The sequence below is a fragment of the Nocardia sp. AB354 genome (assembly GCF_049538315.1).
GTDB lineage: Bacteria > Actinomycetota > Actinomycetes > Mycobacteriales > Mycobacteriaceae > Nocardia > Nocardia nova.
Genome location: NZ_JBMVFU010000011.1, coordinates 1 through 55,123 on the forward strand (window position 1 = coordinate 1; position 55,123 = coordinate 55,123).

Annotated in this window: 61 protein-coding genes and 2 pseudogenes (1 of these 63 cut by a window edge); 22 read left to right on the forward strand and 41 right to left on the reverse strand. The window is 68.9% G+C overall.

Annotated features, from left to right (window positions below; all coding sequences use genetic code 11):
* Nucleotides 1–45 precede the first annotated feature (45 nt).
* Entirely contained in the window at nt 46–450 is a 405-nt protein-coding gene (locus tag ACPCUW_RS17390) for a hypothetical protein (RefSeq protein ID WP_063016663.1), read from the reverse strand.
* Between the two features lie 343 nt (nt 451–793).
* Here ACPCUW_RS17390 and ACPCUW_RS17395 point away from each other — a divergent pair, with 343 nt between their 5' ends.
* From ACPCUW_RS17395 to ACPCUW_RS17405, 3 genes are all read left to right on the forward strand, one after another.
* Entirely contained in the window at nt 794–1,777 is a 984-nt protein-coding gene (locus ACPCUW_RS17395; protein WP_423425940.1) for a helix-turn-helix domain-containing protein, read from the forward strand.
* Nucleotides 1,778–1,821: 44 nt separating this feature from the next.
* Nucleotides 1,822–2,646: an SAM-dependent methyltransferase gene (locus ACPCUW_RS17400; protein WP_064901944.1), complete on the forward strand. Its 825-nt coding sequence runs from the start codon at nt 1,822–1,824 to the stop codon at nt 2,644–2,646.
* A gap of 141 nt (nt 2,647–2,787) precedes the next feature.
* Nucleotides 2,788–3,180: a hypothetical protein gene (locus ACPCUW_RS17405; protein WP_423425941.1), complete on the forward strand. Its 393-nt coding sequence runs from the start codon at nt 2,788–2,790 to the stop codon at nt 3,178–3,180.
* Nucleotides 3,181–3,258: 78 nt separating this feature from the next.
* On the opposite strand, the gene ACPCUW_RS17410 is transcribed toward ACPCUW_RS17405, so the two are convergent.
* Both ACPCUW_RS17410 and ACPCUW_RS17415 read right to left on the reverse strand, forming a co-directional pair.
* Entirely contained in the window at nt 3,259–3,618 is a 360-nt protein-coding gene (locus ACPCUW_RS17410) for a hypothetical protein (protein WP_063016669.1), read from the reverse strand.
* A 38-nt stretch (nt 3,619–3,656) separates the two neighbouring features.
* Nucleotides 3,657–4,772, reverse strand: coding sequence for a phosphatase PAP2 family protein (locus ACPCUW_RS17415; protein WP_423425943.1), 1,116 nt, complete (start codon nt 4,770–4,772; stop codon nt 3,657–3,659).
* Nucleotides 4,773–4,876: 104 nt separating this feature from the next.
* On the opposite strand from ACPCUW_RS17415, the gene ACPCUW_RS17420 reads away from it, so the two are divergent.
* The gene (locus ACPCUW_RS17420) at nt 4,877–5,578 is read left to right on the forward strand and encodes a TetR/AcrR family transcriptional regulator (RefSeq protein ID WP_423425944.1); all 702 of its coding nucleotides are present in this window, start codon (nt 4,877–4,879) and stop codon (nt 5,576–5,578) included.
* 12 nt (nt 5,579–5,590) lie between these two features.
* Here ACPCUW_RS17420 and ACPCUW_RS17425 read toward each other — a convergent pair whose 3' ends face one another.
* Nucleotides 5,591–6,022, reverse strand: a complete 432-nt coding sequence (locus ACPCUW_RS17425; RefSeq protein ID WP_423425945.1) for a hypothetical protein — start codon at nt 6,020–6,022, stop codon at nt 5,591–5,593.
* A 181-nt stretch (nt 6,023–6,203) separates the two neighbouring features.
* On the opposite strand from ACPCUW_RS17425, the gene ACPCUW_RS17430 reads away from it, so the two are divergent.
* The gene (locus tag ACPCUW_RS17430) at nt 6,204–7,727 is read left to right on the forward strand and encodes an MFS transporter (RefSeq protein WP_423425947.1); all 1,524 of its coding nucleotides are present in this window, start codon (nt 6,204–6,206) and stop codon (nt 7,725–7,727) included.
* Between the two features lie 20 nt (nt 7,728–7,747).
* Here ACPCUW_RS17430 and ACPCUW_RS17435 read toward each other — a convergent pair whose 3' ends face one another.
* Genes ACPCUW_RS17435 through ACPCUW_RS17445 form a run of 3 tightly spaced genes read right to left on the reverse strand, consistent with a single transcriptional unit; the run spans nt 7,748 to nt 9,650 of the window.
* Nucleotides 7,748–7,972 carry a CDGSH iron-sulfur domain-containing protein gene (locus tag ACPCUW_RS17435; RefSeq protein WP_197039777.1) on the reverse strand — a complete coding sequence of 75 codons (225 nt, stop codon included), beginning with the start codon at nt 7,970–7,972 and terminating at the stop codon, nt 7,748–7,750.
* Nucleotides 7,962–8,612 (reverse strand): HemK2/MTQ2 family protein methyltransferase, encoded by a 651-nt coding sequence (locus ACPCUW_RS17440; RefSeq protein WP_064901950.1) that lies wholly within the window; start codon nt 8,610–8,612, stop codon nt 7,962–7,964. The genes ACPCUW_RS17435 and ACPCUW_RS17440 overlap by 11 nt, the downstream gene beginning before the upstream one ends.
* A 27-nt stretch (nt 8,613–8,639) precedes the next feature.
* Nucleotides 8,640–9,650, reverse strand: coding sequence for an iron-containing redox enzyme family protein (locus tag ACPCUW_RS17445; RefSeq protein WP_423425949.1), 1,011 nt, complete (start codon nt 9,648–9,650; stop codon nt 8,640–8,642).
* A gap of 205 nt (nt 9,651–9,855) precedes the next feature.
* On the opposite strand from ACPCUW_RS17445, the gene ACPCUW_RS17450 reads away from it, so the two are divergent.
* From ACPCUW_RS17450 to ACPCUW_RS17465, 4 genes are all read left to right on the forward strand, one after another.
* Nucleotides 9,856–10,500 (forward strand): flavodoxin family protein, encoded by a 645-nt coding sequence (locus tag ACPCUW_RS17450; protein ID WP_051755157.1) that lies wholly within the window; start codon nt 9,856–9,858, stop codon nt 10,498–10,500.
* A gap of 499 nt (nt 10,501–10,999) precedes the next feature.
* Complete coding sequence (locus ACPCUW_RS17455; RefSeq protein WP_104363049.1) at nt 11,000–11,263, forward strand: hypothetical protein; 264 nt, start codon at nt 11,000–11,002, stop codon at nt 11,261–11,263.
* A 31-nt stretch (nt 11,264–11,294) separates the two neighbouring features.
* Complete coding sequence (locus ACPCUW_RS17460; RefSeq protein WP_063017451.1) at nt 11,295–11,852, forward strand: type 1 glutamine amidotransferase domain-containing protein; 558 nt, start codon at nt 11,295–11,297, stop codon at nt 11,850–11,852.
* A gap of 16 nt (nt 11,853–11,868) precedes the next feature.
* Nucleotides 11,869–12,495 carry a UdgX family uracil-DNA binding protein gene (locus tag ACPCUW_RS17465; protein WP_423425951.1) on the forward strand — a complete coding sequence of 209 codons (627 nt, stop codon included), beginning with the start codon at nt 11,869–11,871 and terminating at the stop codon, nt 12,493–12,495.
* A gap of 99 nt (nt 12,496–12,594) precedes the next feature.
* Here the strand turns inward: ACPCUW_RS17465 and ACPCUW_RS17470 are convergent, their stop codons facing one another.
* Both ACPCUW_RS17470 and ACPCUW_RS17475 read right to left on the reverse strand, forming a co-directional pair.
* Nucleotides 12,595–13,740: an acyl-CoA dehydrogenase family protein gene (locus tag ACPCUW_RS17470; RefSeq protein ID WP_063017447.1), complete on the reverse strand. Its 1,146-nt coding sequence runs from the start codon at nt 13,738–13,740 to the stop codon at nt 12,595–12,597.
* A gap of 152 nt (nt 13,741–13,892) precedes the next feature.
* Nucleotides 13,893–14,699, reverse strand: a complete 807-nt coding sequence (locus ACPCUW_RS17475) for a lysophospholipid acyltransferase family protein (RefSeq protein ID WP_051755243.1) — start codon at nt 14,697–14,699, stop codon at nt 13,893–13,895.
* Here ACPCUW_RS17475 and ACPCUW_RS17480 point away from each other — a divergent pair.
* On the forward strand, nt 14,683–14,910 hold the full coding sequence (locus tag ACPCUW_RS17480; protein ID WP_423425953.1) for a hypothetical protein: 228 nt from the start codon (nt 14,683–14,685) through the stop codon (nt 14,908–14,910). The genes ACPCUW_RS17475 and ACPCUW_RS17480 overlap by 17 nt on opposite strands.
* Nucleotides 14,911–14,955: 45 nt before the next feature.
* Here the strand turns inward: ACPCUW_RS17480 and hflX are convergent, their stop codons facing one another.
* The 5 genes from hflX to ACPCUW_RS17505 form a co-directional block, all read right to left on the reverse strand.
* Nucleotides 14,956–16,557: a GTPase HflX gene (hflX, locus tag ACPCUW_RS17485; protein ID WP_082857335.1), complete on the reverse strand. Its 1,602-nt coding sequence runs from the start codon at nt 16,555–16,557 to the stop codon at nt 14,956–14,958.
* An 88-nt stretch (nt 16,558–16,645) separates the two neighbouring features.
* A complete protein-coding gene (gene dapF / locus ACPCUW_RS17490) occupies nt 16,646–17,527 on the reverse strand; it encodes a diaminopimelate epimerase (protein WP_423426127.1) in 882 nt (293 codons plus the stop codon).
* Nucleotides 17,528–17,593: 66 nt separating this feature from the next.
* A complete protein-coding gene (locus ACPCUW_RS17495; RefSeq protein WP_423425954.1) occupies nt 17,594–18,391 on the reverse strand; it encodes a TrmH family RNA methyltransferase in 798 nt (265 codons plus the stop codon).
* 44 nt (nt 18,392–18,435) lie between these two features.
* Nucleotides 18,436–19,359 carry a tRNA (adenosine(37)-N6)-dimethylallyltransferase MiaA gene (miaA, locus tag ACPCUW_RS17500; RefSeq protein WP_063017443.1) on the reverse strand — a complete coding sequence of 308 codons (924 nt, stop codon included), beginning with the start codon at nt 19,357–19,359 and terminating at the stop codon, nt 18,436–18,438.
* Nucleotides 19,356–20,117 carry a hypothetical protein gene (locus ACPCUW_RS17505; protein ID WP_423425955.1) on the reverse strand — a complete coding sequence of 254 codons (762 nt, stop codon included), beginning with the start codon at nt 20,115–20,117 and terminating at the stop codon, nt 19,356–19,358. Before ACPCUW_RS17505 ends, miaA begins: the two co-directional genes overlap by 4 nt.
* Before the next feature lie 198 nt (nt 20,118–20,315).
* Here ACPCUW_RS17505 and ACPCUW_RS17510 point away from each other — a divergent pair, with 198 nt between their 5' ends.
* Complete coding sequence (locus ACPCUW_RS17510) at nt 20,316–21,824, forward strand: DUF349 domain-containing protein (RefSeq protein ID WP_064907674.1); 1,509 nt, start codon at nt 20,316–20,318, stop codon at nt 21,822–21,824.
* A 91-nt stretch (nt 21,825–21,915) separates the two neighbouring features.
* Complete coding sequence (locus tag ACPCUW_RS17515) at nt 21,916–22,317, forward strand: nitroreductase family deazaflavin-dependent oxidoreductase (protein ID WP_064901960.1); 402 nt, start codon at nt 21,916–21,918, stop codon at nt 22,315–22,317.
* Between the two features lie 12 nt (nt 22,318–22,329).
* Here ACPCUW_RS17515 and ACPCUW_RS17520 read toward each other — a convergent pair whose 3' ends face one another.
* On the reverse strand, nt 22,330–22,911 hold the full coding sequence (locus ACPCUW_RS17520) for a hypothetical protein (RefSeq protein ID WP_030513225.1): 582 nt from the start codon (nt 22,909–22,911) through the stop codon (nt 22,330–22,332).
* Between the two features lie 138 nt (nt 22,912–23,049).
* A complete protein-coding gene (gene miaB, locus ACPCUW_RS17525; RefSeq protein WP_423426129.1) occupies nt 23,050–24,642 on the reverse strand; it encodes a tRNA (N6-isopentenyl adenosine(37)-C2)-methylthiotransferase MiaB in 1,593 nt (530 codons plus the stop codon).
* Nucleotides 24,643–24,939: 297 nt separating this feature from the next.
* Here miaB and ACPCUW_RS17530 point away from each other — a divergent pair, with 297 nt between their 5' ends.
* The 4 genes from ACPCUW_RS17530 (at nt 24,940) to ACPCUW_RS17545 (ending at nt 28,238) form a co-directional block, all read left to right on the forward strand.
* Nucleotides 24,940–25,668, forward strand: a complete 729-nt coding sequence (locus ACPCUW_RS17530) for an amino acid ABC transporter ATP-binding protein (RefSeq protein ID WP_063017471.1) — start codon at nt 24,940–24,942, stop codon at nt 25,666–25,668.
* Nucleotides 25,669–25,753: 85 nt separating this feature from the next.
* The gene (locus ACPCUW_RS17535) at nt 25,754–26,584 is read left to right on the forward strand and encodes a glutamate ABC transporter substrate-binding protein (protein ID WP_063017437.1); all 831 of its coding nucleotides are present in this window, start codon (nt 25,754–25,756) and stop codon (nt 26,582–26,584) included.
* Nucleotides 26,585–26,649: 65 nt separating this feature from the next.
* Nucleotides 26,650–27,336 carry an amino acid ABC transporter permease gene (locus ACPCUW_RS17540; protein ID WP_423425958.1) on the forward strand — a complete coding sequence of 229 codons (687 nt, stop codon included), beginning with the start codon at nt 26,650–26,652 and terminating at the stop codon, nt 27,334–27,336.
* Nucleotides 27,333–28,238, forward strand: coding sequence for an amino acid ABC transporter permease (locus ACPCUW_RS17545; RefSeq protein ID WP_423425959.1), 906 nt, complete (start codon nt 27,333–27,335; stop codon nt 28,236–28,238). Before ACPCUW_RS17540 ends, ACPCUW_RS17545 begins: the two co-directional genes overlap by 4 nt.
* A 218-nt stretch (nt 28,239–28,456) precedes the next feature.
* Here the strand turns inward: ACPCUW_RS17545 and ACPCUW_RS17550 are convergent, their stop codons facing one another.
* From ACPCUW_RS17550 to ACPCUW_RS17575, 6 genes and pseudogenes are all read right to left on the reverse strand, one after another.
* Nucleotides 28,457–28,657 carry a DUF6186 family protein gene (locus ACPCUW_RS17550; RefSeq protein ID WP_423425961.1) on the reverse strand — a complete coding sequence of 67 codons (201 nt, stop codon included), beginning with the start codon at nt 28,655–28,657 and terminating at the stop codon, nt 28,457–28,459.
* Complete coding sequence (locus ACPCUW_RS17555; RefSeq protein ID WP_423425962.1) at nt 28,654–29,064, reverse strand: hypothetical protein; 411 nt, start codon at nt 29,062–29,064, stop codon at nt 28,654–28,656. Before ACPCUW_RS17555 ends, ACPCUW_RS17550 begins: the two co-directional genes overlap by 4 nt.
* Before the next feature lie 37 nt (nt 29,065–29,101).
* Nucleotides 29,102–29,533: pseudogene (locus tag ACPCUW_RS17560) on the reverse strand (hypothetical protein); the annotation flags it as partial.
* A gap of 174 nt (nt 29,534–29,707) precedes the next feature.
* Nucleotides 29,708–30,340: pseudogene (gene recX, locus ACPCUW_RS17565) on the reverse strand (recombination regulator RecX); the annotation flags it as partial.
* A gap of 651 nt (nt 30,341–30,991) precedes the next feature.
* A complete protein-coding gene (recA, locus tag ACPCUW_RS17570) occupies nt 30,992–32,035 on the reverse strand; it encodes a recombinase RecA (RefSeq protein ID WP_025351561.1) in 1,044 nt (347 codons plus the stop codon).
* A gap of 217 nt (nt 32,036–32,252) precedes the next feature.
* The gene (locus ACPCUW_RS17575) at nt 32,253–33,287 is read right to left on the reverse strand and encodes an Lrp/AsnC family transcriptional regulator (RefSeq protein ID WP_423425964.1); all 1,035 of its coding nucleotides are present in this window, start codon (nt 33,285–33,287) and stop codon (nt 32,253–32,255) included.
* Between the two features lie 96 nt (nt 33,288–33,383).
* Here ACPCUW_RS17575 and ACPCUW_RS17580 point away from each other — a divergent pair, with 96 nt between their 5' ends.
* Complete coding sequence (locus ACPCUW_RS17580; RefSeq protein WP_423425965.1) at nt 33,384–34,793, forward strand: MFS transporter; 1,410 nt, start codon at nt 33,384–33,386, stop codon at nt 34,791–34,793.
* Between the two features lie 30 nt (nt 34,794–34,823).
* Here ACPCUW_RS17580 and ACPCUW_RS17585 read toward each other — a convergent pair whose 3' ends face one another.
* The 10 genes from ACPCUW_RS17585 to pgsA form a co-directional block, all read right to left on the reverse strand.
* On the reverse strand, nt 34,824–35,297 hold the full coding sequence (locus ACPCUW_RS17585) for a nuclear transport factor 2 family protein (RefSeq protein ID WP_063017425.1): 474 nt from the start codon (nt 35,295–35,297) through the stop codon (nt 34,824–34,826).
* Nucleotides 35,298–35,364: 67 nt separating this feature from the next.
* Nucleotides 35,365–35,559, reverse strand: coding sequence for a DUF3046 domain-containing protein (locus tag ACPCUW_RS17590; protein WP_030513212.1), 195 nt, complete (start codon nt 35,557–35,559; stop codon nt 35,365–35,367).
* 46 nt (nt 35,560–35,605) lie between these two features.
* Complete coding sequence (locus ACPCUW_RS17595) at nt 35,606–36,769, reverse strand: glycosyltransferase (protein WP_063017423.1); 1,164 nt, start codon at nt 36,767–36,769, stop codon at nt 35,606–35,608.
* A 108-nt stretch (nt 36,770–36,877) separates the two neighbouring features.
* On the reverse strand, nt 36,878–37,588 hold the full coding sequence (locus tag ACPCUW_RS17600) for a PIG-L deacetylase family protein (RefSeq protein WP_423425966.1): 711 nt from the start codon (nt 37,586–37,588) through the stop codon (nt 36,878–36,880).
* A 158-nt stretch (nt 37,589–37,746) separates the two neighbouring features.
* A complete protein-coding gene (locus tag ACPCUW_RS17605; protein WP_030513209.1) occupies nt 37,747–37,920 on the reverse strand; it encodes a hypothetical protein in 174 nt (57 codons plus the stop codon).
* Between the two features lie 203 nt (nt 37,921–38,123).
* Complete coding sequence (pspM, locus tag ACPCUW_RS17610) at nt 38,124–39,614, reverse strand: phage shock envelope stress response protein PspM (RefSeq protein ID WP_423425968.1); 1,491 nt, start codon at nt 39,612–39,614, stop codon at nt 38,124–38,126.
* Between the two features lie 33 nt (nt 39,615–39,647).
* Entirely contained in the window at nt 39,648–40,460 is an 813-nt protein-coding gene (gene pspA / locus ACPCUW_RS17615; RefSeq protein ID WP_030513206.1) for a phage shock protein PspA, read from the reverse strand.
* 219 nt (nt 40,461–40,679) lie between these two features.
* The gene (locus tag ACPCUW_RS17620) at nt 40,680–41,051 is read right to left on the reverse strand and encodes a helix-turn-helix domain-containing protein (RefSeq protein ID WP_030513205.1); all 372 of its coding nucleotides are present in this window, start codon (nt 41,049–41,051) and stop codon (nt 40,680–40,682) included.
* 147 nt (nt 41,052–41,198) lie between these two features.
* Nucleotides 41,199–41,735, reverse strand: coding sequence for a CinA family protein (locus tag ACPCUW_RS17625; RefSeq protein ID WP_369817534.1), 537 nt, complete (start codon nt 41,733–41,735; stop codon nt 41,199–41,201).
* Entirely contained in the window at nt 41,732–42,394 is a 663-nt protein-coding gene (gene pgsA, locus ACPCUW_RS17630; protein ID WP_227463066.1) for a CDP-diacylglycerol--glycerol-3-phosphate 3-phosphatidyltransferase, read from the reverse strand. Before pgsA ends, ACPCUW_RS17625 begins: the two co-directional genes overlap by 4 nt.
* Nucleotides 42,395–42,513: 119 nt before the next feature.
* Between pgsA and ACPCUW_RS17635 the strand changes: the two genes are divergently transcribed.
* The 4 genes from ACPCUW_RS17635 to ACPCUW_RS17650 all read left to right on the forward strand — a co-directional run bounded on the left by ACPCUW_RS17635 (nt 42,514) and on the right by ACPCUW_RS17650 (nt 44,313).
* A complete protein-coding gene (locus tag ACPCUW_RS17635) occupies nt 42,514–43,056 on the forward strand; it encodes an amino-acid N-acetyltransferase (protein WP_030513202.1) in 543 nt (180 codons plus the stop codon).
* Nucleotides 43,057–43,073: 17 nt separating this feature from the next.
* Nucleotides 43,074–43,376: a YciI family protein gene (locus ACPCUW_RS17640; protein ID WP_423425970.1), complete on the forward strand. Its 303-nt coding sequence runs from the start codon at nt 43,074–43,076 to the stop codon at nt 43,374–43,376.
* A gap of 64 nt (nt 43,377–43,440) precedes the next feature.
* On the forward strand, nt 43,441–43,851 hold the full coding sequence (locus tag ACPCUW_RS17645; protein ID WP_423425971.1) for a nuclear transport factor 2 family protein: 411 nt from the start codon (nt 43,441–43,443) through the stop codon (nt 43,849–43,851).
* Between the two features lie 36 nt (nt 43,852–43,887).
* Entirely contained in the window at nt 43,888–44,313 is a 426-nt protein-coding gene (locus ACPCUW_RS17650) for a TIGR03668 family PPOX class F420-dependent oxidoreductase (protein ID WP_423425972.1), read from the forward strand.
* Between the two features lie 16 nt (nt 44,314–44,329).
* On the opposite strand, the gene ACPCUW_RS17655 is transcribed toward ACPCUW_RS17650, so the two are convergent.
* The 4 genes from ACPCUW_RS17655 to dapA all read right to left on the reverse strand — a co-directional run bounded on the left by ACPCUW_RS17655 (nt 44,330) and on the right by dapA (nt 50,752).
* Nucleotides 44,330–46,918: a DNA translocase FtsK 4TM domain-containing protein gene (locus ACPCUW_RS17655; RefSeq protein ID WP_423425974.1), complete on the reverse strand. Its 2,589-nt coding sequence runs from the start codon at nt 46,916–46,918 to the stop codon at nt 44,330–44,332.
* 114 nt (nt 46,919–47,032) lie between these two features.
* Entirely contained in the window at nt 47,033–47,656 is a 624-nt protein-coding gene (locus ACPCUW_RS17660; RefSeq protein WP_423425976.1) for a TIGR03085 family metal-binding protein, read from the reverse strand.
* A gap of 130 nt (nt 47,657–47,786) precedes the next feature.
* Entirely contained in the window at nt 47,787–49,847 is a 2,061-nt protein-coding gene (locus ACPCUW_RS17665; protein ID WP_423425978.1) for an RNase J family beta-CASP ribonuclease, read from the reverse strand.
* Nucleotides 49,844–50,752 carry a 4-hydroxy-tetrahydrodipicolinate synthase gene (dapA, locus tag ACPCUW_RS17670; RefSeq protein ID WP_063019211.1) on the reverse strand — a complete coding sequence of 303 codons (909 nt, stop codon included), beginning with the start codon at nt 50,750–50,752 and terminating at the stop codon, nt 49,844–49,846. Before dapA ends, ACPCUW_RS17665 begins: the two co-directional genes overlap by 4 nt.
* Before the next feature lie 147 nt (nt 50,753–50,899).
* On the opposite strand from dapA, the gene ACPCUW_RS17675 reads away from it, so the two are divergent.
* Nucleotides 50,900–51,346 carry a hypothetical protein gene (locus ACPCUW_RS17675; protein WP_423425979.1) on the forward strand — a complete coding sequence of 149 codons (447 nt, stop codon included), beginning with the start codon at nt 50,900–50,902 and terminating at the stop codon, nt 51,344–51,346.
* 1 nt (nt 51,347) lies between these two features.
* On the opposite strand, the gene ACPCUW_RS17680 is transcribed toward ACPCUW_RS17675, so the two are convergent.
* The 5 genes from ACPCUW_RS17680 to ACPCUW_RS17700 form a co-directional block, all read right to left on the reverse strand.
* The gene (locus ACPCUW_RS17680) at nt 51,348–52,385 is read right to left on the reverse strand and encodes a hypothetical protein (protein ID WP_423425980.1); all 1,038 of its coding nucleotides are present in this window, start codon (nt 52,383–52,385) and stop codon (nt 51,348–51,350) included.
* Nucleotides 52,369–53,670 (reverse strand): sensor histidine kinase, encoded by a 1,302-nt coding sequence (locus ACPCUW_RS17685; protein WP_146102133.1) that lies wholly within the window; start codon nt 53,668–53,670, stop codon nt 52,369–52,371. The genes ACPCUW_RS17680 and ACPCUW_RS17685 overlap by 17 nt, the downstream gene beginning before the upstream one ends.
* Nucleotides 53,634–54,290: a response regulator transcription factor gene (locus tag ACPCUW_RS17690; protein WP_030513191.1), complete on the reverse strand. Its 657-nt coding sequence runs from the start codon at nt 54,288–54,290 to the stop codon at nt 53,634–53,636. Before ACPCUW_RS17690 ends, ACPCUW_RS17685 begins: the two co-directional genes overlap by 37 nt.
* Nucleotides 54,291–54,415: 125 nt before the next feature.
* Nucleotides 54,416–54,868 carry a flavodoxin family protein gene (locus ACPCUW_RS17695; RefSeq protein ID WP_030513190.1) on the reverse strand — a complete coding sequence of 151 codons (453 nt, stop codon included), beginning with the start codon at nt 54,866–54,868 and terminating at the stop codon, nt 54,416–54,418.
* Between the two features lie 30 nt (nt 54,869–54,898).
* Nucleotides 54,899–55,123, reverse strand: the end of a protein-coding gene (locus ACPCUW_RS17700; RefSeq protein ID WP_423425982.1) for a hypothetical protein. Its footprint extends 264 nt past the window's final position; the window shows 225 of its 489 coding nt (coding positions 265–489); its start codon lies off the right edge, out of view — the gene reads right to left on this strand; it ends in the stop codon at nt 54,899–54,901.

Here is a 55,123-nt window from a genome sequence, read left to right on the forward strand (position 1 = left end):
TCCCTGCCACCGGATGAGGCGTCCGTCGCCGCACCGCAGCGGCGGTCAGTGGGCAGGGTGTCTGCGTATTTCGGCGACGTAGGCGCGGGAGACGGTGCAGGTCAGCAGATCCAGCATGTCGACCAGGAAGCTGCGATCGGCCACCGGATCGGTGGTTCCTTTACCACCGGCCGGATCGATGCGATCAAGGGTCAGTTTCACTCCGTCGTGAATCGCGTGCTGCACCATATCGATCGGTACGCCGTCGCGCGCCCACACCGCCGCCGCGTGTTCGAGTCGCCGCAGCGCCCGCGCCGCCCCGGTGGGCGCATCGCCGAGCAGGATGAGCGCCAGTTCGAATCCCATCCGCATGACTATCGCGGGATCGGAATGCGTTGCACTCCTGGCATTTCCGGAATCGAATCCATCGCCCTCCGCGGATTCCGCATCCCAGGAGTCGTAGGCCGGCATCGCGCTCCTTCCGTGCGCCCGATCCCCATCGCACTGACGAAGGTAACGGTGACGCGCGGTGATTACGAGCAGTCGGCGCGGGTTGGCCCAAACATCCGAACCACAGGGGTCCGCGGTTGTGAGATCTCCCAATCATCGGCCGAATTCGGGTCATCCGTCCGCAATTCGGACGGCTCAGTCCGGCATACGAGAACCGTCGGCTGATTCCGGGAGATCCGCGGATATTCGCGACTCCGGCCGCACTCGGCTGTCGCCGAAACCGTGATAGCCTGAACGTGATACATGCTAGCGTGATTATCACGCGAAGGAAAGCGATTGGGGCGGAAGAGATTTCGTCGGGCGTATGATCATCACGCAGCAGTGCCTCGTTTCGTCGACCTCCCGGGCCGCGCGCCGCGCCGATACGCTGGCACCCATGGGAGCCCGATTACGTACCGCGCGAAAATTGCTGCTGGGCCGCGAGATCGAACATATGATCAGCACCGCGGGGGTGAATCAGGCGGAGGCCGCACGGATCATCGATACCAGCCAGAGCCGGATCGCGATGTTGATCAACGGCGCCAGCTCGATCACCGTCGGCGATCTCGAACGCCTCGCGGTCGCATTGGGTTTCACCGACCCCGGGTATCTCGACAGCCTCGAGGCGTTACGCCGGGACAACCACAAACGCGGTTTCTGGAATACCGGTCACCGCCGCGCCTACCTCGAGGAATTGCGTCTGCTGGTGGACCTCGAGGCCCACGCCAGTCTGCTGCGGGTCACCGAGGCCGAGATCGTGCCCGGACTGATCCAATGCGAGCCCTATATCCGGGCCCTGCACGAACCCCCGCACGACGCGCAGACCGCGTCCGCCGATCCCTGTGCGGTCACCGTGGAGGATTCCGTACGCGCGCGACTGGCCCGCCAGGACGTCCTCACCGGTCCCGCCGCGCCGCGTTTCCACGCCGTGCTCTCGGAATCGTGCCTGCGCCGCGAATACGGCGGCCGCGCGGTGATGGCCGAACAACTGGAATACCTGCTCGAACTGTCGCATCGGCCCAACATCGTCCTGCAGGTGCTGCCGTTCACCGTCCCCACCCGCGGCGCGGGGATGGAGGACCGCTTCACGCTGGTGCGGGTCCCCTCCCCCGGCGCGGCGGGCGACCTGGACATGGCGATCGTGGAGAGCCAGGGCGACATTCGCTATATCGACGACAAGCCCGCGGTACGCGCCCGGGAGACCGTCTGGGACCGATTATCCGCGGCCGCAGCGGATCCCGATCGGTCGCGAGCGTTCATCGACCGGATCGCGCGTTCGTTCCGACGCGAGAGCGTCACCGGGACGTGACCCACCGTCCGTAATCTGCAAAGCCTAAGGAGTGCCGGGCAGCTATGAGCGACAACGACTTTCCCTCACGCGACATCGACACGAGCCGGCCCTCGGCGGCGCGCATGTACCACTACTATCTGTCGGGACAGGCGCTGTTCGACGTCGACAAGGTCTTCGGTGAGCGGGTGTTCGCGCTGTTCCCCCACGCCGATGCCTGGGCGCGGCACAATCGCGAATTTCTATGCCGCGCAGTCGATTTCATGGCCACACTCGGCATCCGGCAGTTCCTCGACATCGGCGCCGGCCTGCCGACGGCGGGCAACACCCACGAGATCGCGCGGGCCCACGAGTCGCGGACCCGGGTCGTGTACGTGGACAACAACACCGAGGCGGTGGCGCGCTGGCACGATCTGCTGCACCGTACCGACACTCTCGCCACCACCGCGGTCATCGATGCCGATCTGCGGTGTCCCGACGATATTTTCGACCATCCCGAGACCCGGCGCCTCATCGATCCGGATCAGCCGCTCGGATTGCTCATCGTCGGCGTCTGGCCGTTCGTGCCGGACAGCGACCGCCCGTACCGGCTGATGGCCCAGCTGCGAGATCGGCTCCCGCGCGGCAGCTGTGTGGCGATGAGCCATGCCGGTCTCGACGACGCGTCCGAGGATGTCCAACGCGGAATGGCCGCGGCGGCAGAGCTCTACAAGCAGACCTCGGATCCGTTGACCCTGCGCCGCCGTGACGATTTCGCCGCCTTCTACGACGGCCTCGAACTCCTGAATCCCGGGATCGTGCACGCCCCCGATTGGCGGCCCTCTGCACCGGTGGACATAGCGGATCCGGCACGGCCGTGTAATTTCGCGGCCGTCGGCTACAAGCCTTAGCCGGCACGGTCGGCGCGGCGGTCCGCGCATCGGTGCGCCGGCAGCTTTACTCCGTAGAAAGGGCATCCGATGACGCGGCCACCGACCTTCACCGTAGGTGAATTCCGAAAAGCCTCAGCCAGTTCCCCGCACCAGAACTGCGTGCGCGTCGCACGCAAACACGGATGGACCGCCGTCTGGGACGACAAGTGCGCTACTGCCGCCACCACCGCCGCCACGGCCGTGGGCAGCACCGAGATGCTGCTGGTCACCGACGAACAGTTCGACAAATACCAGGCGGGTATCCGCGCCGGGCGCACCGAGCGATTACCGATCACGCAGTTGCGGCGCCCCGACGGACGCTATGTGCTGCGCACCGAAACCGGCCGTCGCGCAAGGGATGTGGAGCTCATCTTCGATCGAGCCGAGCTCGACGCCTTCCACCACGGTGTGCGGACCCACGAATTCGATCTGCACAGATTCACCGCGCCGGCGCTCGATGGTGCCGAATACGACACTCGCGCAAGCGGTCTCACGGCTCGAATACCGGCCTAGCGGCTCCCGCACGTCTCCGGTGCCCGCCCGCGCGGGCACCGCTCCCCTCGAAAACCTCTGCGCCGCAGAGTGTCCGGATCAGTCCGAGCCCGCGGCGGTGTCGTCGTCCAGCTGCACCTGTACCCGCACCCGGCCCTTCTCGTCACGCGTCGCCACGGCGTGACCGCGGCGGTCGCCACCGTCCAGATGCAGCGTGATGGGGCCGCCCTCGCCGGTGAAGTTGCGCCACCAGCTCTTGCGATCGGGCATAGCGACGCCGATGAGGATGGAATCGCCGGAACGCCGATAGTTCACCGGTGTGCTGAACGTCTTACCCGACTTTCGCCCGACATAGCTGATCTCGACGAACCCCTTCCGCATCAGCGGGCCGAGAACCGGCGCCTCCGTCAGCGTGAGTACCACCGAATTGAAGCCGCGCACGGCCGATTTGACGTCCACCTGTTGCCTCCTGACTGGCCCGACCGAAAGATGTCACTCTACCGGCGTCCGATGACATCGCCAGGCGAGCGACGACGTTCACCCAGGTCCGGCCCGGACCGGATCTCGGCCCCGAGCGGGTGTCCGGCACGCCGCGGCGATCGGCCGGCCTCCCGGCATCCCGCCGCACCTCGTCCGCCCGCGGAGGCGTCCGCGACCCGGTCGATGGTCCGATCCGGTCCGCGCACGGGCGGCTCCCGCGTCGGCTCCTGCAGGACACCGGCCAGCCCGGCGCCGATTCCGAGTGCCGGCCCGGCGACCGCGCCCGGTGCGAAGGCGGCGACCACCGCACGACGCCGAGCGGGCCACGGCGACGTCGCGCGCACCATCGCCCACCAGACCCGGATGCCGTCCGCGGTCGCGTCGCAGAGGCGCAGATACGGCACGGCGGCGTAACCGGCGGCGAGGATCAGGACCGCACCGGCGGCGCAGTCGAGCAGATAGTGGTTCGCGGTCCCGATCACCACCAGCGTGATGAGAATCGGATAGCCGACACCGGCCCAGCGTGCGAGCGGAGTCCGGCCGAAGCGGTACAGCATCAGCCCGCACCACAGCGCCCAGCCGACGTGCAGACTCGGCATCGCGGCGAAATCGTTGGTGAGCGAATCCAATCCGCGCGGCGTGCCGGAATCACCCTGCCACCAGCCCACCGAGGCGTGCAGTGCCATCACGTCGATGAAACCGTGGGACTCTTCCAGCAGTCGCGGCGGCGCGGTGGGCAATGCCACGAATCCGATCAGGCCCGCGACGGTCGCGATGCCCAGCTGGGTGCGAGCCGCCCGGTACTGCTCGCGGTGCGCCCACCACATCCAGATCAGGATCGCCGGAGTCACGACGTAGTGCAGCGTGGCGTAGGCGAAGTCGGCCGGAATCGCGATCCAGGCGTGGCCGACGAAGATCCGGTTCAGCCACAGTTCGGGGTCCAGCCGCAGCCAGTCCTCGATCCGCAGCAGCGCGTGCGCGTCGTGACGGGCGTGGTCGATACCGCTGCCGACCAGCAGCCGGGCGCCGTCGTAGGCGAAATACACCACGACGACCAGCACCACTTCCCGAAACCAGCCCCCGGCTCGCGCCGGAACCTGCGCGAGCGGACCCGAGATGGTTGTTGCAGCCACGACCCGACCTCCACGACGAGGGCTGACGTACAACGTACGGTACGTCGTACGTGCATACTACAATGGCGGCGAGACCGGATTTCATCCCGACCGGAGACAGTGCCGTGACATCTGAGCCCGCCCGACGAACCCGAACCGGGGGCGGCCGCCGCCGAGTACCGCGCCATACGCTCAGCGCCGAGGCGATCGTGGACGCCGCGCTGCGCATGCTCGACGACACCGACTGCGAGGGCATCTCCATGCGCGCCCTCGCCGCCGAACTGGGCGTCGGCACGATGACGCTCTACACCTACTTCCGCAGCAAGGACGAACTGCTGCAGGCCGCGCGCGATCAGGTGCTCGACAGCTTCCATCCGCCGGACGTCTCCGGCGACTGGGCCGATCGGGTACGGGCGTGCTGCCAGGCGCTGTACCGGCTGCTCGTGGAACGCCCGGCGGTGCTTCGGGTACTCGCCGTGAAGCCCGACGGCGACGGCGATTTCGCCGATACCGCAACCGCCGCACTGGAATTGGTGCTCTCCCAGTTACGGGCCGCCGGTCTCGGCCGACAGGAGACCGCGCGCGGATACGTGGTGCTGTTGCAATACACCTTCGGCATGGCGCTGCGTCATGTGTTCGCTCCGGCGCGCCGCAACGGTGAGAACATCCCCAGCCGCCTGCAGATGCTGGATCCGGTGGCCCATCCGACGATCACCGATCTGATGCCCGAACTGGTGATCACGCACGGCAGCGGCGAGGAGCAGTATCTGTTCGGCCTGGATCTGATCCTCGACGGGTTGCGCAAGGCGGCCGCGGCACAGCACTAGTCGGGCGCAGTACTAGTCGATCGACAGGCGCAGGGCCAGGTCGATGATTACCGCCTCACGCGGTGCCACGACGTCGCGGCGAGGTTCGTTCACCCACAGCACCGTCCGGCCGGCGCCGTCGAAGCGGGGCAACGCCACGCAGCGCCGCGGGCCGACCACCACGACACGGTGCAGACGCAGCAGATGCAGCAGCGCCAGCGGTGGATCGGGGGCGGGTGCGGTGACAACGAAAGCCAGGCGCCGCGACCGCGGATGCCCGAGCACCGGACCGCAGATCGGCAGTGCGGCGATCATCCTGTGTCCCAGTCGGTTCGGCAGAGCGATCAGGCCGAACCGGCCACCGGTCACCAGATGCGGCCGGGGGCCGATCATCGTGACCGGCAGTCCGCGGTCGGCATACGCCGCGCGGATGCTGTCCGGGGCGTGGACGCCAGCGAACATCATGGGCCCTGCCCGTTGCCTCGCGCCACCTCACCCGTCTCCCTTGCCGGCTCCTCACCTCAACAGCCGCGACGTGGCCGGATCAGGGCCGAAAGTCCCCGCCATCGGGGACCTTGGTCATCGATCCGGGATTTGTAGGATTGCCGGAAAGTAGCAGGAGCTGCTTCGGCAATCGGGAGGCCCGATGATCGACCGGAACCGGACGGCGACACCCGTACGCGGCCGCTGGGGCATGCTGGCGGTGCTGTGCGCGAGCCTGCTGCTCGTCGCCATGGACGCCACCGTGCTCAACGTCGCGTTGCCCTCGCTGATCGAGGACCTGCAACCGGGGGCGCTCGCGCAGCTGTGGATCGTCGACATCTACGGATTGGTTCTGGGCGGCCTGCTGATCACCTTCGGCGCGGTCGGCGACCGGATCGGCCGCAAGCGGCTGTTCCTGACCGGATTCGCGCTGTTCGGCGTCGCGTCGGTGGTCGCGGCGACCGCACAGGTCACCGGTCAGCTCATCGGCGGCCGCGTGCTCCTTGCGGTGGGCGGCGCGATGGTGATGCCCTCGACGCTCTCGCTGATCCGCAACATCTTCGACGATCCGCACGAACGCACCCGGGCGATCGCGATCTGGGCGGCGATCGCCGGGGTCGGCGCGGCGGTGGGTCCGATCGTGGGTGGCGTCCTGGTCGAACACTTCGGCTGGGCCGCGGCGTTCTGGATCAACGTGCCGGTGGTCGTGCTCACGCTGGCGGCAGGGATCGGTTTGCTGCCCGAATACCGGGCCCCGTCGACCACCCCGTTCGACTGGCCGAGCGTGCCGTTGTCGGTGCTCGGTATCGTCGGATTCGTCTGGGGCGTCAAACATCTCGCGCGCGGGGAGGACGTCGTGCTGAACGTGTGCGTCCTGCTGGCCGGGCTCGCCATGCTGTTCTGGTTCGCGCGCCGGCAGTTGCGGCTGACCGATCCGCTGCTCGATATCCGGCTGTTCCGGCGACCGGTCTTCCTCGCCGCGGCCCTGGCGACACTGATGGCGATGATCGCGATCGGCGCCGCCCTGTTCCTGATTTCGTTGTGGCTGCAATACATTCACGGCAACTCTCCCGCCGAGGCCGGGATCCGGACGGCGCCGGCCGCGGTCGCGACTCTGGTCGGCTCGCTGACGACACCGGCGCTGCTTCGCTGGACCGGTGTGCGCGGAGTGATGGTTACCAGCCTGCTCATCCTCGCCGCCGGCTTCGCGGTCCTGGCGACCTCGCCCGAACCCACCAGCTATGCCGTGGTCGCGCTGGTCCTGGTCTGCCTGGGTATCGGTGACGGCATCGCGGTCACCGCCGCCGCGGCGGTTCTGGTTTCCTCGGTGCCGGCCGAACGCGCCGGCCAGGGCGGCGCGGTCGAGGAGACCAGCTACGAACTGGGCAACGGCCTGGGGGTGGCGCTGCTGGGCAGTGTGCACGGCGCGCTGTTCACCCATTACATGAGCGAGGTCCCGTTGACCGGAGCCCAGGGCGAGACGGCCCGCGAATCGGCCGGCGGCGCGATCGCGGTGGCCGGCGATATCGGCGGTGAACTCGGGAGCCGCGTGCACGAGATGGCTTCGGCGGCATTCGATTCCGCACTCACGGTCACCTCGTACGCGGCCGCCGGTGTGGTGGCTGCCGTCGCGGTTCTCACCGCGATACTGATCCCGCGGCACACCAGCGTGACACCGCAGCACTGACGCGCCCGCCGACTGCGCGTTCAGCCGCCGCGTTTGCGGCGATGGCGGCGATGGGTGGTATCGCAGAGCGGATAGATCCCGGACCGGCGGCAGGTGCACACCGCGACCACGAACCGATCGCAGCGCACGACGCGTCCGTCGTCGGTCACCAACTCCACCGGCCCCTCGACGAGCGCCGGACCGTCCTTGGTGAGCGTGACCCGCGTGCGGCGGGCCGGGCCGGGGGTGGGCTCGTCATTCTCGATCGGCACGGATCACCACCAACTCCTCTTGCCGTGTTCCCGGTTCGATCAGGCGCTGTCGCTCCAGCCAGTGCGCGCGCCGGTTCAGTACCGGACCGAATTCGCAGGTTTCCCGCACGACGATCGCGGCCTTGAGCCCGCCGTCGCGCAGTTGCCGTACGGTCAGATCCGGATCGCACAGCGAGGAATGCACGATCAGCGCGATTCCCTTGGTGCGCAACAGCTCCGGCATCATCCGGCACAACGGATCAAGAAGCGCCCGGCCGCGTGGTCCGCCCTCCCAGGCGCGCGCCCGGCCATGTGCCGGAATCTCGGTAGGACCCGGCACGTAGGGCGGGTTCGCCAGCACCGCGTCGAAGGTACGCCGGTGCAGCACCCGGCCGAAATCGCCGTGCAGCAATTCCAGCGGCACCCCGTGCAACCTGCTGTTGAGCCACGCCGAGGCCAGCGCGCGGCGCGAGATGTCCACCGCGGTGACCGCGGACGCACCGGCCCGCCCCGCCTGGATCGCCACGGCGCCGGTACCGGTGCACACGTCCACCACCTGGGACCCCTCCGGGATGGCGGCGGCCCCCAGCGCTCTGATCAGCAGTCCGGTATCGGCTGTCGGGGCGTAGACACCCGGTGCGCGGAACAGTCTCATGATCGCCGAATACCCGCCTTCCGATGATCAACCCGCGCGATCGCGTGGGATCGCCTCCGGGTCGCGCAGCGAGCTGTGCCCGGCCGACCAGCTGTCGAGCATGTGGCGGTCGATGGCGTTCTCCAGCAATGTCGTCGCCTGGATGCCGAAGACCATCGGTGCGATCAACTCGGGCTCGCGGACCGACAGATCCCCGATGACGTCGCGGCGCATCACCTGTTCGTGCACCGCGTCGGCCTCCACGTGTTCGGCGTAGAAGCGCACACACGCCGGATGCGCGTCCAGCCGCCGCAGCGTGTCGACCATGCGACGCGCCGCGGGTGGCGACCCGATCTCGACGCTCGCGAAGTGGCCGACCAGCTCGCCCCGGAACTGCCGGTGCAGGCCGAACAGCGACATCATGTTCACCAGCGCCAGCATCGGCGCGGGGACGGCATCGAGATAGTGCAGGTAGGTGTCGTCGAGGCCGGCGCCGGCCAGCAGATCGGCGAACAGCTGAGCGTGGATGTCCTCGCCCCGGCCGGCGCCGAACTCGTCGTATTCGACCGCGACCAGCGCGGCCTTCGCCTGACCGCGCAGACGGGGAATCACCCACGCGTAGGGATCGGCCTCTTTGTGGTGGTAGATCGAGCGGTGCGCGAAGTATTCGCACACCTGCCACCACTGGCCCTGTTCGTTGAGGAAGTGCCCGACGCCCGTGCCCTCGACCGGCTCGACGAGCAGATCGTCGAGTTCGCCGTCGAGGTCGTCGCCGCCGGGCACATCGCGTCGCATCGCGGCCAGGAACCGGTCCTCGAGGTGGGCGCGCATGCGCAGCAACGCCGGGTCCCACTCCCACCGCGGGTCGACGGAATCGAAACCGCGGTAATGCAACTCGTAGCACAGGTGCAACGCCAGCTGCAGATCCTCGCCGTACGGGTCGGTGTTCGCGGTGTCGAAATCGACGTGGCAGGCGGTGCCGCTGAGCAGTGCGCACAGACCGGCGGAGAGTTCGCCGCGCGGCTGCGGTAGCGGCGGCGCGCCGGTATTCGCGGTCACCGGCGCCGGGGTGGGCCGATGCCGGGACGCCGAGAGGTGCCGATGGCCGGATGTTCGGCGCACTTCGGGGTGCGGAATCTCCATAGGCGCCGCATACCCGGTGCTCGTCGCCTTCAATCGGCGCACCGGGGCAGACAGGTTCGAGCGCGGATCGGCGGGTATGCGCGAAACAGAGCATCCCGTCGCCCGTCGAAAGGAGCACCTTGTGAACGACCCGACCGGTTCCCGAGCTCCCGGGGACGACCTCACCGCCATCGCGATCAGTTGCACCCTGAAGAAGTCGCCCGATCGATCGAGCAGCGAGCTGATCGCCGAGCAAGTACTGCGCGAACTGTCGAACCACGGCGTCACCGGCAAGACCGTGCGCGCGGTCGACCTGGACATCCGACCCGGCATCACCGCGGACGAGGGTGACGGCGATCAGTGGCCCCACCTGCGCGAACAGATCAGCGCGGCGGACATCGTGCTGATCGCGACGCCCACCTGGCTGGGCCACATGTCCTCGGTCGCGCAGCGGGTGCTCGAACGCCTCGACGCCGAACTGTCGGTCACCGACGACCAGAACCGGCCCGCCATGGTGGGCAAGGTGGGGATTGCCGCCGTCGTCGGCAACGAGGACGGCGCGCACAAGATCTGCGCCGATACGTTCCAGGCACTCAACGACATCGGCTTCACCGTGCCGGCCCAGGGGTGCACCTACTGGAACGGCGAGGCCATGAGCGGCGTCGACTATCTGGACCTGGACAGCACTCCCGAGGCCGTCGCGACGACGACCGCGGGCATGGCGCGCAATGCCGCGCATCTGGCGCGGACCTTGAAGGCCGCGCCCTACCCGGCCTATCCGTCGTAGGGCCCGGGCGGATCGCACCGCGAATCTTCATGCGTTCGAGGAGCCGATATGTACACCGAAAGCGCCGGACCGCGAATACGGGCGAGCGAGACCCCGGTCCCGGAACCGGTTCCGCCACAGCCGGTTCCGGATCCCACGCCCGAACGTCCGATCCCGGCCCCGGAACCCGATCCGCGGCCGCCGTTCCCGGAGCCCGGTCCCGTTCCGGGCCGGCCACCCGAACCCGGCCGCCCGATACCGGGACCCGCCCCGGATCCGATCCCCGGCCCTCCGCCGCCGAGCCCCGGCCGACCGGTCCCTCCGGAGCCCGTTCCGGAGCCGCCGCCCGACCCCGGCCGACCGATACCTCCGGAGCCCATTCCCGAGCCGCCGCCTGATCCAGGCCGCCCGATCCCCGGCCCAACGCCCGACCCGAACCCGTCCGTACCCGGCCGTGATCCGTGGCCACCGGTTCAGCAGGCCGGTGTTTCACCGGCCCCGCGCCGGGCACCCGCCGGACATGACATCCGATGAGCAGACCCCTGGAACGCATCCGCAGGTCACCGCCGAGGATCTGCGGATGCTGCTGGACGCGGGCAGCCCCGGCACCCGCCTGGTGCTGACCGAAGGCCGGGTCCGGCTCGCCACCGACAGTGGCGAGGACGGAATGGAGTTGATCCGGCGCCCCGAACTGGCCGACCGCATCGGCGACCACCCCGATCAGCACGAACTGGCCGAGCAGGCCGAACTACTCAACACGCTGATTCGCATGCAGGGCGCCTGAGCGCCCGCGCGAGCCCCGAGAAGGAGACGAGATGAGCCGACCCGACCGAGAGCCCACCGTCCTGGTGGTCACCTCACAGACCGGTGTGGAACGCGACGAGCTGCTGGAACCCCTGAAGCAGTTGCGCGCCAACGGAATTCGCGTCACCCACGCCGCCCCGTCCACCGATGCGGTGCAGACCTTCGTGCACGACACCGAAGCCGACACCACCGTCGACCCGGACACCGATCTGGCCTCGGTATCGGTGAGCGATTTCGACGCGCTGGTGGTGCCCGGTGGCACCGTCAACGCCGACAAGTTGCGCGCCACCAAGGAGGCCGTCGACCTGGCGCGCGGATTCGCCGACGCCGGAAAGACGATCGCCGCGATCTGCCACGGCCCGTGGCTGCTGGTGGAGGCGGATCTGATCCGCGGCAAGACCATGACCTCGTATCCGTCGCTGCAGACCGATGTGCGCAACGCGGGCGGTCAGTGGGTCGACGAGCAGGTGGTCCGGACGCAGGACGGCTGGACGCTGATCACCTCCCGCAATCCGCGCGATCTGGACGCGTTCTGTTCGGCGATCGAGACCGAAGTGGGCGCGAAGTGACGGTGACGGCACGATCATGGTGAAAGCCCCGGGTGCGGCGGAATTCGTGCCGGACACCACGGATCTCGCGCGATTGCGCGAGGCCGCGGGCAGATGTCACGGCTGCGATCTGTACCGGCATGCGAGCCGGACCGTCTTCGGCGAGGGCCCGGCGCACGCCCCGATGGTGATGATCGGCGAGCAACCCGGCGACCGTGAGGATCTGGCCGGACACCCGTTCGTCGGCCCCGCCGGGACGCTGCTGAATCGCGCCCTCGCCGATGCCGGAATCGACCGTGACGCGGTGTATCTCACGAACGCGGTGAAGCATTTCAAGTTCACCGAGCGTGGTAAGCGCCGCATCCATCAGAAGCCCGGGCGCACGGAGATCGTCGCGTGCACGCCCTGGCTGACCGCCGAGCTCGACGCGATCCGCCCGCGGTTGGTGGTCTGCCTGGGTGCGGTGGCCGCCCAGGCCGTCTTCGGTCCCGATTTCCGGATCACCCGCGACCGCGGGCGGCTGATCGCGCACGACGATCACCGTGCGCTGGCCACCATCCATCCGGCCGCCGCGTTGCGCGCTCCCGATCGCGACGAGGCCTACGACGGGCTGGTCGCCGACCTCACCGAGGCGGCCACCGCACTGTCCGGAACGAGCTCCTAGGAGCGAAAACGCTTGCGGCACACCACGGCCGCCGCCGGTGGTCCGGCGGCGGCCGTTGCTGCCGGAGACGGGCAGCCGAAGTACGTCAGCTCGGTGTCGTCAGCTCAGCTTCAAGGAGCGGCCGATGATCTCCTTCATGATCTCGGTGGTGCCGCCGTAGATGGTCTGCACGCGCGCATCCATATACGCCTTGGCGATGGGGTACTCGCGCATGTAACCGTAACCGCCGTGCAGCTGCAGGCATTTGGTGATCAGGTCGAGCTGTTCCTCGGTGCTCCACCACTTGGCCATCGCGGCATCCTCGGCCGAGAGCGTGCCGGCGTTGAGAGCCTCGATGAAGCGGTCGACCAGCACGCGCACCGCGGTGGTCTTGGTGGCCAGCTCGGCCAGAACGAAACGCGTGTTCTGCTGGGCGCCGATCGGTTTGCCGAAGGCCTTGCGGTCGCGCACGTACTGGATGGTGGTCTCCAGGCAGCCTTCCATCGCGGCGGCGGCCATCACGGCGATCGACATCCGCTCCTGCGGCAGGTTCTGCATCAGGTGGATGAAGCCCATGCCCTCGGTGCCGAGCAGGTTTTTGGCCGGAACCCGCACGTCGGTGAAGCTGAGCTCGGCGGTGTCCTGCGCCTTGAGACCGATCTTGTCGAGGTTGCGGCCGCGCTCGAAGCCGGGCATGCCGCGCTCGACGACGAGCAGCGAGAAGCCCATCGCCCCCTTCTCGGGATCGGTCTGCGCGACCACGATCACGATGTCGGAGTTGATGCCGTTGGTGATGAAGGTCTTGGCGCCGTTGATGACCCAGTCGTCGCCGTCCTTCACCGCGCGGGTTTTGATGCCCTGCAGATCCGAACCGGTGCCCGGCTCGGTCATGGCGATGGCGGTGATGATCTCACCGGAGCAGAATCCGGGCAGCCAGCGCTGCTTCTGCTCATCGTTGGCCAGCTCCAGCAGATACGGCGCGATCACGTCGTTGTGCAGCGAGAAGCCCAGACCCGAGTACTGACCCTTGGTGGTCTCCTCGGTGATCACCGCGTTGTAGCGGAAATCCTTGACCCCGCCGCCACCGAACTCCTCGGGCACGGCCATGCCGAGGAAACCCTGCTTACCGGCCTCCAGCCACAGCTGCCGATCCACGACGCCCGCCTGCTCCCACTCGGCATGGTGCGGCGCGACGTGCTGATCCAGAAATTTACGGTATGACTCCCGGAACAGATCGTGTTCGGGCTCGAAAAGGGTGCGCTCCACGCCAACCTCCTAGTGACCACATCGGCAACTCGCCTGCCACATACGGTACCCGGAAGGGGAATCGCGGTTCACTTCAGATCCGAAAAAAGTCCCCCACCTGTGCGAAAAGCTTCAGCAGGTGATCCCTGCGCACCCTGAACGCGGGTAAACCTCTACAGTCCGACAGCGCCGCGGACGCGGCCCCACAGGGTGCGCCCGCGATCACGATCGCGCTCGGCCAGCAGAGCGGTGATCTCCTCCTCCAGCGCCTTGCGCACCACCTGCTGCAATTCCTCCGCGGCGGCGTCCAGATCGGTGGCGTCCTGCCACGGCGTGGTCTCGATGGGCGTGCCGATCGAGTAGTAGAACCGTTCGGGCCGGGGCACGACGGTGGGACCGATTCCGCGCATGAGCGGCGGAGTGAGATTGCCGCGGATACCGAGCGCCTCGACGGTCCAGCGCAGCGGGCTCATCACCGGATGATCGCCGTCGAAGACCACGTCGAACACGTCGTCGGCGCCGATCATCGCGGTGGGCAGGATCGGCGCGCCGGCCTCGATCGCCATGCGGGCGAAGCCGGTACGCCCCTCCCATTTGAGGTGGTATTTCTCACCTTTGCGGCGCATCGCCTCGCGGCCGCCGCCGGGGAACACGATGACGGCCTCGCCGTTGTCGAGCAGGGTGCGGCAATTGTCGCGCGAACCCCGCACGCTGCCGATCCGGTGCACGAGCTCACGCACCGGCGGCACCCGCATCAGCACGTTCTCCGCCAGGCCGCGCACCACCCGGCCGGTGCGGTGGTAGATCTCGTGCACCAGCAGCGGCGCGTCCACGCCGCCGAGCAGCGTGTGGTTGCCGACGAGCATGACCGGGCCGGTTTCGGGAATGTTGTCCAGGCCGTGGAAAACCGGACTGTTCCACAGCCGCACCGGCGTCGACAGCGCGTCGAAAACGCGAAGATCGATGGCGGGCACCGTCATTCGCAACGGTGCTCCGTCACTGAGCGTGGCGGGAACGCTCGGCTTCGCGGCAGCGCTCGGCCTGGCGGAAGCGTCCGGCGACGCGGACTGCCCCGGTGTTGCCGGCGAGCGCTCGGCGGTGAATTCGACAGGCATGGATTCGATGGGCATGGATTCGACAGGCATGACATCGTTCCCGGACATTTGCACCCTCCCTGCAGCCGTTCGGTGACGCGATTCTACCGAAAACGACTGTGGCACACAGACTACGAAAGCTTCAGTGCGAAGGCCCCGCTGCTTCCGCACTGCCGACGGTGCCCGCGTGCGCGTACTGCGACAGGGTCGGTGCGAGCGCCCGGGGAACCCGGGCCCGCACCCGCGTACCACCCTCCTCGTGCGAGGAGCTGATGATGCGGCCGTCGGAGTGGATGCGCGCGAGCAGATCACCACGAGTGTACGGGAGCAGCACACTCACCTCGACATCGAGCCCGCCGAGGATCTCCGCCAGCCGTTCGCGCAACTGGTCGATGCCGCGGCCGGTGCGGGCCGAGACGAACACCGCGCCCGGCAGCTGCGCCCGCAGATGCGCCAGCTGCGTCGCGTCCAACGCGTCGATCTTGTTCACCACCAGCAACTCCGGCGGCCCGGATCCCTCGCCCTGCTCGCGCAGCACATCGGTGATCACCTCGCGCACGGCCTTGATCTGCTGATCGGGCAGCGCGTCGGAACCGTCGACCACATGCAGCAGCAGATCGGCGCCGGTGACCTCCTCGAGGGTGGACCGGAACGCCTCCACCAGCTGAGTCGGCAGATGCCGGACGAATCCGACGGTGTCGGTGAAGACGACCTCGCGGCCGTCGTCGAGCGCGGCCCGGCGAGTCGTCGGATCCAGGGTGGCGAACAGCGCGTCCTGCACCAGGATGCCCGCGCCGGTCAGGGCGTTCATCAGGCTGGATTTCCCGGCGTTGGTGTAGCCGACGATCGCCACCGCCGGAATGCCGCTGGAGGTGCGCCGCGACCGCTTGGTGTCGCGGGCGGTCTTCATCTCCTTGATCTCGCGGCGCAACTTGGCCATCCGCTCGCGGATCCGGCGGCGATCGGTTTCGATCTTGGTCTCACCGGGGCCACGGGTACCCACACCGCCGCCCGCACCACCGGCCCGGCCACCGGCCTGCCGCGACATCGATTCACCCCAGCCGCGCAGTCGCGGCAGCATGTACTCCATCTGTGCCAGCGACACCTGCGCCTTACCCTCGCGGGAGGTGGCGTGCTGGGCGAAGATGTCCAGAATCAGCGCGGTGCGGTCGATGACCTTCACCTTGACGACCTTCTCCAGCGCGTTCAGCTGCGCCGGGGTCAGCTCACCGTCGCAGATCACCGTGTCGGCGCCGGTCCCGAGCACCACCGAGCGCAATTCGTCGGCCTTACCCGAGCCGATGTAGGTGGCCGGATCGGGCTTGTCGCGGCGCTGGATCAGCGCGTCGAGCACCTGAGAGCCGGCGGTTTCGGCGAGCGCGGCCAATTCGGCCATGCTGGCGTCGGCCTGCGCGGCGTTGCCCTCGGTCCACACGCCGACCAGCACGACCCGCTCCAGTCGCAACTGCCGGTACTCGACCTCGGTGACGTCGGTGAGCTCGGTGGACAACCCCGCGACACGGCGCAGCGCGCTGCGTTCGTCGAGTTGCAGTTCACCGACGGTGGGCGCGGCCGCCCAGCCGTTGCCGGAGTAGCCGCTGCCGTCGTCCTCGTCGGCGTCGTAATCGCTCACGCCGGTATCGGCGTCGTCATCGCCGATGCTGTAGTCCTGGTCCGCGTAGCCGTCCGTCTCCGAGTCGAGCTGCTCGATCGGGGTGAACTCGTACGTTTGTGATTTCCTCATACACCTCCATGGTCCCACGCCACAACCATCGGGCGCACTCGGATATTTCCGGCCGACGCCGGGAGCGGCCCCGGTAAGCTCACACGGATCAGGCGCCGGCCCACCACTCACCGGCGAGGTGTCCGGAACCGACCAGCACCGAGGGGCCGCGCAACCACGCCTGCCCGTGCTCGATGCCCACGGTGACGGCACCGCCGGGCACCCGGACCCGCACCTGCGCCGAATCCGCCGCCGGATCGATGCCCGCACTCGTCAGCGCCGCGGCGGCCGCGGCGACCGTGCCGGTGCCGCAGGAGCGGGTTTCGCCGACGCCGCGTTCGTAGACCCGCATATCGACCGCGCCGTCCTCGCCGAGCGCGGTCAGGATTTCCACGTTCACGCCGTGCGGGAACAACTCCGGATCGAAACCGGGTGGCACGGAGAGGTCGAGCGCGGCCAGCCCGTCGGCGGTGAGCCCGGGATCGACACAGGCCAGATGCGGATTGCCCACGTCGACCCCGACTCCGGCCAACGCGCTGCCGGCGACCGTGGCGGTGGAATCACCGAGCATCCGCACCGGGCCCATGCCGACGGTGACCTCGCCGTGCACCTCGTCGAAGGAATGCACGACCACCGAGCGCGCGCCCGCCCGGGTGCCGACCACGAATTCGGTATCCCGCTGCATTCCGGTGGCGAGCAGATAGTGGGCGAACACGCGCACGCCGTTGCCGCACATCTCCGCGATCGACCCGTCGGCGTTGCGATAGTCCATGAACCAGTCCGCCGCGGCCACACCGTCGGGCAGTTCGGCCAGCTCGCCGCGCTCCACCAGCGCCCCCGCCCGGGCGACGCGCAGCACACCGTCGGCGCCGATGCCCTGGCGCCGGTCACACAGCACGGCGACGGTGTCGGGGGCCAGGCGCAGGCGGGCGTCGGCGTCGGGCAGCACCACGAAATCGTTCTGGGTCCCGTGGCCCTTGCCGAATTCGATATCGGCCGCGCCGGACACCGTCTGCACCTGCTCGCTCATCGACGTCGTTCCTCCAGCCGTCCCGCACTATTCACCGGCCGCGCCGGCGTTCACCTTCGATACCGACACCCGGCGCTGCCGGGATATTTCGTACAGCACGACCGAGACGGCGCAGGGGGTGACCGGCATCGCACCCGCCGGAATCCGCACCATCTCGTCGCATGCGTCGCGCCACCGCGCGTCGAGCTCGCCGTCGTCGGCGAACACCATGATCGTCGCATCCGCGAAGGTGTGCGCATCGACCGGCTCGTCGGCGGGGTCCGCACCGACACCGACCAGCCGGGCCGGGACTCCCGCGCCCGCCCGCAATTCGGCGACGGCAGCCGGGCCGGGCACTCGCACCACCGGCACCGCGAACAACGCGCCTGCCGAGGCGCGCACACACCGCGGGTCGTATTCGTCCGCGCCGGAACCGCTGATCACGACCGCGGCGGCGCCGAAAGCGTGCGCGGTGCGCAGCACACTGCCCAGCCGCAGCGCGGAGGCCGGGCGATCTATCACGACCACCGGACGTGCCGGATCGAGGCGGACCTCCGAGCCGTCCCGGCTGCGGGTGTGCGCCAGCGCCACCAGTTCCGGTGTGCCGGTATCGGGTTCGGCGAGTTCGTCGAGGGTGTCGCCGACCAGTCCGATCGCCGGCACCGCGTCGTTGTCGAGCACCTCGCGCGCCCACGCCGGCAGCGGGGCGCCGAGGCGGTACAGCACCGCCTCCAGCGGCCAGCCGTTCGCCACCGCCGCGGTGATCGGTTCGCGGCCGTGGACGAGAAAGCGGCCGTCGCGCCGGCGGCGGGCGCGGTTGCCGAGATAGGCTCGCCACTCCCCCACGGAGGCATTACGGGTCGTCGATGGGCGGGTGGTCGATGGGCGGGTCACTGCCGAATCGATTCCTGTTCGTCGAGCACATGGGCCAGTACCGCATCCGCCAGGCGCGGATCGGCGCCGTCGACCCAGTGCACGCGTGGGTCGCGGCGGAACCACGAGCGTTGCCGGCGCACGTAGCGGCGGGTGCCGATCAGCGTGCGCTCACGCGCATGGCTCAGGTCGTATTCGTTGTCGAGATGAGCCAGGACTTGTGCGTAACCGATCGCCCGGCGTGCCGTCTGGCCCCGGCGCAGGCCGCGGCCGATCAATTCGCGCACCTCGTCGACGAGACCCTGCGCGAACATCGTCTCGGTGCGGGTCTCGATGCGCGCGTCGAGTTCGGCGGTCTCGCGGTCGACACCGATGATCGTGGTATTCCATCGGGGCGTGCCGCGTTGCGGCTGCGAGGCGGCGAACGGCCGGCCGGTGAGTTCGACGACCTCGAGCGCCCGGACGATCCGCCGCCCGTCGGTGGGCAGAATGGTCTGCGCCGCAACGGGATCGGCGGCGCGCAGGGCGGCATGGACGGCGGCGATCCCGTCGCGTTCGAGAACCGCCTCCCACTTCTCGCGGACGCGGGTGTCGGTGGCCGGGAATTCCCACTCGTCCAGCAGCGCCTGGACGTACATCATCGAACCGCCCACGATGACCGGCACCCGGCCGCGCGCGAGAATGTCCTCGACGTCGGCGGAGGCCGCGGCCTGATACGCGGCGACGGTGGCCGTTTCGGTCACCTCCAGCACGTCGAGTTGGTGGTGCGGAATGCCGCGGCGCTGCTGCGGCGGCAGTTTGGCGGTGCCGATATCCATGCCGCGATACAGCTGCATGGCGTCGATATTGACGATCTCCCCGTCCAGGCGAACCGCCAATTCCAATGCCAGATCCGACTTTCCGGTCGCGGTCGGGCCGATGACGGCGATGGGCGCACTCATCGCGCACCCGCCGGATACCAGACCGACGCGTGGTAGCCCACACCGAAAGGTGCTGCGCGATAGAGGGTTTCGACCTTCGGATCGGCGGTGTCGATACCGAACAGACCGGCCAGCACCTGAAAGCCGGGACGGCCCGCCACCTCGAGTTCGGCACACAGCCGCGGGTCCAGTGCGCCGAGTGCCGCGCGGTCACCGGCGTCGAGAGCGGCGTCGATCCGCTGTTGTTCGCCTTCGGCACGGGGATCGAGATATCCGGGCGAGGTGGTGGACAGGGTCGCGGCGCCGTCGGCCACGATCAGCACACCGTGCGCGCGCGGGTCGGCGTCCATCTCGCCGCGCAATCGGGCCCCCAGATCCACGCAGCGGGCGGGCTCGGCGCCGGGATCGACCGGCAGCGCCCGCGCCTCGATGTCCTCGCCGTCCTCGGCCGCGATCCGTCCGCGCAACCATGCGCCCACCAGCAGCGCGGTCGGCCAGTCGAATCGCGGCTCACCGCCGGGGTCCGTCGCCGACAACGCGACCCGGACGTCCGCGCCGAAGCCGCGGAAACTGCCCACGCCGGTCGTCGGCTCGGTGCCCGCGCCGACGATGGTCCAGTGCCGGGCCTGCCGGGCCAGCAGCCGCCCCGCCTCCAGGACGGCCTCGCGCAGTTGCGGTACCTGCGCGGCCGGGTGGGTGGCGTCGGTCAGCGGAGTCGCGCCGCCCAGTTCGGGAATCAGCACGAGCGGCGAGGGAATCAGCGCGGCGGCACGAAACACCCGTCAACGGTAGCGCCCGCCGGGAGACGGCAGCCGAGGCCGCCGCTCACCCGGGGTGATCGTGTTCCCACCACCCTCAACCGTCACTCGGTCCACGCCACCGTTCGCAAGAGAGGGCAATTCTGTCTATTGGCTGGTTGAATGGGATCTGCTAGGGCGTAACCAGGCAGCCGTGACGCGCGGCAGGGATGAGGAGCGATGACCGACAACAGCGGAACCGAGAAGGCAGTGCATCCGGAAACCGGCGCGGCGCAGCAGTCCAGCAATCCCGCCGCGAAGCGTCCGACTCCGGCCGATGCCGCCCCGAAGCCCGGCGCGGCGCCACGCCCGGGAGTACCCAAGCCGGGCGCGCCCAAACCCTCTGCGGCGCAGCGAGCCGAACCGGCGGCGAAACCGGCGGCGACGCACCACGTCAAACCGGCTCCCGTCCCCGGCCCCGCCCATGAGCATCCGCATCCGGTGGTCGTGCCGACCGTCAGCGATCCCAGCGAATGGGGCCGGGTCGACGACGACGGCACCGCCTGGGTCAAAACCGGCGGCGGCGAACGCGTCGTCGGCTCGTGGCAGGCCGGTGACGCCGCCGAGGGCCTGGCGCATTTCGGGCGTCGCTTCGACGATCTGGCCACCGAGGTCGCGCTGCTCGAGGCTCGCCTCGCGGCCGGCACGGACGCCCGCAAGACCAAGGCCGCGGCCGTCGCGCTCGCCGAATCCCTGCCCACCGCGGCGGTGATCGGCGATGTGGACGGTCTGGCGCAGCGTCTGCAGGCGATCATCGAACATTCCGACGAGGCGGCCGCCCACGCCAAGGAGGAGAAGGAACGCACCCGGCACGAGCACACCGAGCGCAAGGAGGCGCTGTGCGCGGAGGCCGAGCAGATCGCCGCCGAATCCACCCAGTGGAAGGCGGCCGGTGACCGGCTGCGTGAAATCCTCGAGGAGTGGAAGTCCATCCGCGGGGTGGACCGCAAGGTCGACGACGCACTGTGGCGGCGCTTCTCCAAGGCGCGCGAGGCGTTCAACCGCCGACGGGGCGCGCACTTCGCCGAACTCGATCGCGAACGCGCCGCCGCGAAGGCACGCAAAGAGGAACTGTGCGCGCGGGCCGAGGAGCTGTCCGATTCCACCGACTGGGTGGGCACCGCCGCGGTCTTCCGGGATCTGCTGACCGAGTGGAAGGCGGCCGGGCGCGCCCCCCGCGAGGCCGACGAGCAGTTGTGGCGGCGCTTCAAAAGCGCCCAGGACGTGTTCTTCGCCGCGCGCAACGCCGCCGCCTCCGAACGCGATGCCGAATTCGGGCAGAACGCGGCGGCCAAGGAGGAACTGCTGCGCCACTACGAGGACCGCATCCCCGAGCACATCGAACCCGATTCCGCGACACTGGATTCCGCGCGCGCCGCCCTACGCGAACTGCAGGAGCGGTGGGATGCGGTCGGCAAGGTGCCGCGCGAGCGCATGCACGAACTCGAGGGCAAACTGCGGGCGCTGGAGAAGCGGGTACGCGAGGCGGTGGACGCCCAGTGGCGGCGTACCGACCCCGAAGCGATGGCTCGCGCGGCGCAGTTCCGCGAGCGGGTCGCCCAGTTCGAGGAGCAGGCGGCCAAGGCCGAGGCGGCGGGCCGCACGCGCGATGCCGAGAAGGCGCTCGAGCAGGCCAAGCAATGGCGTGAATGGGCGGATGCCGCCGAGGGTGCGGTCAGCCGGCGCTGAGCCGTTCGTTCGCCGGCCGGCGGTGTCGAGTTCGCCGCCGACCGGCCGGTACGCGCCGCCGCCCCGCAGCAATCTCGACGAGGAGCCGACCATGGATGTCCGCGAGATCAATCGAGGCGTCATCGAGCAGTTCCGCGCCGGTGGCCCGATCGAGGGGATGCACCGGGATCGTCTGGTGCTTCTCACCACCACCGGCCGGCGGTCGGGGACGCCGCACACCACGCCGATGATGTTCCATCCCGACGGCGACCGGTTGCTCGTCGTCGCCTCGAACGTGGGCGCCCCGCAACATCCGGACTGGTATCTGAACCTCGTCGCCGATCCGGCGGTGACGGTCGAGGTCGACCGGGAGACCTATCCGGCCACCGCGGTACCGCTGCAGGGCGCCGACTACGACCGGGCGTGGACGGAGCTCACCGCGTTGTATCCGTTCTTCGCCGACCACGCGAAGAAGACCGAGCGCACCATCCCCGTGGTGGCGTTGCGACGCTGAGCGCCGGACCGGCTACTTGTCGTCGCCGAACAGCCGGCGCCGGTCCTGCTCTTCCTTTTCGGCGGCCGCGATGCGCCGGCGCTCTTCGGCCTCGAGCTGGAGCGCGGTCCGGCTCCACACCACGCGGATCCAGTGGAAGGTCAGCACCACGATCCCGATCGTGGCCAGAATCAGTCCGATGCCCGGTCCGGCGCCGTGGTAGTTGCCGAGGCCGGGGGTCTGGCGGTGCCAGATCGAGAGGACCCCGAAAACGCTGCCCACCGCGGATCCGGCGACCGCGACCCAAGCCAGCGCCCAGCGGCGGGTGACCAGCGCCAGCGACGAGAACCCGATCCCGAAGATCACCACGAACCATTCGAAGACCCGCGACGGCAGCCCGATGTGCTCGGCCTGCGCGTGGTTGTCGAAGGCCAGCACATCCAGGCCGCGGGCGGCGCCGGCATGCGGCAGGATCAGCGACAGCAGCAGGACGAACACCGCGATCGCGACCACCATCGCCCGCGTCCCGGGATCGATCTCGCCGGCGATCTTGCGTTCGACGGCCTCGAGGTCGCCGCGGAACTGCTCGAAGACCTTCGACTCTGCGGGGTTCATGCTCTCCTCATTCGGCTCGGTCGCATCGTTGCGCTGCTGCGCCGGTGGCTGGTGCGGGTGCTGCGGCGCGGAAGCGTCACCGGATCGCTCCGGTGTGGTGTCGCGATCGGCGTCCTCGTTCCCGCGTTCGGCCATCGGTCACGCCCCGCATCCGGTGTCACAACCGGCGGCCGCCGGCGGAGTCTCCGGGGCACCGATCCGCGGCAGTCCGAGGCCCACCCCGATCGGTGCGGTCTTCGGCAGTACACCGCGTTCGTGCGCATCGCCGGCGCGGGTGCGGCGGTGGGTGTGGACCGGACCGTCGGCGATGAGGTGGTGGGGCGCCGCCTCGGTGATGTCGACGGTGACGATATCGCCGGGCCGGATCGCCGCGTCGCCGGGCCGGAAGTGCACCAGCCGGCCGTCGCGCGCCCGGCCGCTCATCCGCGCGGTCGCCGCGTTCTTCTTACCGGCGCCCTCGGCGACCAGCAGTTCGACCTCGGTGCCGATCAGCGCGCGATTGGCTTCCAGCGAGACCTGTTCCTGCAGTTCGATCAACCGGTCGTAGCGCTCCTGGACCACCGCCTTGGGCACCTGATCGGCCATGGTGGCCGCGGGCGTGCCGGGACGGATCGAATACTGGAAGGTGAAGGCGCTGGTGAACCGCGCCTGCCGGACGACGTCCAGGGTCTCCTGGAAATCCTCCTCGGTCTCGCCGGGGAAGCCGACGATGATGTCGGTGGTGATCGCGGCGTGCGGCATCGCGGCCCGCACCTTCTCGATGATGCCGAGGTAGCGATCCTTGCGGTAGGACCGGCGCATCGCCTTGAGCACCCGGTCCGAACCCGATTGCAGCGGCATGTGCAGCTGCGGGCACACGTTCGGAGTCTGCGCCATCGCCTCGATGACGTCGTCGGTGAATTCCGCCGGATGCGGCGAGGTGAAACGCACCCGCTCGAGCCCGTCGATGCTGCCGCAGGCGCGCAGCAATTTCGCGAAGGCGCCGCGATCCCGGTGTTCGGGCGCGAAGTCGGCCGGATGCCCTTGCGGCAGTGCGGGTTCGGCGAAGTTCACCCCGTAGGAGTTGACGTTCTGCCCGAGCAGCGTCACCTCGAGCACGCCCTGATCCACCAGCGCCTGCACCTCGGCCAGCACGTCGCCCGGCCGCCGGTCGACCTCTTTGCCGCGCAGCGAGGGCACGATGCAGAACGTGCAGGTGTTGTTGCAGCCCACCGAGATCGACACCCAGCCGGCGTAGGCGGATTCGCGACGAGCCGGCAGCGTGGACGGGAAGGCCTCCAGCGATTCCAGGATTTCGACCTGCGCCTGCTCGTTGTGGCGGGCGCGCTCGAGCAGCACCGGCAGCGACCCGATGTTGTGGGTGCCGAAGACGACATCGACCCAGGGCGCCTTGCGCACGACGGTGTCGCGGTCCTTTTGCGCCAGGCAGCCGCCGACCGCGATCTGCATACCGGGCCGCTCGGCCTTGATCGGGGCCAGATGTCCGAGCGTTCCGTACAGTTTGTTGTCGGCGTTCTCGCGCACCGCGCAGGTGTTGAACACCACCAGATCGGCGGTCTGCCCGCCCGTCGCCTTGGTGTATCCGGCGTCCTCGAGCAGGCCCGACAGCCGTTCGGAGTCGTGCACGTTCATCTGGCAGCCGTAGGTGCGCACCTCGTAGGTCCGCGGGGACTGCGGATCGGTGGCCGATCCGGGGGCGCGTCCCGCAGCCGAATGCGCTGCAACCTGCATGGACGAATTCACGGGTCCAGGGTAGACGCTGCGCGAAATCGGACGCCCACCCCGGTCGCCCGGGACCGGGCCGCGGTGACGCCGGTCACGCGGGCGGGTGCCCAGGTCACCACCGGGTTAAGCGCAGGCGGCGACGGCGCGACGCACGCGCCAAAAGTGCGCATTTCGCGCAGGACCGCTCTAGGGTCGACTGTCATGACCGATGCTGCCGACGCAACACCCGGCACCGCCAGCGCTGGGAACACCTCCGATCCGGTCGCGGCCGAGGCATCCGCGGGAACCGCGACCGTTCCACCGATGATCTCGATGCGCAACGTGGACAAGCATTTCGGTGATCTGCATGTGCTGCGCGATGTGAATCTGGAGGTGCCGCGGGGGCAGGTGGTGATCGTGCTCGGCCCCTCCGGGTCGGGCAAATCCACGTTGTGCCGCACCGTCAATCGGCTCGAGCCGATCGATTCCGGCACCATCGCCGTCGACGGTGTCGAGCTTCCGGCCGAGGGCCGCGCACTGGCGAAGTTGCGCGCCGACGTGGGCATGGTGTTCCAGTCGTTCAATCTGTTCGCGCACAAGACGATCCTGGACAACGTCGTGCTCGGGCCGGTCAAGGTGCGCCGCATCGACAAGAAGCAGGCCCGCGCGCGGGCACTGGAACTGCTCGAGCGGGTGGGCATCGCCGATCAGGCCGACAAGTATCCGGCGCAGCTGTCGGGCGGTCAGCAGCAGCGCGTGGCCATCGCCCGGGCGTTGGCGATGAATCCGAAGGTGATGCTGTTCGACGAGCCCACCTCGGCGCTGGATCCGGAAATGGTCAACGAGGTGCTGGAGGTGATGGTCGCATTGGCCAAGGAGGGCATGACCATGCTGGTGGTCACGCACGAGATGGGATTCGCCCGCCGCGCCGGAGACCGTGTGCTGTTCATGGCCGACGGCAGGATCGTCGAGGACACGGCGCCCGAAACCTTCTTCACCGCACCCGCTTCCGAGCGTGCCAAGGATTTCCTGGGCAAAATCTTGAGCCATTGATCGCAATGCACGACCGCGGCGGGATCGATGATCGGCCCGCGCACCGCGGAGGACCCTTCACACTTCACGAGAGAGAAGGCATTCGATGAGGATCACCCGAGCGCTGCGGTTCGGCATCGGCGCGCTGGCCATCGCGGTCGTCGCGACCGGATGCGGCGGCGGCAGCAACAAGACCGCCACCGAACACGCGTCGGAAGGCAAACTCACCATCGGCATCAAATTCGATCAGCCGGGTCTGGGCCTGCGCAATCGGGACGGGTCGTTCTCCGGATTCGATGTGGATGTGGCGACCTACGTCGCCGGAAAGCTCGGCGTGAGCCCCGACAAGATCACCTTCAAGGAGGCTCCCTCCGCACAACGCGAGACGCTGATCCAGAACGGGCAGGTCGACTATGTGGTCGCCACCTATTCGATCACCGATCAGCGCAAGCAGAAGGTCGACTTCGCCGGGCCGTATTACGTTGCGGGCCAATCCTTGCTGGTGCGCGCCGACAACGCCGATATCACCGGTCCGGAATCGCTGAAGGGCGGCAAGAAGCTCTGCTCGGTGAAGGGATCCACACCGGCGCAGAACATTCAGAAGAATTTCGCCAACGATGTGCAGTTGCAGGAATACGACACCTATTCGCTGTGCGTGGAGGCGCTGAAATCCGGGGCGGTGGACGCGGTCACCACCGACAACATCATTCTGGCCGGTTACGCCGCGCAATCTCCGGGCCAGTTGAAGGTGGTCGGGCAGCCGTTCACGACCGAGAACTACGGCATCGGCCTGAAGAAGGGCGACAAGGAGTCTCGCGACAAGATCAACGATGCGATCGAGGCGATGATCAACGACGGCTCCTGGAAAGCCTCGCTGGAGAAGAACTTCGGCAACACCTTCCCGATCCCGTCGCCGCCGCAGGTCGACCGCTACTGATTCGGCGCAGGTTCCGGCCGCCCGGAACCCTGTCCGGCACAGAGAAGTAGGAGGGCGCGTCCACCGTGTTCGACTTGATCTCCCGATACGACAATCAGCTGTGGGACGCCTTCTGGGTAACCATCGAACTGACCGCGTTCTCCGCCGTCGGGGCGCTGATCATCGGCACCCTGGTGGCGGCGATGCGAGTGTCGCCGATTCCGGTGGCGCGGTGGATCGGTACCGCGTATGTGACCGTGTTCCGCAATACCCCGCTCACGTTGATCCTGGTGTTCTGCTCACTCGGTCTCTACACGACCCTGGGCATCAAACTCGCGAGTGAGAGTTCGGGGCTGGATTTCCTGCCCACCAACAACTTTCGTTTCGCCGTCCTCGGCTTGAGTGTGTACACGGCGTCGTTCGTGTGTGAATCGCTGCGCGCGGGTATCAACACCGTGCCGCTGGGGCAGTCCGAGGCGGGACGGTCACTGGGCTTGACTTTCGGTCAGAATCTGCGACATGTGGTGTTGCCGCAGGCGTTCCGGTCGGTGATCGCGCCGCTGGGCAGCGTATTGATCGCGCTGACGAAGAATTCCACGATCGCGTCGGCGATCGGTGTGGCCGAGGCGGCGGCACTGATGGCCTCCATGAACGAGACCGAGGCCGACATTCTCGCCATCGGCGCGATCTTCGCCCTCGGCTTCGTCATTCTCACGCTGCCCACCGGATTGCTGTTCGGCTGGCTGGCCAAGCGATTCGAGGTGAAGCGATGAGTGCGAATGCCTCGGTCCTCTACGACGTCCCCGGCCCGAAGGCGCGCCGGCGGCATGCGCTGTATTCGGTGCTGGTGCTGGCGGTCCTGGTGGTGCTCGGCTGGCTGGTGTGGCGGGCGTTCGACGAGAAGGGCCAGCTCACCGCCGAGAAGTGGAAGCCGTTCGTAGAGTCGGAGGTCTGGCAGACCTACATCCTGCCCGGCTTGCGCGGCACCCTCGTGGCCGCCGCGCTGGCGATCGTGTTCGCGATGGTGATCGGCGTGGTCTTCGGCTTGCTGCGCCTGTCCGAGCATCGCGTCGTGCGGTGGGTGGCCGGGGTGATCGTCGAGGTGGCCCGGGCCATTCCGGTGCTGATCCTGATGATCTTCCTCTACAACTGGTTCGCCAAAAACAATCTGTTCGCCTCCGACCAGCTGGCGCTGGCGGCCGTGGTGATCGCCCTGACCGTGTACAACGGGTCGGTGATCGCCGAGATCGTGCGCTCGGGCATTCGATCGCTGCCGCGCGGCCAGACCGAGGCGGCCCAGGCGCTGGGATTGCGCAAGGGGCAGATGATGCGGATCATCCTGCTGCCGCAGGCGGTGACGGCGATGCTGCCTGCGCTGATCTCGCAGATGGTCGTGGCGCTCAAGGACACCGCACTCGGCTACCAGATCACCTATCAGGAAATCGTGCGCCAGGGTCAGCAGCTGGGTGCGGCCGAGCAGAACACCGTGCCGGCGCTGATCGTGGTCGCCGTTATCATGATCGCCCTGAACTGGGCGCTGACTGTCCTCGCCACCAGAGTGGAGCAGCGGTTGCGGTCGCGGCGCCGGGGGCGGACGGTGCTGGGTGTGAATTCGGTGCTCACCGATGCCGCGCCGGGCGTGGATCTGTCGCTGAGCCGGACCGCGGCGCCGTAACCGGGCGGTTCGGCGATCGCGGCGGATTCGGGTGCGCAGCTGGGCAGGGCGACGGTGTCGACGTCTTCCGCGGGACGAGTTGCGCTCGCACCGAGCACAACCCTCGCACCCGCCGGCTCGATGGTCGATCCTGGACGCGCACCACCCCGGTCGCCGGGCCACGCCACTCGCGGCGGCCGGGGATGGGTGTCCAATCGGCCGCTGCGCCTTCCCTGCGACTATCTGGCCAGGAAATGCCAGCCGAGCCACGCCCACAGGATTACCGCGACGATGCGGGCGGTTCGGGTGCGGGTCAGATAGCGGACGGTGTCGCCGAGGCCGGCGAACGACAAACGGCGCCAATGTGCCACCACCGCCGTGCTGATCACGATGACGGCCAGGACGGCGAATCCCGTGATCACGAGGGCGCGATCGGTCATTTCCGCACCAGCCACCATCCGGCTCCCAACCAGATCAGCCATCCGATGAAGCGGCCCGGCCCAGCCTCCAGCGCGGGGCTGAGCAGGGTCGACAGGGTCGGATGGGCAGCGTTCGGGACGAGCAGTGCGGGCTGGGACAGCCAGGCATACAGTTCCCACGCCAGTGCGGCTGCGAACAGGATCGACCACACAACAACCCCGCGCCGAACCGCCGGCGTGAGCGACATTCGCCGTGTCCCGACCCGAAGGGCACCGACGGCGACCACGACTGCGACACCGGCGACCAGCACCGTCGCGGCGACACCGAACGGACGGGTGAACGACCCCGCCACCGCCAGCCCGACCCAGACGGCGACCGCCCCGACGTGTCGGCGTCGGCTGCCGCCGCCCCGCACGTCGGTGGTCATCAGCGCAGCATAGGGCCTGCACCGGACACCGGTCGAGTCACGCGGGCGGGTAATCCTGTGCGAGTTCGGCGCGCACGGTGGCGTAGGCGATCGACTGCCGGTATCCCTGGCGGGCGAGCATGCCGACGAGGCGGTTGACTACCTTGTCCTCAGAGAGGTTTCGCGGCAGAGTGCGCATTTTGCGGCGCACCAGTTCCGCTGCTCGCTCCACGTCGTCGTGGCCGGAATCCGCCGCTACCGCATCCGTGCCGGCGCTCTCCTCGGTATCGCCGACGGAGTTCTCGGTCCGGTTCGGCTGTGCGGCAAAGGATTGCGCGGCCGCGGCCATTTCATCCTTCACCACGGCATACGCCATGGACTGCGGGTAGCCGCGGCGGGCGAGCATGCCCACCAGCCGCGCGGTTACCTTGTCCCGCGGTACATCGCGCGACAGCGTCGCGAGCTTTTTCCGCACCAACTCCGCGGCGTGCTCGGCGTCGTCGGTCCCGGACTTCCGCGACGCCGCCCCGGTCCCGCCGAGCCCGGCCCCTCCGCCGTCCCGGCCCTTCGGCGAATGATGTTCCGCTGCAAGAGGCCCGGCACCGTCTGCGGGTTCGTCGTCCGCGACGGGATCTGTGTGGTCGAAACCGTCGGGGCCATTGCTCGACGTGGCGGCCGCGGCGAGCTCGTCCTTGACCACGGCGTAGGCCATGGACTGGTTGTAGCCGCGGCGGGCGAGCATGCTCACCAGCCGGTTGGTCCTCTTGTCGGTGGGGAGGTCCGGCGGCAGGGTGGTGAGTTTGCGGCGGACCAGTTCGGCGGCGCGGGCGCTCTCGTCGGTCGGGGTGATGGCGGCCAGCGCGGGCCCGGCGTCGGCGTCGGACACCCCTTTCCGTCGAAGTTCTTGCGCGAGAACCTTTTTCCCCTTGCCGGAGAAGGTGTGACGGGAATGCACCCACTGTTCGGCGAAGGCCGCATCGTCGATCAGCCCGACCTCGGCGAGGCGGTTCAATACCCGCTCGGCGACCTCGGACGCGAACCCCTTGGCCGCCAGTTTGTCCGCCAGTTCGGCGCGGCTGCGCGCCCGATCGGTGAGCAGGCGCAGGCAGATGTCCTTGGCCTGCGCCTCGGTCCCCGCCTTCGGTGCAGCGGATTGCGCGGCGTCGGAACGCTTCCCGCCGTCGGTGCCGGATCGACGCCGCGAACCCCGGCGCCCTCCCTTGTCGCCGCCGTCTCCGCGTGACCGTTTTCTCGAGCCCCGGTCGTCTGCCCCGTCATCCGACCGGGGGTACGCCACGGGGCCGTCGCCCGGAACAAACGAGCCGTTGTCGCCACCCTGCGAGTGTCCCTCCGCCCGGTGAGCGCGGCCATGCCGACGATCCCTGTCGCCACGCTCGCCCCACCCACGCTGCAACGCGTCGACCTCGCCCTGCAGTGCACCAAGTCGATTGCGCGCTTGGGAGTCTTGTGTCGCAGAGCCCTTACCGAATCGACCGGAGATCGCGGCTTCGACACTCGACCGCATCCGCCCCTCAGGCCCGGAACCGTCCCGCCCCTCGAGCCCACCACCACGCCGAACCTCGGACTCGGCCGCGGACCGAATCTCCGGCTCGATGCGGGGCGGAAGCTCAGGCTCGAATACCGGCCGGTCCACGGGTTCGGGTGTGCCCGTGTCATCGACCGAATCATGCTGGGGCACCGGGCCGTCGTCGGAACGCCATACACCGGTGGGCGAATCCCCCACGGCCGGCTTCGATCGTCGACGACGGGACGAACCGCCCTGTCGGCGAACGGGTTTCGACCACGACTCGTCGTCCGGGTCGCCACTGCGCCGGGAGCGAGAGTCGATGTCTTCCAGTTGCCGCCGCAGGCGTTCGACGGCGTCGAGCCGAGAGGCGCCAGGGTCCGGGAGGGGTGTGGACCCCGGCGCTTCCCGGTGCGGCATCGGTTAGAAGTCGACGGGCGCCTCGGCACCCGCGTCTGCGGTGACGTCGGCACCGATGCCGAGCTTCTCCTTGATCTTCTTCTCGATCTCGTCGCGTACGTCCGTGTTCTCCAACAGGAACTTGCGGGCGTTCTCCTTGCCCTGGCCGAGCTGATCGCCCTCGTAGGTGTACCAGGAGCCGGACTTGCGGATGAAGCCCTGATCGACACCCATATCGATGATCGAGCCCTCCTTGGAGATGCCGGCACCGTAGAGGATGTCGAATTCGGCCTGCTTGAACGGCGGCGACACCTTGTTCTTGACGACCTTGACGCGGGTGCGGTTACCCACCGCATCGCTGCCGTCCTTCAGCGTCTCGATGCGGCGCACATCCAGACGCACGGAGGCGTAGAACTTCAATGCCTTACCACCCGTGGTGGTTTCGGGCGAGCCGAACATCACGCCGATCTTCTCGCGCAGCTGGTTGATGAAGATGGCGGTGGTGCCGGAGTTGTTGAGCGCACTGGTCATCTTGCGCAGCGCCTGGCTCATCAGGCGGGCCTGCAGACCGACGTGGCTGTCACCCATCTCGCCCTCGATTTCCGCACGCGGTACCAGCGCCGCGACGGAGTCGATGACGATGATGTCCAGCGCGCCGGAGCGCACCAGCATGTCGGCGATCTCCAGCGCCTGCTCACCGGTGTCGGGCTGCGACACCAGCAGGGCGTCGGTGTCGACACCGAGTTTGCGGGCGTATTCCGGATCCAGCGCGTGCTCGGCGTCGATGAAGGCCGCGAGTCCGCCGTTGGCCTGCGCGTTGGCGATGGCGTGCAGAGCGACCGTGGTCTTACCGGAGGATTCCGGACCGTAGATCTCCACGACGCGGCCACGCGGCAGACCGCCGATGCCCAGCGCCACATCCAGCGCGATCGAACCCGTCGGAATGACCGAGATGGGCTGATGCGCCTCCTCGCCCAGGCGCATGATCGCGCCCTTACCGAAGCTCTTCTCGACCTGCGCCAGAGCGAGCTCGAGCGCCTTGTCGCGGTCGTAGGCCTGTGGTGCCATCGTCTGTTCCCCTTCTGACGGGTAAGTCTCGTTGTGTGGTTAGCGCCCACGGTAGAGGGCGGCACCGACAAGTTCTGACGGCAAGCTTAGACGAACACGTGTTCGAGGCAAGCGACGCGCCCGCCGACACGCACGGCAGCCGCACAGCCGCACCCCGTTCCCGGCAATCGCCGCGCTGTCCGGCCGGTCATGCGGCCTCGATCCGGCCGTGGCCTCGTCATCGAGTTGCCGTCGGCACCACCGCGATCCGGTCGGTCTGCATCAACGCCTGCGCCTGTTTCAGCATCCGCAGCGTCGGGGTGACCTCGACGTCGACGATCCCGTCCAGAGCCCCCAGCCGCTCGGTGAGGTAGCGGTACAGGTGCGCACTGTCGCGGCAGACGATGGAGGCGACCAGATTGGTGGGCCCGGTGGTGGCCGCGACGAACGCCGTCTCCGGATGGGTGGCGATCGCCCGGCCGACGGCGTCGAGCTCGGCCGGGCGCGTCCGCACCCACAGCGAGGCCCGCACCGCGTATCCCATGCGCTCGACGGCGAAATCGAGATCGAAATACAGCACGCCCGCCGCCGCCAGCTCGGACATCCGCCGCGCGACCCGGGTCGAACTCCAGCCGGTTTCGGCCGCCAGCCGGGCATAGGAGGCGCGTCCGTCGCGGGCCAGCAGCGCGAGCATCGCCTCGTCGGCCGCGGACAGGTCCATCGGCGCGTCGGGTCCACGCTGATCGTTCATCGCGGGCCGCGGTCCCAGCCGCCGCAGCTGTTCGGCGGTCAGCAAGCGGCTGTAGCGCGGCCACTCCTCCGCCAGCGGAAACCGGTGGATGATCTCGTAGGCCATCAACCCGGTGACCTGGCTGGCCCGCGGAAGAACGTTGAGCAGCAACGCATCTCGCTGTTCGATCGAGCGCGGGCGGCTCACACAGGTGACCTCCGAACCGGTCGACAGCAGCGCCACCCAGCTCACATCCGGCAGCCGCGCCAGCGATTCGGCCAGCCGCAGCGCCTTGTCCGGGGTGGACCGCACCCGCAGCATCCAGCGCGTATTCCCCAGCGGCATGGCGTTGACCTGGCCGGAGACGTGCAGGATGCCGCGTTGGCGCATCGATCGATAGCGGCGGGCCACGGTTTGCTCGGAGACACCGAGGATCGCGCCGAGGGTGGCGAACGGGATGCGGGCATCGGTGACCAGGCCGTGCACGATCTGCTTGTCGAGCGTATCGAGAACGGAGGATTCGATTTCGTCTTCGGGGTTCACAGGCGGAATCTCACATCGACGGCCGGATAGCTGGATGGATATTCAAACATCTCGCACGCTTGGCGTCGATATCGTTCGCACTACCCGGAGGTCGCCATGCGGAAATGGCTCCCCTTGTTCGCGGCGTGCCTCGGCACGCTCATGCTGCTCATCGACGTCACGATCGTCAACGTCGCGCTCCCGGACATCGCCGCCGATCTCGGCACCGGACTGTCGGGGCTGCAATGGGTCGTCGACGGCTACGCGCTGGGCCTGGCGGCACTGCTGCTGGTGCTGGGCTCGTTCGCCGACCGATTCGGCGCCAAACCCACCTATCTCGCGGGTCTGGCGATATTCGCGGCCGCCTCTCTGGCCTGCGGACTGGCTCAGTCCTCGGCCCTGCTGGTGGCCGCGCGGGCCGTGCAGGGAGTGGGCGGTGCGGCCATGTTCGCGACCACCCTGTCGCTGCTGCACGCCACCTACATCGGCCGCGATCGCGGCACCGCGTTCGGCGCGTGGGGTGCGGTCGCCGGGGCGGCCGCTGGCATCGGGGTGGTGCTCGGCGGGGTACTGACCGACCTGCTGTCGTGGCGGTGGATCTTCCTGGTGAACCTGCCGATCGCGGCGGTCACCATCGTGCTGTCGCTGTACGCCTTCGGCCCGTCGCCGCGCCGGCCCGGCCGTAGCGTGGACGTCGCCGGGATGGCCGCCTTCGCCGTCGCGGCGACCGCGCTGACCTACGGCATCATCCGGGGCGGGGAAGACGGGTGGGGTGACGGCGCGGCAGTCGCCACGCTGATCCTCGGCGCGATCGCGCTCGCCGGCTTCGCTCTCGTCGAATCACGCAGCGCCACACCGATGTTCCCGCTCGCGCTGCTGCGCAACCGGGAATTCACGGCCACCCTGGTCGCGGCGGCGGGCTTCAATTTCGCCGCCTTCGCGAGCAGTCCCCTGATCTCGCTGTGGTTGCAGCAGCCGTTGCAGCTCAGCCCGCTGCGCGCCGGCCTGTCCATGCTGCCGATGGCGGCGACGGCATTCGTGGTCTCTGGCGCGTTCGGGCGGTGGCTACACGACGTGGCGCCCCGCTGGACCATCGGTGGCGGATTGGTGATCACAGGTATCGGGGCGGGCCTGCTCGGCGTGATCGACGCCGGATCCACCTGGAGCGCACTCCTTTTCGGCTACGTGGTGATCGGCATCGGCATCGGTGTGCTCGCGCCGCCGCTGGTGGCGGTCGCGATGGCCGCGGTGCCCCCGCAGCAGAGCGGCACCGCCGCCGGAGCGGTGAACACCGCCCGGCAGCTGGGCCTGGCCCTCGGTGTCGCGGTACTCGGCACGGTATTCCGCAGCTCGGCGGGCGAGGGCCGGATCACGGTGTCGCAGTTCGTGTCCGGGCTGGACGCCGCGGTCGCGGTGGCGGCGGGGGTGGGCATCGTTCTCGGCATCATCGCCTTCGCCCTGTTCCGCACCCGTGCCGGGACCACCGAGCCGGCGGAACCGGCTGCCGCCGAGATCCAGGTCGGCTGAATCGGCGCCGATTGCCCGGAGAAAATGCGGTCACCCTTCGGATCCGAGCCCCGCCGGCAATCGCGGCGGGGTTCCCTGAGTCCAGGTGATGCGCAGCGAGGAGGCCCGGATCCGCCAGCCGTCGGCTGTGCGGACCAATTCGGTGTCGGCATGGCCCGCAGAGATGAACACCGCCTCGGAGCCATCGGCGAGGACATGGGTGCTCAACTGGGCGCCGCGCGCCGTGGCGCGGTCGCCGTCGATCTCGATCACCGCGTTGGTTCCCAGGTGAACGGTCCGGTCGAACAGCGCCATCCCGCGCCGGATGTGCGCGAGTACGGCGTCGCGGCCGTGGACGGTGCCGATCGGCATCTCCGCGGTCGCGTCCTCGGTGTAGTAGGTGCGCGCCCACCGGTCGTCGAACACACCCTCGTCGAGCGAACGCAGATAGCGGTCCAGCAGGTCGGTTATCTCGGACCGGTCCAGTAGTTCCCGAATCCGGTTCTCGGTGATCTCGGTATCCATGCGACCACCCTGCAACCTCGAGCAAGCTCGAGGTCAAGGTCGCTGTGACGCAGCCGACGGCCGGCGCTCACCAGCGGTTCTTCGGTACGTCGAATTCCGCGCACAAGGCCCGCCAGACCTCGCGCGGGTCGATACCGTCCTCGATCGCCTGGGCGCCGGTACGGCCGTTCATCGAGGGCAGGACATGATCGGCCAGCAGCAGGTCGCCGCGGGCGACGCCGAATTCGGTATGCAAGAGTTCCTGAAATTCAGTCAACCGCACCGTGCCGAGGGTACCGGTCGCGCACGAACCGCCGGCGGGCGTGCGGTCAGCTCGCGCGAGCCCGATCCAGCGTGCGGTGACAGATGTCGATCGGATCGGCGACATCGGAGACGGTGGCCGCGGCCGCGGCGGCGGCCTTGCGATAGGACTCGTCGCCGAGAACGGTGTGCACCGCCGCGCGCAGCGATTCCGGGGTGAACGGCCGCACCAGCAGCGAACTCCCCTGGCGGACGGCACGATTGGCCAGTTCCCACTGATCCCCGCCACCGGGCACCGTTACGATCGGCACGCCGGCGAGCAGAGTTTTGGCCAGCAATCCGTGTCCCCCGCCGCCGACCACCACGGCGGCGTGGCGCAACAGCTCGTCCTGCCGTCCCAGACCCGCCGTCGCCCACGGCGGAAGATCCGCAGGGGGCGTATCGAGCATCGAAATCGCCACGCGCACAGCACTGTCCGCGAGCGCCTCCAACGCACCGGTCGCCAGATCATCGAACCCGGTCCGGGCGGTCGAGGGCGCGACCACCACCAGCGGCCGGTCGCCGGGCGGCGGCGCCAGCAGCTCCGAGGTCGGCTCCCACAACAGCGGCCCCACCACGTGCGCGTCCGCGGGCCAATCCGGCCGTTCGACCTCCAGAGCGGGCAGCGTGGCGATCAACCGCGCGTCCGGACCCGGATCCACCTCCGGCAGGCCCACACTCGCCCGGGCCGCTCCACGCTGGCGCTCACCGCGGGTAATGGCGCGCGCGGTCAGCCCGCGCAGCACCGTATCGCGCATCCGCCCACGCAGGCCCTCCCCCGGCGCGAGCCCACTGCCGATGGGAGGCAACGCTTTCGACGGCAGATACAGCGGATGCGGCGACAACTCGACCCACGGCACCCCCAGCCGCTCGGCGGCCATCCCACCGCCGGCGGTAAGCACATCCGAAACCACCAGCTCCGGCAGCATCGCACTGAGATCGGGGAGGATCTCCGAGGAGATATGCGCCGCGCGTTCGTGGATCCGCGCGCCGGCGTCGGCGTCGTCGTCCTGCGGGCGCGGCGCCAAACCCTTCAACCGCCGCACCGCGATGCCCGCATCCCGCGCCGCATCGAACCAGCGCGGACTGGTGAACAACACCGGATCATCGCCCGCCTGAAGAAACCGCAGGCACAGCGCGATCGCCGGAAACGCATGACCCGGATCCGGACCCGCGACGACAGCCACTCGCATGCGCCCCACCCTGCCATACCCCCTCCCTGCCCGATGCCGGGCGGGCACAGCTACCCGACGGTCATGAACGGCGCCCAGGACGATCGTGGCCGCTCACAGTGCCGGCGATCAGTCGGCGAAGTGGTACAACTCGAACCCGACCGCCCGCTCGGCATCGAAGCCCGCTTGCGGTCCCGTGGCCCGATCCACGATGGCGCGGGCCTGATCCGCCACCGGCTCATCGCTCAGCGCGCTCAGGTAGCGACTGTGCTGCATCAGCGAATCCACTGCCGCCCGAACGGTATCGGTGACATCCACCGCATGCGTCACCACCGGACCCACCACCGCCGCCCAGCGCGGCGTCCAGATCGGCAATTCGGCCAGCTCCGGGAAGATCCATTCGTTGCCCGCGTCCGAGATCGCGTCCAGCGCACTGCGCCCCACCGCGCGATGATCGGCGCTGTTCGCATAACCCGGCGCCCAGGTGTCGCCGAAATTGAACAACACCACCATCTCCGGTCGATGCCGCCGGATCGCCGCGGCCAGATCGCGGCGCAAACCGAGCCCACCCTCGATCCGCCCGTCCGGATAGCCGAGAAACTCCACATCCTCGACCCCGACCGCGCGCGCCGACGCGATCTCCTCCTGCTCCCGCACCGGACCACACTCGGCCGGCGGCAGGCCCGCGATCCCGGCCTCACCGCTGGTCGCCAGCAGATACCGGATGTGCTTACCCTGCTTCGTCCAGCGCGCCACCGCGGCCGCGGCACCGTACTCGATATCGTCGGGATGGGCGACGATCACCAGACCGCGCTCCCAATCCTCGGGTAGGTCTAACATTTGCCTCCGCTTCGCTCCGTCGGTTCACAATCGAGGCGGCCGAGATCCATGAACGTGCACCGCTCGGAAACGCTAACACGACCGAGAGATCGGCTTCGCCGTCGCGAAACAGCAAGGGGCCGTTCGGTATTCGTACCGAACGGCCCTGGGTTGGCTCACTACAGTTTGGTGACCGTCGACTTGTTCGAGCCGGAGACGGCCTTGTACAGCAGGTACAGGCCGAAGACCACGACGCTGATCATCAGGATCGGGAACAACGCCTTGACCAGCGCGCCGATCACGATCAGCGCCAGCCACACGAGCGCGACGACGCCCAGAATCTTCCAGAACATGTCCATTCCTCCCGAAGGTTTCCGAACCGCCGTCAACGCGATCCGACTCCTCCATACTGTCAACTCGACGCCGGAAAATCACCAGGTCACAACCGATATCCGGGAAATATCAGGGTGAACCCCTAGCCGGATCAGCCGCGAGGATCGGCCCTGAACGCGGCGCCACCGGCCCCAGGGACCCGACGCCGCCCAGGCGCCCGCACTCAGTGCCGGTCGGCGAGGTCGGTGAGGGCCTGAGCCCAGCCGTCCAGTCGGTCGGCCGCCTCGCGCAGGGTGAACATGGCCCAGCCGAATTCGTCCACCGGTGTCGGCGCTTCGCTCGCCCCGGCCGCCAGGATCTGACCGACCGCGGCGACAAGCTGCTCGTATTCGGTCACGCCGGATTCCAGCCGGCCGACCATCGCGCCCGATTGCTGCCGCAATCCCGCCCCGGCATGCGAGGTCGCAACCACCGCGAGCGCCTTTTCCATAGCCGCGATATCCCCGGCGAGAGCGTGCAGGGCGGCCGCGCCGGATGCCGCGGTCGCCACGGTGTCGGCGAAATCGTCGGCCGGGATTCGCCCGCTCGCCTCGATCTGACGGCCGAGGGCGTGAAAGGCGCGTTCCGCCCGGACCAGCCGGGCGATGGGCGCCCGCGCCGCGGACTGCGCTGCGGGCAGCCGCCGGGGTACGAACGCCGCGGGCGGCAAGGGGTTTCGACGCAACTCCAGGTATCGGCGGGTGCTCACCGCCGCGCCGGTCACCAGCGCGGCCGCACCGCCACCGACCACCACAACCGCCCACACGGGCGCCGAGATCGCGACCAGTCCGGCCGTTCCCAGCGCGGTCACGCCCGAGGCCGCGCTCCAGCGGAGGCTGCGTCGCCGCACCCGCCGCCGGCGGCGAAGTTCCCGCTCCCGCGGGTCGGCCCACTTCCGGACCGCATGCAAGGCGAATTCCCCGGCGTCGCGTAGCGTGCCCGGAACCCGCCCGGCGCGTGCGAGCGGCTCCTCCGCGGCCACGGTGTGGGCGATGGGATCGCGAAACGCACCTCGGCCAGGCGAACGACGGCGCTCGCGCGCATTCCCACCGGCTCCGCGTGATCCGGTGGGCGACCAAGCGGGCCCGCCGTCCGGCTCACGGATCTCGTGGTCGACGCCGTGAGCGCTCGGGTTGTCCGTGTCCGATGCGGGATCGACTATCGTCCGGCCGCCATCGGATTCGATATCGGGAGCCTTGCCACGCCGACGAGACCGACGACCGGACGGCGCTACACGACGACCGCGCAGAATCTCGCGCGCCGCGCGGCGACGGATGTTCACGTCTCGGCCCTCGGTCCGGGAGTTCCGGTCCGCGCCCTTGTCGTCCACCGCCTCGGACGATCGACGGTGCGCACCGGCACCTTCGGACTCGGCATACGCGGCGGATGTGGTCACGCCCGGCGGCGAGGGATCGTCGACGCCGGTCACCGCGTTCTCCTCGAAAGCCGGTGAAGGCGTGGCCGCAGCGGAAACCCGATGCCGCTCAATGGATTCGGCGATCGACTGCCACGCGGCGGCGTCGGCGACGGGTGGGGAGGTCGTCAGTGGCGTCCGCGCCGCATCGGCCGACGGTGCGGCGGAGGCGGGCGGCGCGGACGCGGCGCCGCGAGCGGATCGGGACCAGGGCCGCGCACGGGTCGGCGCGGGCTCGTTACCTGCCCGCGTTCGTCCCATCTGCCCAGCCTTCCGATCGACCCGCTACGCGCCTTACTGCTGCGCGGCCTGGCCCTTGTTCACCTGCGGCTGAGCCGGGTTGGCGATGGACTGACCGGCGGAGTCACCCGAGGGCAGCGCGTCGCCACGCATGGAGGCGCGGATCTGCTCGAGGCGGTTGTGGCCCGCCATCTGCACGCTGGCCTGCTGCACCTCCATCATGCGACCCTGCACGGTGTTCTGCGCGAGCTCGGCGGCGCCCAGCGCGTTGGCGTAGCGACGCTCGATCTTCTCGCGCACCGCGTCCAGGCTGGGGGTGCTGCCGGGAGCGGACAGCGTCGAATCCATCTGCTGCAGCGATGCGGAGACCTGCTCCTGCATCTTGGCCTGCTCGAGCTGGCTGAGCAGCTTGGTGCGCTCGGCGACCTTCTGCTGCAGCAGCATGGCGTTCTGCTCGACCGCCTTCTTGGCCTGGGCGGCGGCCTGCAGTGACTGGTCGTGCAGCACCTTCAGGTCCTCGACGGACTGTTCGGCGGTGACCAGCTGGGCCGCGAACGCCTCGGCGGCGTTGGTGTACTGGATCGCCTTGTCGGCGTCGCCGGCGGCATTGGCCTGATCGGCCAGCTGGACGGCCTGGCGCGCGTTGGCGTTGAGCTTCTCGACCTCGTCGAGCTGACGGTTGAGCTTCATCTCCAGCTGGCGCTGGTTACCGATCACCGACGCGGCCTGCTGCGACAGGGCCTGGTGTTGACGCTGGGCTTCCTCGATAGCCTGCTGAATCTGCACCTTCGGATCCGCATGCTCCTCGATCTTCGAATCGAAGAGGGCCATCAGGTACTTCCAGGCCTTCACGAACGGATTAGCCATCGATTGATCCCGCCTCCATCTGACTACGCCGCGCCCCAGCACGGCGGCGGTGCGCGACCGTCACGCACCCCTGTGTCCCTATCCTCCACGGCATCGGATCCGGGCTGCCGAACCACCCGTAACCGACGCTTACAGAGAATCTATCGGTTTCCGCTCCGTCGTACAGCCTTGCCGGCGCCGATCCGGCGCCGGCAGTTGTGATCGCCGGTTCGCGGCGAGTCACTTCGCTTGCACCAAGACCAGTTTCTCGGCCTTCGGGGCCGGAATCACGATCCGGGTGTCCTCGGCGATTCCCGCACGGGCCGACGCACTCGCGGCGGGCGCGGTGTCGGCGGTCTCCGTCGCGGGGGCCGGGGCGTCGGCGTCGGCCATGGTGGCGCTCACGTCGACCAGCACCTGCGACAGCGGCACGTCCAGCGCCTGGCAGATCGCGGCCAGCAGCTCGCTCGAGGCCTCTTTCCGGCCGCGTTCGACTTCGGACAGATAGCCCAGGCTCACGCGTGCCGACGTCGACACCTCGCGCAGGGTCCGGCTCTGGGCGATCCGAGCGCGCCGCAGACTCTCGCCGATGGCCTCTCGAAGCAGCGTCATCTCGTTCTCCTCACGTTCTCGCCTCACCGGGCCGAGCGCGACCGCCGTCGAGCGTGACGCACCCCTCCGTCTACAGTGCCAACGTCGCATGCCACCCCGTTGGTTCCCGTCCGCGGGAACCGATCGGCAGCCACCGGAAAGCCGTCGTCAGCCGGTGCCGGTGCGGTCGCCGCCACCGACGCGGCGCAGCAGCTCCGCGACGGCCGTACGAACCGCGCTCATCCTGATCGTCCACCGGTCCCCGGCCAGCTGCAACCGCACCACCTCGGTCCCTTCGGGCCCGCTCAGCCCCAGGAAGACGGTGCCGACCGGGCAGCCGTTCTGCGGGTCCGGCCCGGCGACGCCGGTCAATCCGATCCCCCAGTCGGCCCCGCACACCGTGCGCGCGCCGACGGCGAGCTGTTCGGCGGTTCCCGCCGCGACCGGCCCGTCCGTGGCCAAGGTGTCCTCGCTCACGCCGGCCAGGCGATGTTTGAGATCGGTGGCGTAGACGATCACTCCGCCGCGCAACACCACACTGGCTCCCGGCACCCCCGCGATGGTGGCCGCGAGCAAACCGGCGGTCAGGGATTCGGCGGTGGCCACGGTCTGACCGATGCGGGTCAGCGTCGCCACCAGTTCGCCGGCCTCGGGGACAGCGGCCAGCGGGTCGGCGGCGGCCACCTCGGTGCCCACCGTCGTCACCGCCGCTCGACCGGCCGCGCCCACAATCGGGCCGCCTGCACCACGTAATCCAGTCCGGTCACCACGGTCAGCACCACGGCGACATACATCAGCGCCATTCCGGCGCTCGCCCACGCGCCCGCCAGCGGCAGCAGCAGAACGGCGATCGCCACCGACTGCACCAGGGTCTTGGCCTTACCGCCGCGGCCGGCCGGAATCACGCCGCGGCGCACCACCGCCAGTCGCAGCAACGTCACGCCGATCTCGCGGGCACAGATCACGACAGTGATCCACCACGGCAGATCGCCCAGTGCCGACAACCCGATCAGGGCCGCACCGATCAACGCCTTGTCGGCGATCGGATCCGCCAATTTGCCGAAGTCGGTGACCAGTCCGTACTTGCGCGCGAGCTGTCCGTCGATCCGGTCGGTGATGGCCGCGACGCCGAACAGCGCGGCCGCGGCGATCCGCCACCCGGTGTCGTGGCCGCCGGCGGCGAACAGCGCCAGCAGGAAGATCGGCACGATCACGATGCGCAGGACCGTGAGAATGTTGGCGATGTTCATCAGCGGCACCGCGGACGGCTCGACCGTCCGCTTCGGTTGCGGCGGAACGAGATTCGCCCGCGCTCTGCCGGCCTCGGCCCAGGTCCGGTCCATGTCGTCGCTCTGCACGCTCACCGGCACCCCCGGCCGGAATGCACGCAGCCGCGGCCCCCGGCGGATCGAGGCAGGCGGGCGGACGAGATGTGCGGCACTCCACCAGACTATCGGTTAACGACCCGACTACTGTGCACCCCATGACGACGCGGGCACACCACACTGATTCGATCGGCGCCACCGGCCCCGGCACCGTGGTCGTCCGACGCGCCCGCACCTCGGATGTGCCCGAGATCAAAAGCCTCGTCGACGTCTACGCGGGCCGCATTCTGCTGGAGAAGAATCTCGTCACACTCTACGAGTCGGTCCAGGAATTCTGGGTGGCCGAGGTCGACGGGCGCCTGGTGGGATGTGGCGCATTACACGTGCTGTGGGCCGATCTGGGCGAGGTGCGTACGGTCGCGGTCCACCCCGATGCCAAAGGACAGGGCGTCGGGCGCCTGATCGTGGATCAGCTGATCGCGACCGCCCGCGAACTCCAGCTGCAGCGACTGTTCGTGCTGACCTTCGAGGTGGAGTTCTTTTCCCGGCACGGGTTCGCCGAGATCGACGGCACGCCCGTCACGGCGGAAGTGTTCGCGGAGATGTGCCGCTCCTACGACACCGGTGTGGCCGAATTCCTCGACCTCAGCTACGTCAAGCCGAACACCCTCGGCAATACTCGAATGCTGTTGACCCTCTGAATCTTTCGGGAGCTCGCGTGCCGATCTTCGCCGTCCACTACACCTATTCCGATGCCACCGCCGCCGGGCGCGACGAGCATCGGCCCCGCCATCGGGAATGGCTGTCGAATCTGGTCGACCGAGGTGTGGTCCTGTCGACCGGGCCGTATGCCGACGGCTCCGGCGCGCTGCTGCTGTTCCGCGCCGACGATGCCGCGGCGTTGGAGGAGCTGCTCGCGGCCGATCCGTTCGCCCGGGAGGGGTTGATCGACGCGAAGCGATTCCTGGAATGGACCCCGGTGATGGGCGCCTTCTCGGCACAGGCGACGCCGAACGCCTAGGCAGGCGCGGCGAAGCCCGCTACGATGCTCGGCATAGTCAACCAGTTGCATATGCGAGGTGGCGATGCAGGCATTCCGACAGGCCGTGGAGGCACGTGACAGCGCGGCGATCGAGGCGTTACTCGCCGAGAACGTCGTGTTCACCAGCCCGGTGGCGTTCAAGCCTTATCCCGGCCGGGCCATCACCGCCGCGATTCTGCGCGGCGTCATGCGGGTGTTCGAGGACTTCCGCTACGTCCGCGAGATCACCGACGGGCACGACTCGACGCTGATTTTCGAGGCGACCGTCGACGGTAAGCACGTCACCGGTGCGGATTTCATCCACACCGACGAGGCGGGCCGCATCGACGATCTGATGGTGATGGTCCGCCCACTCTCGGCGGCCAATGCCCTGGCCACGGCGATGGGTGCGCAGTTCGAGCGCATCCAGGCGGAGGCGGCCGAGCAGATCCAGCGAGAGAACGCGACGCTGTAGGCCACACCGCGCCGTCCGGCGATCTACCGTGAACCGGTGCGATTGGACCCCGATACGGCGCTGACGCGAGTTCGCGCGGCCCGCGTGGCCCGGCTGGGTACGACCGATCCGACCGGCCGGCCCCATCTGGTGCCCGTGACCTTCGCGCTCTCCCCGACGGGCCGCATCCTGGTCACCGCAGTCGATCAGAAGCCCAAATCGACGACGGATTTGCGGCGGCTGCGCAATATCGCGGCCGAGAACCGGGTCTCCGTGCTGGCCGACGAATACGACGAGGACTGGTCGCGGCTGTGGTGGGTCCGGCTCGACGGCACCGCCGCCGTCGCCACCGGCGACGCCGAGCGCGCGGAGGCGATCGCCTGGCTCACCGCGAAATACCCGCAGTATCGCGGCAACGCCCCGCGCGGACCGGTCATCCGGGTGGAGATCCGTACCGTCACCGGCTGGGCCTACACCGAGTGAGGCCTACGCCCGGAGCCTAGGCATCGATCGCATCGGGTTCGGCCGCCGGCTCCGCCTCTCCCCCGCCGCGGATCGAATACAGCAGCCCGTCCAGCTCATCGGGTTTGACGAGCACGTCGCGCGCCTTGGAGCCCTCGCTCGGGCCGACCACGCCGCGGGTCTCCATCAGATCCATCAGGCGGCCCGCCTTGGCGAATCCGACGCGCAATTTGCGCTGCAGCATCGAGGTGGAACCGAACTGCGAGGTGACGACCAGTTCGATGGCCTGCAGGAAGACATCCAGATCGTCGCCGATATCCGGGTCGACGTCCTTCTTCTCCCCGGCCTTGGCGGTGGTGACGCCTTCCTGGTACTCGGGTTCGGCCTGATTCTTGGCGAAGTCGACGACGGCCTGAATCTCCTCGTCGGAGATGAACGCGCCCTGCAATCGGGTCGGCTTGGACGCGCCCATCGGCAGGAACAGGCCGTCGCCCATACCGATCAATTTCTCCGCACCCGGCTGGTCCAGGATGACGCGGGAGTCGGTGAGCGAGGACGTCGCGAACGCCAGCCGGGAGGGGACGTTGGTCTTGATCAGGCCGGTCACCACGTCCACCGAGGGCCGCTGCGTCGCCAGCACCAGATGGATGCCGGCCGCGCGCGCCTTCTGGGTGATGCGCACGATGGCGTCCTCGACGTCGCGCGGCGCGGTCATCATCAGATCGGCCAGCTCGTCGACGATCGCCAAAATGTAGGGGTAGGGCCGGTACACGCGCTCGCTGCCCAGCGGCGTGGTGATCTGGCCCGATTTCACCTTCTTGTTGAAATCGTCGATGTGGCGGACCTTGCTGGCCTGCATGTCCTGATACCGCTGTTCCATCTCCTCTACCAGCCAGGCCAGCGCGGCGGCGGCCTTCTTGGGCTGGGTGATGATGGGCGTGATCAGATGCGGAATGCCTTCATACGGTGTGAGTTCCACCATCTTCGGGTCGATGAGGATCATCCGGACCTCGTCCGGAGTGGCGCGGCCCAGCAGCGAGACCAGCATGGAGTTGACGAAACTCGACTTACCCGAACCGGTGGAACCGGCGACCAGCAGATGCGGCATCTTCGCCAGATTCGCGGAGACGAATTCGCCCTCGATGTTCTTGCCGAGGCCGATCACCAAGGGGTGGTGGTCGTTTCGCGTGGACGGCGCCTTGAGCACATCGGCCAGCCGGACCAGTTCGCGGTCGGCATTGGGCACCTCGATACCAACCGCCGACTTGCCCGGAATCGGTGCGAGCAAACGCACATTCTCGGTGGCCACCGCATAAGCGATATTGCGGGCCAGGGCGGTGATCTTCTCGACCTTCACACCGGGGCCGAGTTCGACCTCGTACCGGGTGACCGTCGGACCGCGCACGAAACCGGTGACCGCCGCGTCGATCTTGAACTGCACCAGCACCTCGGTGATCGCTTCGATCATCGATTCGTTGGCGGCGCTGCGCTTCTTCGGCGGATCGCCGTCGGTCAGCAGAGTCAGCGGCGGCAGCTGATAATCCCCGTCGACCTCGCGGTCGGTGACGAATTCCAGTTGCTGCGGAGGCTGCGGCTCGGGTGTCTGGTCGACGACCTTCGGCGGCTTGCGCGTCTTGGGTTTGCTTGCGGGGGGCGGTGTTTCGTCCGGCTCGGCGATATCCTTCGCATCGCGCAACGGCGGTTCGCCGAGAACCTCGGTGACGGCGTCGGCGCCACCGAATTCGTCGGTCGGATAATTCTCCGCCGGGGTGCGGCCACGCCGCGAGGAACGGCTCTTGTGCATCGGAAAGCCGTCGGCGTCATAGTTTTCCGGGTCGTAGAGCCCGTATTGCCCGTAGTCGTCGCCGTATTCGGGATCGGGCAGGCCGAACAGTTCACGCAGCCGGTGCGGGACCTCGCGCACGGTCGTCCCGGTCACCAGCAGCAGTCCGAAGAGCATGGCCAGCAACAGCAGCGGCACCGCCAGCCACGCGGTGAGCCCGTTGCGCAGCGGCCCGCCCAGCACATAGCCGACGAAACCCGCCGCATGGGCGCGCCCGTGCGCATCGGCCGGCGCGCCCGCGAAGATATGCCAGATTCCGAGCGCCGGCAGTCCCACCAGCAATCCGCCGAGCACCAGCCGGGGCCGGATCTCGGGCCGCGGTTCGGTGCGCATGAGCACCACCGCGATACCGGAGGCCACGAACGGCAGCACGGCCGCGGCGGATCCGGCGATCGCGCGCACCGCGGTGTCGACCCAGTGCCCCACCGGACCGCCCGCCGACATCCAGACCGCCGCCGCGATGACGACGCTGAAAGCGACCAGCGCCAACGCGATTCCGTCGCGGCGGTGACCGTGTTCGATCTCCCCGGCGCGGCTGATGGTGCGGGTGGTGGCGCCGAATCCGCGCGCCAGCACCGACCAGCCGTTGCCGATACCGCGTCCGAGCACCGCCAGCGGCGCGGTCTGCGGTGACCGGCGCACCGGCCGGCGGGCCGCGGTGGTGCGGCCGCGCGGCGCCGATCGGGCGCGTCCGCCTCCCGAGCGAGTCCGCGCCGGAGCCCGCCCCCGGGTGGATCCCGCCCGCGAACTCGACGTCGTGGTGCCGCGGGACTTACCTGCCATGACCTCAGGCTAGCCGCAACAGCCCCATCGGGACCATCCGCAACACCCATCCCAACCACATCATTGCCGACCTCACAACGCCGTCAGCGGCCGGAAACGACGCGCGCGAAGGCCTCAGACGCTGCGATCGGAGGCGAAGACCGCGGCCACATCGTCGACCCCGCCGGCGGCATCGATGCGGACCTCGTTGCGCCCGAATGCGTGAAGCAGCAGTTCGGAGGGCTGCCCGGTGAGTACCACCGCATCGCCGCCGACGTTGTGCGCCGTCACGCGATCACCATCCGGCGTCGCCAGCACGACGGTGACCGGGGATTTGCGATACGCCATCCGCGCCATCCGCCGCGTCGCCGACCACAACTTGCGCTCGTCCTCGGCCGACAAGGTGCGGGGCTTCCACTCCGGGTCGGCGCGGCGCACGTCCTCGTGGTGGACGAACATCTCGGTCAGGTTGACCACGGCGTCGACCGGCTTCAGCGGCGACCACCACGGCGGCCCGGTGCGGATCTGCTCCAGCAGTTCGGTGAACGGCGTCTCGGACACCTTCGCCTGCACCGAATCGAGGTATCCCGCAAGGGGTTTCAGCAGAATCCCCGGCGCGGCCGCGGGATGGCGTTCTCGTACCACCAGATGCGCGGCCAGATCGTGCACCGTCCAGGTACCGCACAGGGTCGGGGCGTCGGGACCGACCGCCGTCATGGTCGACACCAGGGCCCGGCGTTCCCGTTGAGCCATACTCATGGGCCGAGCGTAATGGTTCCGAGCCCGGTGGAGGTAGGCAGCGTCACCCCGCAGGTGTCCCTGCGCTTCATCGGCACTGCGCAGCGGCCCCGCCCGGGCTCATCGCTGCGGGCGGGGCCACATCGAAGGATCAGACGCCCATGACGGTCGGCACGATCATCGGGCGGCGGCGGTAGGTGTCGGCGACCCAGCGGCCCACCACGCGCCGCACACCCTGTGCGATGCGGTGCGTATCGGTGACACCCTCCCCGGCCAGGCGCAGCAGTTCGGCCTCCACCAGCTCCTGCGCACCCAGCAGCGCACCCGGATCGTCGGAGAAGCCGCGGCCGCTGACCTCGGGCGTGCTGACCGCCTTGCCCGTGGTCTCGTCGACGACCACGGTGATCGCGATGAAACCGCCCTCACCGAGCACCAGACGGTCCGACAGCGTCGATTCACCCACGTCGCCGACCGACAAACCGTCGACGTACACCTGCCCGACCGGATAGCGGCCGACGATCGAGGCGATGCCGTCGACCAGGTCGACCACCACACCGTCCTCGGCGAGCATGACCCGTTCCTCGGGCACGCCGGTCGCCACCGCGAGCGCGGCATTGGCGCGCAGATGCCGCCACTCGCCATGTACCGGCATGGCATTCGTGGGGCGGACCGCGTTGTACAGGTAGAGCAGCTCACCGGCCGAGGCGTGCCCGGAGACGTGCACCTTCGCGCTCTGCTGGGTCACCACGGTGGCGCCCAGCCGGGCCAGGCCGTTGACCACCGCGAACACCGCGTTCTCGTTGCCGGGGATCAGCGAGGAGGCCAGCACCACGAGATCGTCGGCGCGGATGTTGATCTGACGATGGTCGCCGCGTGCCATCCGCGACAGCGCCGAGAGCGGTTCGCCCTGCGAGCCGGTGGAGATCAGCACCAGTTTGTGCACGGGCAGATTCGCGGCCTGATCCAGATCGACCACGATGCCCTCGGGAATGTTCAGGTACCCGAGATCCTGCGCGATCTGCATATTGCGGACCATCGAACGACCGACGAAGCACACCCGGCGGTTGTAGCGCTGCGCCACGTCGACGACCTGCTGGATGCGATGGACGTGGCTGGCGAAGGAGGCCACGATGACGCGGCCCTTGGCCTTGCCGATCACACTGTCGAGGACCGGGCCGATCTCCCGTTCCGGAGTGACGAAACCGGGGACCTCGGCATTGGTCGAATCGACCAGGAACAGGTCCACGCCCTCGTCGCCGAGGCGGGAGAACCCGGCCAGGTCGGTGAGGCGGCCGTCGAGCGGCAACTGATCGAGTTTGATGTCACCGGTGTGCAGGGCCAGTCCGGCCGGCGTGCGCACCGCGACCGCGATGGCGTCGGGAATGGAGTGGTTGACCGCGAAGTACTCGCAGTCGAACGGGCCATGGGTGGTCCGCTGGCCCTCGGTGACCTCGATCAGCTTGGGCTGCAGGCGATGTTCGCGGCATTTCGCGGCCACCAGCGCGAGCGTGAATTTCGAACCGACGACCGGGATGTCGGGACGCAGCCGCAACAGGAACGGCACCGCGCCGATGTGGTCCTCGTGCCCGTGAGTCAGTACCACGGCGGCCACCTCGTCGATCCGGTCCTCGATCGGCCGGAAGTCGGGCAGGATCAGGTCGACGCCGGGCTGCTGATCCTCGGGGAACAACACACCGCAGTCGACGATCAGCATCGCGCCGTCGTATTCGAATACGGTCATATTGCGGCCGATTTCACCGATGCCGCCGAGGGCGTAGACGCGCAGGCCCTGCTTCGGCAGCTTGGGCGGCATCCCGATCGGCAATGCCGACGAAACCGGTTGCGGCGCAGCCTGTTCCGTACGACCGCGGCCCGACTGGCGGCCCCGGCCGGAACGCCGGGAACGGCCCCGGTCGCCGGTCTGCTCGCCGCGCTGCGCGGGAGCCGACTCGCCGCGCTGTGGCGCGGGAGCGGTTTCGCGCTGGGCCGCGGGAGCGGATTCGCGTCGCTCAGGGGCGGTCCGGCGCTCGACGGCCGGTTCGGCGGCGCGCACGGGCTCCGGGGGCGGCGCCTGTTGCGTCGCGGGCGCTGAAACCTCTTGCACCGCAGGCGCTTCGGGTTCCTTGCGCGGCGCGGGCGGCGGCGCCGGAGCCGGCGCTCCCGCCGCTCGGCTCGCGGTCCGGCGCGGACGACGGTTCACCGGTTCACTCATGCAAGCACTCCCGCCAGCCGCAGTTCGGCGACGATCGATTCCAAGTTCACACCCACGGGCATCAGCTGCGGCAGCCGCGGCTCGCCGACTTCCATTCCGAGCAGTCGCAGCGAGGATTTGATCAGAGCCACGCCGCCGACGCGGGCCATCGCGCGGTTGACGGGCAACAGACTGGCGTTGATGTCACGGGCCAGCGTCACCTCACCGGCCGCGTACGCGTCGCGCAGCTGCACCAGCCGCTCCGGCACCAAATGCCCGATCACGCTGATGAATCCGACCGCGCCGACCGACAACCACGGCAGGTTGAGCACATCGTCACCGGAGTAGTAGGCCAGTCCGGTGTCGGCGATCAGTTCCGCCCCCGCGCCCAGGTCGCCCTTGGCGTCCTTCACCGCGACGATATTCGGATGTTCGGCCAGGCGACGCAGCGTATCCGGGGCGATCGGCACGATCGAGCGCGGCGGAATGTCGTAGAGCGTCACCGGCAGATCGGTGGCATCGGCGACGGCGGTGAAATGCGCCAGCAGGCCTTCCTGTGACGGACGCGAGTAGTACGGCGTCACCACCAGCAAACCGTGCGCACCCGCACGCTCGGCGTTGCGAGCGAGCTCGATGCTGTGCGCGGTGTCGTAGGTGCCGGCGCCCGCGATGACGGTGGCGCGGTCGCCCACGGCGTCGACGACGGCGTGCAGCAGGTCGAACTTCTCCGATTCGGTGGTGGTCGGCGATTCCCCGGTGGTGCCGGAGATGGCGAGCAGGTCGACACCGCGGTCGACCAGGCGTGCGGCCAACGCGACGCCGGAATCGACATCGAGCTTGCCCTCGGCGGTAAAGGGGGTCACCATCGCGACACCGACCGTGCCGGACGCGCGCAGCTCTCTTCGCGTCGATTCACCGTTCGTCATGGTCAGAAAGGCTACCCGGTCGCGGAGACGACACCGAACCGTCGCCCGTGATATCGGCAGACATTCCGGTCACATTCCAGCAATGACAGCGACCGTGACGACATCCTGGCGGTGGCATGATGTCACAAATGACGTCATACTGATGTCATGGATCTGAACAAGTACACCGCCCGCCTGCGCGACGACCTCATCGCGGCGGCCGCCCTGGGCGACGAGAAGACCCAGGCGACCGCCGCGGCCCTGGCCGCCGCCACGGAGAATTCGTTGCGGCTGACGCTGCTGGCCGCGCTCTCGGATCTGGCCGAGGAGGTCAACACGACCCTCGACGATCGCACGGTGCGCGTCTCACTGTCGGGTACCGACGCGCAGGTCGAGGTACGCCGCACCGCGAGCGAGGAGTCGCACCCGACCTTCGAGGAGATGACCGGCGACATCAGCCGGGTCACCCTGCGCATGGTCGAGAATCTGAAGGCCCGCGCCGAGGAGGCCGCGACCCAGAGCGGTCAATCGCTGAATTCCTGGCTCTCCGGCGCGGTACAGGGCGCCCTGCGCGATCAGATGCGCAAGGGCGGCCCCGGGCGCTGCGACAGCTGAGTCAGTCCATCACCGTCACGGTGCCGGTGGGGCCGATCTCGGTGCGGCGGTCGTGGTCGGGCGCCTGCGCGAGCACCGTCGACAGCACCCGCCGACCTGGCGGCAGGATGCGCACCGTCACCGAACCGGCGTTGGCCGCGTCCAATTCCCGTGTGGCGACGTCGATGACGCGTTCGCGCAACCACTTCGGCGCATCGGCGAAACCACCGTCGTCGAGCAGGACGACCTCCACCCCGCGTGCGCGCGCACCCCGCGCGGCGCCGCTGAGTTCCTCGGTCATCAACTGCGGGGCGCGCAGTCCGTCGCGCAGTTCCGCCTCCAGGAGCCGGCACTGTTCCCGTTCACCGACGGTGAGGACCGCGCCGTCGGCGATGCGTTCCAGGATCGGGCGGGCCACCCGGTCCAGGCGCTCCAGCTGCCGCGTGCGTTCGCCGTCGGCGGCCGCCATCGTCGCCTCCGCGGCGGCCTGGGCGCTCGCTTCCTCGCGCAACCCCCGCAGCGAACGCTGGGTGGGCCGCATGATCTGTGCGAACACCGAGATCGCGATGACGGTGCCGATGGGCACGATCGCGGCGACGATCGCGCTCGCGTTCAGCCAGGCCCGCGCGCCGTCGACACCGATGACGACCGCGACTCCGGCCACGCCGAGCCACGCCGTGCCCATCCGGCCGCGCAGGACCAGCACGGCCAGCACATACGAGGTTGCGAAGGTGGTCCACACCATCTGGCGGGTTTCCGGTATGCCGGGAGCGACCGAGGTCAGGGCGGTGGCGACCGGTCCGGCGGCGGCGACGAAGATCGTCACGGCCCAGGGCAGCGGATCGCCGGGGACCACCAGCACCAGTGCACCACCCACCACCATCACGATCAGCGCGGTCACCGCCGGCAGCGCAGTGGTGGAGTCGAGGTTGCGGACCATGTAGAGGGTGATGGTCCCCTCCAGCAGGACCAGGAACAGCCACGCGGTAGGGCCGCGCAGTCCGAGCAGCTCACGCAACCCGAACGCTTGTTCACGACCGGATTCAGTGCGCACCGTCACCGCCCCACACCAAGGTCACAGCGGTGCCCTCCCCGGGTTGCGATTCCACGAATCCGGCGCCACCGGCCAGCTGGCGCATGCGGCCGAGAATGCTCACCGAGATGCCGAGGCGGTCCGCGGAGACCGCGTTCACGTCGAATCCCGCACCGTCGTCGGTGAAGACGACCCGGATGCTGCCCGCGCTGATCGTGCAGGTCACTGTGCGCGTCACCGCGCGACCGGGCACCGCCGCGTGGCGCAGGCTGTTGCGGACCGCTTCGGCCAGGGCAGCGGCGAGGGTGCGCGCGGCGGCGGCGGGCATGCGCAGGTCGTCGAAGCCCGGCCAGGTCCTGGTGGTGAACCGAATGCCGGCATTCACCTCGTGCACCGCGGCGCGCAGGAAAGTCACGGCCGCACGAGCGTCGAGGACATCGGGTTCGCGCGACTCGACGCGGATCTCGTCGAGTTGGTCCAGGGTGCGTTCGGCCTGCCGGCGCAACACATCCGAGGGTTCGCTCCCGCGCGAGGCGTCCAGCAGCGTGGAGAGAACGGCGTCGTGAATGAGGGCGGCGAAGCGGGCGCTCTCGTTGTCGCGGGCCGCGGCCGCGGCGGCTTCGGCAGCCTGTCTACTCGCCGCCACCGATTCGCGGTCCACCCGGGCCGCGGCCGACAACGCCGAAACCACACACCACACGAACAGCGCCGACAACCCGACGGCGCGGGCGAACGCGCTGAGCACGGACGCTGCCGTGAACTGTTCCGCCAGATAGATATTCGTCAACGCGACGGCCGCCGAGCCGATCAGCAGATACGCCACCGCGACGAGCGCCGGCCACGCCAACGTCGCCGCGAGCACTCCGAGTGGCAGCATCCGATACAGCCACACCGAATTCGCGCCGATGCTGTGGGTGTCGAGCCCGATCAGCATGGTCGCCACCGCGGACAGGAAGGCCACCGCGGCGCAACTCGACACCAGCCGGATGGTGCGCGGGCTCGACCGGATCGACAGCACGGCCAGTACCGGGAACAGTCCGAACGCCAGCGCGCTGGCACTCGGCGTCCACCAGGCGGGCGTGAACCGCGCCTGCTCGGTGATCTCCGGAAGATCGGCGAGGCCCATGATCACCCCACCCGCGCCGATCGAGAGCCCCAACCGGCGCATGACGCGCTCCACCGCAGGCGTATCGGAGCGCACCTGCGCGCGGCCGGGAACCCGGATGCGGGCCGCGGCTGCGGTGCGCGCGAAGACTCCGGGTGCGTCGACCGCGATCATGCCTGGTTGTTGCGTTCGGGCACCGGAAGCCATCCGTCCTCCACCGCGCGCTTGTAGAGGTCGGTCTTGGTGGGCGCGGGGCGGCCGGCGTCGGCGTATTTCTGGCGGATCCGGCCCAGGTAGTCGTTGACCGTCTGTTCCGAGAGCCCGGTCAGCCGCGCCACCCGGGAAGCCTTCTCGCCGGACGCGTAGAGGGTCAGCACCTCCTGCTGACGCGGGCTCAATCCGACGTCGCGCAGCTGCGGATCGCCGTCGATGGCGGCCGCCCAATCGGTGGTGACCACCTGTTCGCCACTCGCGGCGGCGCGCACCGCGGCGACCACGGTCTGCACATCCTCGGATTTGCGCACCACGCCCAGCACCCCGGCGCGCGCGGCCGAGCGCACCAGGAACGGATTATCGGCTCCGGTGAACACCAGCACCTCGAGCCCGCGATCGCGCAGGGCCTGCACATTGGACTGCGGGGTGGAACCGTCGGCGAGCCGCAGATCGAGGATCACCAGATCCAGTTCCGGTGCCGCCGAGAGCAATTCGGACACGGTTCCGGCGGTGATGACCAGTTCCAGATCGCTTTCGCCGGCCAGCATGCTGGCCAGGCCGAGCGCGACCGACTCGTGGTCCTCGACCAGACCGATCCGCCGCGGTGGCGTCATATGGTCCTCACCCTTCCCGAAACCCGAACACCACGCCGCGCCCCGGCCGGGAACGCGACGTCCTGCCGTCGAGTATGACGGTGCCGGTGATATCCGTGTGAGACACCAGAAATCGGGTCACCGGCTCAGGCGGTCAATTGCGCCGCTATCGTCGCGCCCAGTTCCCAGCATTTCTCCCGGTCGTCCTTGCCCGGCTGACCGGTGACGATCACGGGTGCGGCGGCCTGTTGCCACCCCATCCCGGTCGTCACGGTCGTGATGCTGCGTTCGGCGCCCTCGGTGCCCTGATTGCCGTGGATGTACACCCCGAACGGCCGGCCCCGGGTGCTGTCGAGGCAGGGGTAGTAGAAAGTGTCGAAGGCGTGTTTGAGCGCGCCCGACATGTAGCCCAGATTGGCCGGCGTGCCCAGCACATAGCCGTCGGCGGCGAGGACATCGCTCGCGGTCACGGCCAGTGCCGCCCGCCGCACCACCTCGACTCCCTCGATCTCGGGGTCGGTGGCGCCCGCGACCACCGCTTCGAACATGTCCTGCAGGAACGGCGAAGGCGTGTGATGGATGATCAGCAACGTCGGCACCCAGGCGAGCCTAGTGGGGCCGGCGGTGTGTCAGGACCCGGTCCGGCGTTCGAAGCGCTCGAGTTCCACGGCGCGGCGCATGGTTTCGCGAGCGCGCGAGCGGTCGCCGGCGTAGTCGTAGGCCCGGGCGGCGCGATAGTTGGTGCGCCAGTTGTCGGGGTCTGCCTCCCACTCCTTCTTGACCTGTTCGAACAGCTCGTCGGCGGCGGCCTTCTCCAGCCGGCCGGAGGGGCGGCGGGGCAGGTCGGAGACGTC

Coding starts and splice junctions, on each gene's coding strand:
- ACPCUW_RS17400 (WP_064901944.1), top strand. CDS start 1,822: ATGAGCGACAACGACTTTCCCTCACGCGACATCGACACGAGCCGGCCC.
- ACPCUW_RS17535 (WP_063017437.1), top strand. CDS start 25,754: ATGAGGATCACCCGAGCGCTGCGGTTCGGCATCGGCGCGCTGGCCATC.
- ACPCUW_RS17605 (WP_030513209.1), bottom strand. CDS start 37,920: ATGTTCTGGAAGATTCTGGGCGTCGTCGCGCTCGTGTGGCTGGCGCTG.
- ACPCUW_RS17620 (WP_030513205.1), bottom strand. CDS start 41,051: ATGACGCTGCTTCGAGAGGCCATCGGCGAGAGTCTGCGGCGCGCTCGG.
- hflX (WP_082857335.1), bottom strand. CDS start 16,557: ATGAGGAAATCACAAACGTACGAGTTCACCCCGATCGAGCAGCTCGAC.
- ACPCUW_RS17460 (WP_063017451.1), top strand. CDS start 11,295: ATGAGCCGACCCGACCGAGAGCCCACCGTCCTGGTGGTCACCTCACAG.
- ACPCUW_RS17430 (WP_423425947.1), top strand. CDS start 6,204: ATGATCGACCGGAACCGGACGGCGACACCCGTACGCGGCCGCTGGGGC.
- ACPCUW_RS17515 (WP_064901960.1), top strand. CDS start 21,916: ATGGATGTCCGCGAGATCAATCGAGGCGTCATCGAGCAGTTCCGCGCC.
- ACPCUW_RS17510 (WP_064907674.1), top strand. CDS start 20,316: ATGACCGACAACAGCGGAACCGAGAAGGCAGTGCATCCGGAAACCGGC.
- ACPCUW_RS17520 (WP_030513225.1), bottom strand. CDS start 22,911: ATGAACCCCGCAGAGTCGAAGGTCTTCGAGCAGTTCCGCGGCGACCTC.
- ACPCUW_RS17390 (WP_063016663.1), bottom strand. CDS start 450: ATGCCGGCCTACGACTCCTGGGATGCGGAATCCGCGGAGGGCGATGGA.
- ACPCUW_RS17440 (WP_064901950.1), bottom strand. CDS start 8,612: ATGAGACTGTTCCGCGCACCGGGTGTCTACGCCCCGACAGCCGATACC.
- ACPCUW_RS17465 (WP_423425951.1), top strand. CDS start 11,869: ATGGTGAAAGCCCCGGGTGCGGCGGAATTCGTGCCGGACACCACGGAT.
- recA (WP_025351561.1), bottom strand. CDS start 32,035: ATGGCACCACAGGCCTACGACCGCGACAAGGCGCTCGAGCTCGCTCTG.
- ACPCUW_RS17455 (WP_104363049.1), top strand. CDS start 11,000: ATGACATCCGATGAGCAGACCCCTGGAACGCATCCGCAGGTCACCGCC.
- ACPCUW_RS17600 (WP_423425966.1), bottom strand. CDS start 37,588: ATGTTAGACCTACCCGAGGATTGGGAGCGCGGTCTGGTGATCGTCGCC.
- ACPCUW_RS17545 (WP_423425959.1), top strand. CDS start 27,333: ATGAGTGCGAATGCCTCGGTCCTCTACGACGTCCCCGGCCCGAAGGCG.
- miaA (WP_063017443.1), bottom strand. CDS start 19,359: ATGAGTGCGCCCATCGCCGTCATCGGCCCGACCGCGACCGGAAAGTCG.
- ACPCUW_RS17690 (WP_030513191.1), bottom strand. CDS start 54,290: ATGACGCCACCGCGGCGGATCGGTCTGGTCGAGGACCACGAGTCGGTC.
- ACPCUW_RS17635 (WP_030513202.1), top strand. CDS start 42,514: ATGACGACGCGGGCACACCACACTGATTCGATCGGCGCCACCGGCCCC.
- ACPCUW_RS17585 (WP_063017425.1), bottom strand. CDS start 35,297: ATGGATACCGAGATCACCGAGAACCGGATTCGGGAACTACTGGACCGG.
- ACPCUW_RS17550 (WP_423425961.1), bottom strand. CDS start 28,657: ATGACCGATCGCGCCCTCGTGATCACGGGATTCGCCGTCCTGGCCGTC.
- ACPCUW_RS17530 (WP_063017471.1), top strand. CDS start 24,940: ATGATCTCGATGCGCAACGTGGACAAGCATTTCGGTGATCTGCATGTG.
- ACPCUW_RS17685 (WP_146102133.1), bottom strand. CDS start 53,670: ATGGCTTCCGGTGCCCGAACGCAACAACCAGGCATGATCGCGGTCGAC.
- miaB (WP_423426129.1), bottom strand. CDS start 24,642: ATGCAGGTTGCAGCGCATTCGGCTGCGGGACGCGCCCCCGGATCGGCC.
- ACPCUW_RS17595 (WP_063017423.1), bottom strand. CDS start 36,769: ATGCGAGTGGCTGTCGTCGCGGGTCCGGATCCGGGTCATGCGTTTCCG.
- ACPCUW_RS17580 (WP_423425965.1), top strand. CDS start 33,384: ATGCGGAAATGGCTCCCCTTGTTCGCGGCGTGCCTCGGCACGCTCATG.
- ACPCUW_RS17555 (WP_423425962.1), bottom strand. CDS start 29,064: ATGACCACCGACGTGCGGGGCGGCGGCAGCCGACGCCGACACGTCGGG.
- ACPCUW_RS17475 (WP_051755243.1), bottom strand. CDS start 14,699: ATGACGGTGCCCGCCATCGATCTTCGCGTTTTCGACGCGCTGTCGACG.
- ACPCUW_RS17395 (WP_423425940.1), top strand. CDS start 794: ATGATCATCACGCAGCAGTGCCTCGTTTCGTCGACCTCCCGGGCCGCG.
- ACPCUW_RS17480 (WP_423425953.1), top strand. CDS start 14,683: ATGGCGGGCACCGTCATTCGCAACGGTGCTCCGTCACTGAGCGTGGCG.
- ACPCUW_RS17655 (WP_423425974.1), bottom strand. CDS start 46,918: ATGGCAGGTAAGTCCCGCGGCACCACGACGTCGAGTTCGCGGGCGGGA.
- pspM (WP_423425968.1), bottom strand. CDS start 39,614: ATGGGACGAACGCGGGCAGGTAACGAGCCCGCGCCGACCCGTGCGCGG.
- pspA (WP_030513206.1), bottom strand. CDS start 40,460: ATGGCTAATCCGTTCGTGAAGGCCTGGAAGTACCTGATGGCCCTCTTC.
- dapA (WP_063019211.1), bottom strand. CDS start 50,752: ATGACGAACGGTGAATCGACGCGAAGAGAGCTGCGCGCGTCCGGCACG.
- ACPCUW_RS17665 (WP_423425978.1), bottom strand. CDS start 49,847: ATGAGTGAACCGGTGAACCGTCGTCCGCGCCGGACCGCGAGCCGAGCG.
- ACPCUW_RS17425 (WP_423425945.1), bottom strand. CDS start 6,022: ATGATGTTCGCTGGCGTCCACGCCCCGGACAGCATCCGCGCGGCGTAT.
- ACPCUW_RS17660 (WP_423425976.1), bottom strand. CDS start 47,656: ATGAGTATGGCTCAACGGGAACGCCGGGCCCTGGTGTCGACCATGACG.
- ACPCUW_RS17675 (WP_423425979.1), top strand. CDS start 50,900: ATGGATCTGAACAAGTACACCGCCCGCCTGCGCGACGACCTCATCGCG.
- ACPCUW_RS17645 (WP_423425971.1), top strand. CDS start 43,441: ATGCAGGCATTCCGACAGGCCGTGGAGGCACGTGACAGCGCGGCGATC.